48 protein-coding genes and 2 pseudogenes (1 of these 50 running past the window's edge) are annotated in these 57,671 nt (G+C 70.8%); 27 read left to right on the forward strand and 23 right to left on the reverse strand.

Annotated elements, in window-relative coordinates:
• Positions 1-632: 632 nt before the first annotated feature.
• A pseudogene (trpS, locus tag PV419_RS21575) lies at positions 633-1,654 on the forward strand (tryptophan--tRNA ligase).
• Positions 1,655-1,685: 31 nt separating this feature from the next.
• On the opposite strand, the gene proC reads toward trpS, so the two are convergent.
• Positions 1,686-2,531 (reverse strand): pyrroline-5-carboxylate reductase, encoded by an 846-nt coding sequence (gene proC / locus PV419_RS21580; protein ID WP_319691302.1) that lies wholly within the window; start codon positions 2,529-2,531, stop codon positions 1,686-1,688.
• Positions 2,532-2,910: 379 nt separating this feature from the next.
• On the opposite strand from proC, the gene PV419_RS21585 reads away from it, so the two are divergent.
• Together PV419_RS21585 and PV419_RS21590 are read left to right on the forward strand one after the other, a co-directional pair.
• Positions 2,911-3,300, forward strand: a complete 390-nt coding sequence (locus tag PV419_RS21585; RefSeq protein WP_319691304.1) for a hypothetical protein — start codon at positions 2,911-2,913, stop codon at positions 3,298-3,300.
• Positions 3,301-3,506: 206 nt separating this feature from the next.
• Positions 3,507-5,162: a SulP family inorganic anion transporter gene (locus tag PV419_RS21590; protein ID WP_319691305.1), complete on the forward strand. Its 1,656-nt coding sequence runs from the start codon at positions 3,507-3,509 to the stop codon at positions 5,160-5,162.
• 137 nt (positions 5,163-5,299) lie between these two features.
• Here the strand turns inward: PV419_RS21590 and PV419_RS21595 are convergent, their stop codons facing one another.
• A complete protein-coding gene (locus PV419_RS21595; protein WP_319691307.1) occupies positions 5,300-5,554 on the reverse strand; it encodes a hypothetical protein in 255 nt (84 codons plus the stop codon).
• A gap of 317 nt (positions 5,555-5,871) precedes the next feature.
• Here PV419_RS21595 and PV419_RS21600 point away from each other — a divergent pair, with 317 nt between their 5' ends.
• Entirely contained in the window at positions 5,872-8,295 is a 2,424-nt protein-coding gene (locus tag PV419_RS21600) for a serine/threonine-protein kinase (protein ID WP_319691308.1), read from the forward strand.
• 97 nt (positions 8,296-8,392) lie between these two features.
• Here the strand turns inward: PV419_RS21600 and PV419_RS21605 are convergent, their stop codons facing one another.
• On the reverse strand, positions 8,393-8,716 hold the full coding sequence (locus PV419_RS21605) for an SH3 domain-containing protein (RefSeq protein WP_415925359.1): 324 nt from the start codon (positions 8,714-8,716) through the stop codon (positions 8,393-8,395).
• A 154-nt stretch (positions 8,717-8,870) separates the two neighbouring features.
• Between PV419_RS21605 and PV419_RS21610 the strand changes: the two genes are divergently transcribed.
• On the forward strand, positions 8,871-11,315 hold the full coding sequence (locus PV419_RS21610; RefSeq protein WP_319691310.1) for a serine/threonine-protein kinase: 2,445 nt from the start codon (positions 8,871-8,873) through the stop codon (positions 11,313-11,315).
• 217 nt (positions 11,316-11,532) lie between these two features.
• On the opposite strand, the gene ilvD is transcribed toward PV419_RS21610, so the two are convergent.
• The 4 genes from ilvD to PV419_RS21630 form a co-directional block, all read right to left on the reverse strand.
• On the reverse strand, positions 11,533-13,383 hold the full coding sequence (gene ilvD / locus PV419_RS21615) for a dihydroxy-acid dehydratase (protein ID WP_319691312.1): 1,851 nt from the start codon (positions 13,381-13,383) through the stop codon (positions 11,533-11,535).
• Positions 13,384-13,572: 189 nt separating this feature from the next.
• Positions 13,573-14,208, reverse strand: a complete 636-nt coding sequence (locus PV419_RS21620; protein WP_319691314.1) for a TetR family transcriptional regulator — start codon at positions 14,206-14,208, stop codon at positions 13,573-13,575.
• A complete protein-coding gene (locus PV419_RS21625) occupies positions 14,205-15,110 on the reverse strand; it encodes a sugar phosphate isomerase/epimerase (RefSeq protein WP_319691724.1) in 906 nt (301 codons plus the stop codon). Before PV419_RS21625 ends, PV419_RS21620 begins: the two co-directional genes overlap by 4 nt.
• 195 nt (positions 15,111-15,305) lie before the next feature.
• Positions 15,306-16,235 (reverse strand): Ppx/GppA phosphatase family protein, encoded by a 930-nt coding sequence (locus tag PV419_RS21630; protein WP_319691316.1) that lies wholly within the window; start codon positions 16,233-16,235, stop codon positions 15,306-15,308.
• Positions 16,236-16,317: 82 nt separating this feature from the next.
• On the opposite strand from PV419_RS21630, the gene PV419_RS21635 reads away from it, so the two are divergent.
• Positions 16,318-17,319: a hypothetical protein gene (locus PV419_RS21635; protein ID WP_415925360.1), complete on the forward strand. Its 1,002-nt coding sequence runs from the start codon at positions 16,318-16,320 to the stop codon at positions 17,317-17,319.
• Between the two features lies 1 nt (position 17,320).
• On the opposite strand, the gene PV419_RS21640 is transcribed toward PV419_RS21635, so the two are convergent.
• Positions 17,321-19,381 (reverse strand): BACON domain-containing protein, encoded by a 2,061-nt coding sequence (locus tag PV419_RS21640; RefSeq protein WP_319691318.1) that lies wholly within the window; start codon positions 19,379-19,381, stop codon positions 17,321-17,323.
• A 216-nt stretch (positions 19,382-19,597) separates the two neighbouring features.
• On the opposite strand from PV419_RS21640, the gene radA reads away from it, so the two are divergent.
• Both radA and disA read left to right on the forward strand, forming a co-directional pair.
• Entirely contained in the window at positions 19,598-21,016 is a 1,419-nt protein-coding gene (gene radA, locus PV419_RS21645; protein WP_319691320.1) for a DNA repair protein RadA, read from the forward strand.
• Positions 21,017-21,252: 236 nt separating this feature from the next.
• Positions 21,253-22,311, forward strand: coding sequence for a DNA integrity scanning diadenylate cyclase DisA (disA, locus tag PV419_RS21650; protein WP_319691728.1), 1,059 nt, complete (start codon positions 21,253-21,255; stop codon positions 22,309-22,311).
• 484 nt (positions 22,312-22,795) lie between these two features.
• Here disA and PV419_RS21655 read toward each other — a convergent pair whose 3' ends face one another.
• A complete protein-coding gene (locus PV419_RS21655; RefSeq protein WP_319691322.1) occupies positions 22,796-23,677 on the reverse strand; it encodes a hypothetical protein in 882 nt (293 codons plus the stop codon).
• Between the two features lie 122 nt (positions 23,678-23,799).
• Complete coding sequence (locus tag PV419_RS21660) at positions 23,800-24,474, reverse strand: response regulator transcription factor (protein ID WP_319691324.1); 675 nt, start codon at positions 24,472-24,474, stop codon at positions 23,800-23,802.
• Between the two features lie 170 nt (positions 24,475-24,644).
• Between PV419_RS21660 and PV419_RS21665 the strand changes: the two genes are divergently transcribed.
• The 5 genes from PV419_RS21665 to cseC all read left to right on the forward strand — a co-directional run bounded on the left by PV419_RS21665 (position 24,645) and on the right by cseC (position 29,418).
• Positions 24,645-25,586 carry an A/G-specific adenine glycosylase gene (locus PV419_RS21665; RefSeq protein ID WP_319691325.1) on the forward strand — a complete coding sequence of 314 codons (942 nt, stop codon included), beginning with the start codon at positions 24,645-24,647 and terminating at the stop codon, positions 25,584-25,586.
• Positions 25,587-25,826: 240 nt separating this feature from the next.
• Entirely contained in the window at positions 25,827-26,585 is a 759-nt protein-coding gene (locus tag PV419_RS21670; protein WP_319691730.1) for a SigE family RNA polymerase sigma factor, read from the forward strand.
• Entirely contained in the window at positions 26,573-27,397 is an 825-nt protein-coding gene (locus PV419_RS21675) for a hypothetical protein (RefSeq protein ID WP_319691327.1), read from the forward strand. The genes PV419_RS21670 and PV419_RS21675 overlap by 13 nt, the downstream gene beginning before the upstream one ends.
• A 10-nt stretch (positions 27,398-27,407) precedes the next feature.
• Complete coding sequence (cseB, locus tag PV419_RS21680) at positions 27,408-28,112, forward strand: two-component system response regulator CseB (RefSeq protein ID WP_319691329.1); 705 nt, start codon at positions 27,408-27,410, stop codon at positions 28,110-28,112.
• A gap of 7 nt (positions 28,113-28,119) precedes the next feature.
• Positions 28,120-29,418: a two-component system sensor histidine kinase CseC gene (gene cseC, locus PV419_RS21685; protein ID WP_319691331.1), complete on the forward strand. Its 1,299-nt coding sequence runs from the start codon at positions 28,120-28,122 to the stop codon at positions 29,416-29,418.
• A 177-nt stretch (positions 29,419-29,595) separates the two neighbouring features.
• Here cseC and PV419_RS21690 read toward each other — a convergent pair whose 3' ends face one another.
• Positions 29,596-31,230, reverse strand: a complete 1,635-nt coding sequence (locus PV419_RS21690; protein WP_319691332.1) for an MDR family MFS transporter — start codon at positions 31,228-31,230, stop codon at positions 29,596-29,598.
• A 159-nt stretch (positions 31,231-31,389) separates the two neighbouring features.
• Between PV419_RS21690 and PV419_RS21695 the strand changes: the two genes are divergently transcribed.
• A complete protein-coding gene (locus tag PV419_RS21695) occupies positions 31,390-32,019 on the forward strand; it encodes a helix-turn-helix domain-containing protein (protein ID WP_319691334.1) in 630 nt (209 codons plus the stop codon).
• Between the two features lie 70 nt (positions 32,020-32,089).
• On the opposite strand, the gene PV419_RS21700 is transcribed toward PV419_RS21695, so the two are convergent.
• Positions 32,090-32,953, reverse strand: a complete 864-nt coding sequence (locus tag PV419_RS21700; protein WP_319691336.1) for a M23 family metallopeptidase — start codon at positions 32,951-32,953, stop codon at positions 32,090-32,092.
• Positions 32,954-33,417: 464 nt separating this feature from the next.
• On the opposite strand from PV419_RS21700, the gene PV419_RS21705 reads away from it, so the two are divergent.
• The 3 genes from PV419_RS21705 (at position 33,418) to PV419_RS21715 (ending at position 38,580) form a co-directional block, all read left to right on the forward strand.
• Entirely contained in the window at positions 33,418-36,573 is a 3,156-nt protein-coding gene (locus tag PV419_RS21705) for an NACHT domain-containing protein (protein WP_319691337.1), read from the forward strand.
• Positions 36,574-36,627: 54 nt separating this feature from the next.
• Entirely contained in the window at positions 36,628-37,518 is an 891-nt protein-coding gene (locus PV419_RS21710; protein ID WP_319691338.1) for a helix-turn-helix domain-containing GNAT family N-acetyltransferase, read from the forward strand.
• A 114-nt stretch (positions 37,519-37,632) separates the two neighbouring features.
• Positions 37,633-38,580 (forward strand): aldo/keto reductase, encoded by a 948-nt coding sequence (locus PV419_RS21715; RefSeq protein ID WP_319691340.1) that lies wholly within the window; start codon positions 37,633-37,635, stop codon positions 38,578-38,580.
• A 99-nt stretch (positions 38,581-38,679) separates the two neighbouring features.
• Here PV419_RS21715 and PV419_RS21720 read toward each other — a convergent pair whose 3' ends face one another.
• Positions 38,680-39,135 (reverse strand): hypothetical protein, encoded by a 456-nt coding sequence (locus tag PV419_RS21720; RefSeq protein ID WP_319691342.1) that lies wholly within the window; start codon positions 39,133-39,135, stop codon positions 38,680-38,682.
• 218 nt (positions 39,136-39,353) lie between these two features.
• Between PV419_RS21720 and PV419_RS21725 the strand changes: the two genes are divergently transcribed.
• The 7 genes from PV419_RS21725 (at position 39,354) to PV419_RS21755 (ending at position 42,647) form a co-directional block, all read left to right on the forward strand.
• Complete coding sequence (locus PV419_RS21725; protein WP_319691344.1) at positions 39,354-39,725, forward strand: hypothetical protein; 372 nt, start codon at positions 39,354-39,356, stop codon at positions 39,723-39,725.
• 62 nt (positions 39,726-39,787) lie between these two features.
• On the forward strand, positions 39,788-39,979 hold the full coding sequence (locus tag PV419_RS21730) for a hypothetical protein (protein WP_319691346.1): 192 nt from the start codon (positions 39,788-39,790) through the stop codon (positions 39,977-39,979).
• Between the two features lie 232 nt (positions 39,980-40,211).
• On the forward strand, positions 40,212-40,406 hold the full coding sequence (locus PV419_RS21735; RefSeq protein WP_319691348.1) for a hypothetical protein: 195 nt from the start codon (positions 40,212-40,214) through the stop codon (positions 40,404-40,406).
• A 74-nt stretch (positions 40,407-40,480) separates the two neighbouring features.
• On the forward strand, positions 40,481-40,636 hold the full coding sequence (locus PV419_RS21740; RefSeq protein ID WP_319691349.1) for a tetratricopeptide repeat protein: 156 nt from the start codon (positions 40,481-40,483) through the stop codon (positions 40,634-40,636).
• Positions 40,637-40,961: 325 nt separating this feature from the next.
• Positions 40,962-41,153 carry a DUF397 domain-containing protein gene (locus PV419_RS21745; RefSeq protein WP_319691351.1) on the forward strand — a complete coding sequence of 64 codons (192 nt, stop codon included), beginning with the start codon at positions 40,962-40,964 and terminating at the stop codon, positions 41,151-41,153.
• 54 nt (positions 41,154-41,207) lie between these two features.
• Complete coding sequence (locus PV419_RS21750; RefSeq protein ID WP_319691353.1) at positions 41,208-41,783, forward strand: hypothetical protein; 576 nt, start codon at positions 41,208-41,210, stop codon at positions 41,781-41,783.
• Between the two features lie 60 nt (positions 41,784-41,843).
• The gene (locus PV419_RS21755; RefSeq protein WP_319691355.1) at positions 41,844-42,647 is read left to right on the forward strand and encodes an MBL fold metallo-hydrolase; all 804 of its coding nucleotides are present in this window, start codon (positions 41,844-41,846) and stop codon (positions 42,645-42,647) included.
• A 226-nt stretch (positions 42,648-42,873) separates the two neighbouring features.
• Here PV419_RS21755 and PV419_RS21760 read toward each other — a convergent pair whose 3' ends face one another.
• The 3 genes and pseudogenes from PV419_RS21760 to PV419_RS21770 all read right to left on the reverse strand — a co-directional run bounded on the left by PV419_RS21760 (position 42,874) and on the right by PV419_RS21770 (position 45,383).
• Positions 42,874-43,254 (reverse strand): peptidase inhibitor family I36 protein, encoded by a 381-nt coding sequence (locus PV419_RS21760; protein ID WP_319691357.1) that lies wholly within the window; start codon positions 43,252-43,254, stop codon positions 42,874-42,876.
• 181 nt (positions 43,255-43,435) lie between these two features.
• Positions 43,436-44,190, reverse strand: a pseudogene (locus tag PV419_RS21765) (transcriptional regulator).
• The gene (locus tag PV419_RS21770; protein ID WP_319691359.1) at positions 44,187-45,383 is read right to left on the reverse strand and encodes an RNA-guided endonuclease TnpB family protein; all 1,197 of its coding nucleotides are present in this window, start codon (positions 45,381-45,383) and stop codon (positions 44,187-44,189) included. The pseudogene PV419_RS21765 and the gene PV419_RS21770 overlap by 4 nt, the downstream one beginning before the upstream one ends.
• A 206-nt stretch (positions 45,384-45,589) precedes the next feature.
• Between PV419_RS21770 and PV419_RS21775 the strand changes: the two genes are divergently transcribed.
• Both PV419_RS21775 and PV419_RS21780 read left to right on the forward strand, forming a co-directional pair.
• A complete protein-coding gene (locus tag PV419_RS21775) occupies positions 45,590-46,510 on the forward strand; it encodes a transglutaminase domain-containing protein (RefSeq protein WP_319691361.1) in 921 nt (306 codons plus the stop codon).
• 137 nt (positions 46,511-46,647) lie between these two features.
• The gene (locus PV419_RS21780; protein WP_319691363.1) at positions 46,648-49,254 is read left to right on the forward strand and encodes an NACHT domain-containing protein; all 2,607 of its coding nucleotides are present in this window, start codon (positions 46,648-46,650) and stop codon (positions 49,252-49,254) included.
• 183 nt (positions 49,255-49,437) lie between these two features.
• Here PV419_RS21780 and PV419_RS21785 read toward each other — a convergent pair whose 3' ends face one another.
• Positions 49,438-51,963, reverse strand: a complete 2,526-nt coding sequence (locus PV419_RS21785) for an ATP-dependent Clp protease ATP-binding subunit (RefSeq protein WP_319691365.1) — start codon at positions 51,961-51,963, stop codon at positions 49,438-49,440.
• A 503-nt stretch (positions 51,964-52,466) separates the two neighbouring features.
• Here PV419_RS21785 and PV419_RS21790 point away from each other — a divergent pair.
• Positions 52,467-53,168, forward strand: a complete 702-nt coding sequence (locus tag PV419_RS21790; RefSeq protein ID WP_319691367.1) for an SCO3374 family protein — start codon at positions 52,467-52,469, stop codon at positions 53,166-53,168.
• Here PV419_RS21790 and PV419_RS21795 read toward each other — a convergent pair.
• The 6 genes from PV419_RS21795 to PV419_RS21820 all read right to left on the reverse strand — a co-directional run.
• Positions 53,107-53,445: an Lsr2 family protein gene (locus tag PV419_RS21795; protein WP_319691369.1), complete on the reverse strand. Its 339-nt coding sequence runs from the start codon at positions 53,443-53,445 to the stop codon at positions 53,107-53,109. The two genes, PV419_RS21790 and PV419_RS21795, sit on opposite strands and share 62 nt — an antisense overlap.
• Positions 53,446-53,655: 210 nt before the next feature.
• Positions 53,656-54,177 (reverse strand): amino-acid N-acetyltransferase, encoded by a 522-nt coding sequence (locus tag PV419_RS21800; RefSeq protein WP_319691371.1) that lies wholly within the window; start codon positions 54,175-54,177, stop codon positions 53,656-53,658.
• 21 nt (positions 54,178-54,198) lie between these two features.
• Positions 54,199-54,657, reverse strand: coding sequence for a BlaI/MecI/CopY family transcriptional regulator (locus PV419_RS21805; protein WP_319691373.1), 459 nt, complete (start codon positions 54,655-54,657; stop codon positions 54,199-54,201).
• A gap of 50 nt (positions 54,658-54,707) precedes the next feature.
• Positions 54,708-54,884 carry a hypothetical protein gene (locus PV419_RS21810; protein ID WP_319691375.1) on the reverse strand — a complete coding sequence of 59 codons (177 nt, stop codon included), beginning with the start codon at positions 54,882-54,884 and terminating at the stop codon, positions 54,708-54,710.
• Between the two features lie 82 nt (positions 54,885-54,966).
• Positions 54,967-56,022 carry a hypothetical protein gene (locus PV419_RS53330; RefSeq protein ID WP_415925361.1) on the reverse strand — a complete coding sequence of 352 codons (1,056 nt, stop codon included), beginning with the start codon at positions 56,020-56,022 and terminating at the stop codon, positions 54,967-54,969.
• A gap of 520 nt (positions 56,023-56,542) precedes the next feature.
• A protein-coding gene (locus PV419_RS21820) for a hypothetical protein (protein ID WP_319691377.1) crosses the window boundary here: on the reverse strand, positions 56,543-57,671 show its 3' portion. It continues 533 nt past the right edge of the window; only the last 1,129 of its 1,662 coding nucleotides appear in the window; its start codon lies off the right edge, out of view; the stop codon is at positions 56,543-56,545.

The following is a 57,671-nucleotide window of genomic DNA, read 5'->3' on the forward strand; positions in this document are numbered from 1 at the left end:
TTCGCGACCGTACGGGGTATCAACATATCTGGCGTTGACTTTTAGCACGCTGTTGAGTTCTCAAGGAACGGACGCTTCCTTTGAAACCGTTTCACCGGTCTCTCCGGGCGCTTCCCTTCGGTGTTTCCAACCTTACCAGATCCGTTTTCCGGTCCGTTCCCGGTCCGAATTCCGTTTCCGGCCCCCTGTTGGAGCGGGGTTTTTCGCGCCTTCCGGCGTGGTCACTACGTTAGCGGATTTCCCCCGAGGCTCATAATCGAGCTTCCCGACCGAATTCCGGGCACGCCGAAATCCATCCCGATGAGGGGCCGTGCAGTAGTGGTTTGCCGCCGGTGCGGCGTAAGTGGCTGCCGAAGAACCGCTACGGCTCTGTGACAACCCGAAGAACTGTACACGACACTCCGAAGGCCATCAACTGCGTGGTCTTGCGCACCCGCAGGGCGTACGGTTCGGACCCATGACGAACCATGCGCTGCGCACTCACCAGTGGTGGCCCGCCTGACCGGCGGCCCACCTTCGCGCATCGCATCCACACGGCCGCCGCCCCGGCGGCCGTTCGTGCGTCTCCCTCCCGCACAAGCCGGTCCGGCCGGTCCGCGGTGGTCCCGACTACGGCGGGAGACGGCACAGACATGCCACAGCCACACGCACGAACGCGGATCTTCAGCGGGGTCAAGCCCACGGGCCATCTGACGCTCGGGAACTACCTCGGAGCCGTACGGCGATGGGTCCAGGAGGACCAGCACCGCGCCGACGCGCTCTTCTGCGTCGTCGATCTGCATGCCCTCACCGTGGAGCACGACCCGGCACGGGTGCGCAGACTCAGTCGGCAGGCGGCCACGCTGCTGCTGGCCTCCGGGCTCGACCCGGATCGCTGCACGGTGTTCGTGCAGAGCCATGTGGACGAGCACGCACGCCTGTCGTACCTGATGGAGTGCACGGCCGCGGACGGCGAGATGCGGCGGATGATCCAGTACAAGGAGAAGGTGGCGCGGGAGCAGGCGCGCGGGCGTAGCGTGCGGCTGTCGTTGCTCACCTATCCGGCGCTGATGGCCGCGGACATCCTCGCGTACGGCACGGACGAGGTGCCGGTCGGCGACGACCAGGCGCAGCATGTGGAGCTGGCCCGGACGCTGGCCCAGCGGTTCAACCAGCGGTACGGGCCGGTCTTCACGGTGCCCCGGATGACGCGTCCGGCGGTCGCCGCCCGCGTCATGGACCTGCAGGACCCGACCTCGAAGATGGGCAAGTCGCACGCCGAGGGGCGGGCATCGTCTATCTCCTCGACGAGGAGGACGCGGTCCGCAGGAAGGTGATGCGGGCGGTGACGGACAGCGGGAGCGAGGTCGCGTACGACCGGGAGGCGCAGCCCGGGGTGGCCAATCTGCTGGAGATGCTCGCTGCCTGCAGCACCGACGGCGGAACGCCGGAGGAACTGGCCGGTGAGTACTCCTCGTACGGGGCGCTGAAGAAGGACACGGCCGAGGCGGTGGTGGAGCTGTTGCGGCCGATCCGGGCCCGCCACGCGGAGCTGTGCGCCGACCCGTCGTATGTGGACGGGGTGCTGCGGGCGGGGGCCGAGCGGGCACGGGGGCTGGCGAGACCGTGGGTGGACGCCGCGTACGAGGCGGTGGGGCTGCTGCCGCCCAGCTGAGCACTGAGCCCGGCTCGCCGTCAGGCCCCCGTCAGCCGTTCCCGGAGGCGAGCTCGCGGCTGCGGTCGCGGGCCGCTTCCAGTGCGGCGATCAGCGCGGCGCGCACGCCGTGGCTCTCCAGCTCGCGGATGGCGCTGATGGTGGTGCCGGCCGGTGAGGTCACCGCCTCACGCAGCTTGACCGGGTGCTCTCCGCTGTCGCGGAGCATCACGGCCGCGCCGATCGCCGCCTGGACGATCAGGTCGTGGGCCTTGTCGCGGGGCAGGCCCAGCAGGATGCCCGCGTCGGTCATCGCCTCGACGAGGAAGTAGAAGTACGCGGGGCCGGAGCCGGAGAGTGCGGTCGCGGCGTCCTGCTGGGTCTCGGGGACGCGCAGGGTCTTGCCGACGCCGCCGAAGATCGTCTCCGCGTGTGCCAGGTGCTCTTCGGTGGCGTGGCTGCCGGCCGAGATGACCGACATGGCCTCGTCGACCAGGGCGGGGGTGTTGGTCATGACCCGGACGACCGGGGTGCCGGCGGCCAGGCGTGCCTCGAAGAAGGTGGTCGGGATGCCCGCCGCGCCGGAGATCACCAGCCGGTCGTCGGGGACGTGCGGGGCGAGCTCGTCGAGCAGGGCGCCCATGTCCTGGGGCTTGACGGTGAGGATGAGGGTGTCGGCGATCTTGGCGGCCTCGGCGTTGGAGACGGCCTCGACGCCGTAGCGGGTCCGGAGCTCTTCGGCGCGCTCCGGGCGGCGGGCCGTGACCAGCAGGTCGGACGGGGCCCAGCCACTGCGGATCATTCCGCTGAGAAGGGCTTCGCCGATCTTTCCCGTGCCGAGCACGGCGACCTTCTCCGTGGCCTTCTCCGGGACCTTCTCCGTGACCTTCTCCGTCATGGTGCGGCTCACCTCGCGAATTGCTGTGTTGCTGTGCTGCTGCGCAGGGCTCTGGGTTGCTGCTCTGGGTTGTGTGCTGTGTCGCTGTGCTGTGTCGCTGTGGAGAGCTGTGGTGCAGAGCCGTGGGAAGCGGTTGGACGTACGGAGCCATCCTCGCACCGGGGACGGGGTAGGTGTGTGAAGCGTCCAGGTGGCGGTACGGGGGGCCCGGCGCATCGAGGGGGCGCGTCCGCGCGGGCGTCCGCCGGGGCAATCGGAGCTGCTCGCTCCCGTTAGATGACTCCGCGTTCACAGTTCGGTTACATAGCGACTTGCAAATGGTCACGACCCTTTGGACATAATGGAGTTCGGTGTCCAAGTCGTGACCAGAGGGGGGGCGATGGTGAGGTCCATCGGGCATGCCAGCCGTGTGCTGTTCGCCGCAGTGTCCGTGCTGCTCGCCCTCTTCATCGCCGCCGACTGCGCGTCTGTGCAGGTCACCCACCCCCAGACGGTGGCCACCGCATCCGTGGCCGAGTCCCGCCCGGCCGTGAAGGTCACCGCGTCCTCGCATGACGACGCCGGGGCCGATGACTGCCAGGGGCTCCGCGGCGCACGGGCACCCCTCACCGCGCCCACCCCCACCGGCAAACCCGGATGTGTGTGCGGTTGCGACGCCGGGCGGCTGGAGCCGCGTACCACGGCCGTCGCGCCTCTCACGGGACGGCAGGCCGTCCCCGTGTCGAGATCCGGCGAGCTGCCGGTCTCCCTCCAGATCTTCCGCTGCTGAGAGGCATTCCGCCCAGCCATGGCGGTCAACGACCGCCGTGGCGGTCGACCACGCTCTCTCTCGGCTCATCAGCAGCGCGACAGCAGCTCATCAGCCAGCGAACTCATCAGCTAGTGACCGATTCCATCGATCCCGACTGACGCAGCGCTACGTCGCGCCCGCACCTGCCCTTGTGCCGGTGCCGGGGCGCACTGGAGGCAACCCTCATGCCATTTCACAAGACTCTCCTCAACCGATTCCGCGGGGCGGGCGGCACCGACGGCTCTTCCGCCGGTGCCGGCACCTTCCGCGCCGACTTCACCGCATCTCTCGTCGTTTTCCTCGTCGCCGTGCCCTTGTGCGTGGGCGTGGCGGTCGCCTCGGGGGTCCCGGCCGAGCTCGGCCTGATCACCGGCATCATCGGCGGCCTGGTCACCGGCTTTCTGCCGGGCAGCAGCCTGCAGGTCAGCGGGCCGGCGGCCGGTCTGACCGTGCTCGTGTACGAGGCGGTGGAGGAGTACGGCCTCGCGGCCCTCGGCGTCCTGGTCCTCATGTCCGGGCTGCTGCAGCTGACGATGGGCATGCTGCGCCTGGGGCGCTGGTTCCGCGCGATCTCCATCGCGGTCGTCCAGGGCATGCTCGCGGGCATCGGCCTCGTACTGATCGCCGGGCAGCTCTACGCGCTCGCCGACGCCAAGGCACCGAGCAGCGGCCTGGGCAAGCTGGGCGGGCTGCCCGGTCTGGTCGCCGATGTGGCCGGGTCGGACACCGCGCTGAAGGCGGTGGCCGTGGGCGTGGGAACGATCGCGGTGCTGGTGCTGTGGCCGCGCTGGAAGCGGGGGGCGCGGGTGCTGCCCGCTCCGCTGGCGGCGGTCGCCCTGGCCACGCTGGCCACGGTGGGAATGGACCTGCCCGTCGCCCGGGTCGAGGTGCAGGGCCTGTTGGATGCCGTGCAGCCGCCCGGCGGCAGTGAGTTCGCGCAGCTCGCGGAGATCGGCGTGCTCGGGACCGTGCTCGCCTTCACGCTGATCGCCTCGGCCGAGAGCCTGTTCTCCGCGGCGGCCGTGGACCGGCTGCACGACGGCCCGCGGACCAACTACGACAAGGAGCTCATCGCACAGGGCACGGGCAACGCGGTGTGCGGCGCGCTGGGCGCCCTGCCGATGACCGCGGTGATCGTACGGAGCGCCGCCAATGTGCAGGCGGGCGCCAAGACGAAGGTCTCGCGGGTCCTGCACGGCGTGTGGCTGCTGGTCTTCGCGGTGCTGTTCCCGTCGGCGCTGGGCGTCATCCCGGTGGCGGCGCTGGCCGGCGTGCTGGTGCACGCGGGCTGGAAGCTGATCCCGACCAAGGACCTGGTCCCGCTGTGGCGTGCGCACCGTGGCGAGGCGGTGGTGCTGGTGGTGACCGCGAGCGCGATCGTGGTCACCAACATGTTCGAGGGCGTGATCATCGGTCTGCTGATGGCGGTCGCCAAGTCGGCCTGGGAGACCTCGCATGTGCATGTCGAGGTGACCGGGTTGAAGGACGCGCCTGAGGACCGCCCCGTACGCGTACGAGTGCTGGGCAACGCCACCTTCCTGCGGCTGCCCAAGCTGCTCGACGAGCTGGAGGCGCTGCCCCGCGAGCGCGAGGTCCGGATGGATCTGAGCGGGCTGCGGCATGTGGACCACGCGTGCGAGATGGCGCTGGCCACGTGGGCCGAGCGGCACAACGCGGTGGTCAGCCGGGACACCGACGCGAACTCCCACAAGACCGACGCCTCGGGCACGGCAGACGCGGACGGCACGGACGGCACGAAGGGCGTGGGCGGCGCGAAGGGCGCGGACGGCACGGACGGCACGGACAGCGCCGACGCCGCCGACGAGCGGGCTCTGGCGTAGTCGCGCGTCACTGCGCGAACGGGGGTACCAACGGGGGCGGTACCGACCAGGTACCAACGAGCTAGCAACGCAGTGCGGGTCCCTGGCGCCATGAACGCCGGGGGCCCGCACCGCGTGGTCCTCATGCCCCGGTCAGGTCACTCGATCGCGTGCGTCCGCTTCTCCAGTGCCTCGATGGAGAGCCGAGCGTGGGTCAGTTCGTCGAGGCTGCGTCGGTGCAGCTCCAGGTTGTCCTCCATCAGCTGCGCGTACTTCATCGCCAACTGCTTGTACTGCTCCTCGCGCGCGCTCAGCATCCGGGCACGCCACGTCACGGCGATCTGCCAGACGACCACGATCAGGAGCAGGAAGGTTCCACCTGCCCCGACCACTCCTGCGGCTTCGCCGTTCATTCGGCTGTCTCCTTGAGAAGTTCCCCCACCAACGGTCCACGGCGGCCCGCGGATGTTGTCCATCACGCTGGCAGCCGCCGAAGCGGACGTCAAAGCAAACCGACGCATTTCCGGGGCGGTTGGGGGAGCGTCAGGGACATCTCAGGGTTCCCCCGATGCCCTTCCGATGCCCTTCCGATGCCCTGTCGAGCCGATGCCCTGTCGAGGCCGTTCGTTGCCCGGGATCGGTCTGCCGCCCGTGCGACCCGCCGTCTAGGCTGAGGCAGCTTCACATGTACGTACACGCATGTGCCGACGGGCACTCGGGAGGGGTTGGGGTGCCGCTGAGCGCCGGTGATCCGAAGACCATGGGCGACTACCGGCTGCTGGACCGGCTCGGATCCGGCGGCATGGGTGTCGTCTATCTGGCGCGCTCGGCCTCGGGCCGACAGGTCGCGGTCAAGGTGGTGCACGCGCAGTTCGCCGAGGACGAGGAGTTCCGGACCCGCTTTCGACAGGAGGTCGCGGCGGCCCGGCGGGTGAGCGGGGCGTTCACCGCGCCCGTCGTGGACGCGGACCCGGACGCCGAGCGCCCCTGGATGGCGACCCTGTACGTGCCGGGGCCGACGCTCTCCGAGCGGCTGACCCAGCGCGGCCCGCTGACCGCGGCCGAGCTGCGGCAGCTGGCCCTGGGCCTGGCCGAGGCGCTGCACGACATCCACCGGGTGGGTGTGGTCCACCGCGACCTCAAGCCCGCCAATGTGCTGATGGCGGACGACGGTCCGCGCGTCATCGACTTCGGGATCTCCCGGGCGGCGGACAACCAGGCGCTGACGGTGACCGGGCGGGTCATGGGGACACCCCCCTTCATGTCGCCCGAGCAACTGAGCAGGCCCCGTGAGGTGACCGGGGCCTCGGACGTCTTCTCGCTCGGCGCGCTGCTGGTGTACGCGGCGACCGGCAAGGGGCCCTTCGACGGCGAGAGCCCGTATCTGACCGCGTACCAGGTGGTGCACGAGCCGCCCGCGCTGAGCGAGGTCGCGCAGCCGCTGCGCGACGTCGTCGAACGCTGCCTGGCCAAGGCCGCTGACGACCGGCCCCGGATCGCCGAGCTGGTGCGGCTGCTGGACGAACTGCCGGCCAAGGGCGCGGTTCACACGGCAAGGGGCAAGTCGGACAAGGCGGGCACGTCGGGCAACGGTGGCTCGGGCGACCGCGGGCCGGATGGCGGCCCGGGCGGTGGCTCGGGCGGTGGCTCGGCCAACGGCTCGGGCGGCGCCTCGGACAAGGGTAAGGGTAAAGGGAAGGGACGAGGCCGGGGCGGGGCCGGGAAGGCGGGGGCGGATCAGGGCACCTGGCCGACGTGGGGCGGGGTCCGGCGACGCCGCCCCGTCTTCGCCGCCATGGTCGCCGTCGCGGCGCTGGCCCTGGGCGGCGGAGCCTTCGCGCTGTACTCGCCCGGCGACGACGGGGGCGGCGGGGTCCGTACGAGCGGCCCGTCGACCGACACGCCCCGGGCGATCCCGCTCCCCCAGGGCTGGCGGCCGTGGCAGCTGTCGCTCACCCAGACCGCCGGGACCGCGGGCTCGGAGGACGAGTTGGTGGACTTCGGCGGCGAGGTCACCCCGCGCTGTGTACGGCAGGACGCGAAGCTCTACTGCGGCGGCACAGGTTTCCCCACGGTCCGTGTGGACGCGCTGACGGGGCGCGTCGACTGGAGTACCAAGGCGCTGGCCAAGAGCAGCACCTCGGGGACCGGTTCGGAACCGGTCGGGGCGCACGGCGGGTTGGTCCTCGTCCACGACGCCCCGTCGGACACGACCGTCCGGCTGCTCGCCCTGGACGCGGAGTCCGGCGACAGCAGGTGGGCACGGGAGATCAGTTCGAGCCTCGACACGGCGTTCTTCGACGACATGGTCATCGCCAGCGCCCCCGACGACCGGTCCCTCGTCGCCCGGAACACGGCGACCGGCGAGATCCGGTGGGCGTACCAGGTACCCAGGGGACAGCAGTGCTCGCCCATCGCGTACGGGAAGGTGCCGTACGGCCTGTGCTGGGACAGCGACGAGGAAGAAGTCCTGTGGTCCACCATCGTGCGGCTCGACAAGCGCGATGGCTCCGCCACCACGTTGGCCCGGCTGAAGGACACCGAGGACGGTCTGGGGCTCGACGGCGACGACCTGCTGATCCTCCCGATGGTGACCAACACCGACAGCGGTCCGTACCCCTACATCCTCCGGTTGAACACCCGCACCGGTGAGCAGCGGCGGGTTCCGCTCCCGAAGAACGCGCAGGGCATGGGGGCGTTGGTCGACGGCCGGCTCTTCTTCGTCCAGGAGAGCGGTCGGGTCACCGCGGTGAACGCGGACAGCGGCAAGCAGCTGTGGAGCCGACAGACGACGGTGGAGCGGCTGGGCATGCCGATCGTCTCGGCCGCCGAGGACACGGTGTACCTGTGCAGCGGCAGCGGGCGGCTGCTGGCGCTGAACCTGCGGACGGGCGAGGAGCTGTGGCAGTCCGCGCCACACAGCGATGTCAGCGGCTCGGGCGGCGCTCCGGCATCGTCGCAGGTGCTTCGGGTGGGCGGCTCGATCGTGGCCTGGGCGAGCGATGGGACGCTCTTCTCCGTCGACCCGCGCCACCCGGACGCCAAGCCCGCGAAGGCCAAGCCCGTGGACTCCGGCACGTCGACGAAGCCCGCGGACTCCAGCACGTCGACAAAGTCCGCGCAGCCCTCGGCATCCGCAACCGCGAAGCCCTGACGGCCCGGGGCCGACCGGTCCGGCTGGTGAGGCCAGTTCGACCGGTGGAGCCGGTCCGGCCAGTTCAGCCGGGTCCGGCCAGTTCAGCCGGGTCCGGTCAGCCGCCGCAGACGACAGTGACGAACCCGTCGCTGCCGGTCTTCACATACGCGTCGGAGACGTACTGCCCCGGCGCGATGCTGTCCCAGATGTCCGTCGTGCCGTACGGGCCCGAGACCTTCTGCCCTCGGCGCTGGCAGCGGATCGGGACGCGGGTGTTGTACGGCAACACCTTGACCAGCTTGTTGGTCGTGCTGGGACCGCTGCGGACGTTCACCTGGTAGCCGGGTGCGATCGGATAGGTGACCGTCGCCGCCTCAACCGCCCCCGCCTCAACAGCCGCCTCAGCGTCGGTCGTCTCCACGGTTTCTTCCATGGCCATCGGCCCTCCCCCATCGAGCTTCATTCCGATGTTGTGCACATCTTGTGCACATGTCGCGTTACGTGACACGACCAGCGGAGGCTAACAGGGCTCGCACGTGTCATCGACTAGGCTCGCCGAGTCGCGACTGCGGCCGAATTCACGGGGGTGGGGAATGCCGCCGGTGCGCAGAGCCGGGACAGGCCCGGAAGCGGAGGACCCGGAGTACGCCGGTCAGTACCGGCTCGAGGCGCACCTCGGCTCCGGCGGCATGGGCGTGGTGCACCTGGCTCGCTCGGCCTCGGGCCGACGCCTCGCGGTGAAGGTCGTCCACGCGGAGTACGCCGAAGACCCCGAGTTCCGGGCGCGGTTCCGGCAGGAGGTGGCGGCCGCCCGGCGGGTCAGCGGGGCGTTCACCGCGCCCGTCGTGGACGCCGACCCGGACGGCGAGCGGCCCTGGATGGCCACCCTCTACATCCCCGGCCCCACCCTCGCCGAACATGTCAAGCGGAACGGCCCGCTGCCGACCGGGGACATGGTGCGGCTGGCCGCAGGACTCGCCGAGGCGCTGCGCGACATCCACCGCGCGGGGGTGGTGCACCGCGATCTGAAGCCGAGCAATGTGCTGCTCGCCGCGGACGGGCCGAAGGTTATCGACTTCGGCATCTCGCGGCCGTCCGACAGCGAACTGCGCACCGAGACGGGGAAGCTGATCGGCACACCGCCCTTCATGGCGCCCGAGCAGTTCCAGCGGCCGCGCCATGTGGGGCCCGCGGCCGATGTGTTCGCGCTGGGGTCGGTGCTGGTGCACGCGGCGACCGGGCGCGGGCCCTTCGAGTCCGAGAGCCCGTACATCGTGGCGTACCAGGTCGTGCACGACGAGGCGGATCTGGCGGGCGTGCCGCGCGAGCTGCTGCCGCTCGTGCAGCGCTGCCTGGCCAAGGACCCCGCCGAACGCCCCACACCAGACGCGCTGATGACGGTCCTGCGCGCCATCAGCGGCCCCCATCCGCCCGCCCTGCGCGGCCCGCTCCCGCGCGTCCCCGCCCAGCGCGGGCGCGGCACGGGCCCGCTGTGGGGCGATGACGATGACGACGACGGCAGCGTGACGGACAGCAGCGTCTCGGAGGACGGGCGGGACGCCGCCATCGATGCCGGTACGGAGGCTGCCACCCGGGCCGGTGCGGAGGTCGCCACTGGTGGCGGCTCCCCGGACGCCAGTGACGCCGTGAACGGTGACGCCGCGGTCAATACGCACCCCGCTGCCGACCCGGTCGGCACCGGCAGCCCGGCCGCCGAAGGCCACACCGACGACCCCCCGTACGGCGGGCGTGACGCGGACACACAGGTCAGGGCGGGCTCATTGCCCGCGGTCACGGCGGGGCGGCGGCACCGGACGGCTCGGCGCTGGGTCACGGTCGGGGTGCTGGCCGTCGTCATGCTCGGCGCGGGTACGGTCTGGGCGCTGCAGCGGGACCACGACGGGCGGCGCTCGGCGCACCGTCAGCCGACCGGCGCCACGAAGGCGGCGGCCTGGCGACCGTGGAAGGGCACGCTGCCCACCGACGGGTCCGGCGCGGAAGGCGAGGGCATCCGGGCGGCGTTCTGCTCGTACGGAGGCGGCGCGCTGTACTGCGCCGGGCGCGGCGTCGCGGCCGCCCGCATCGACCCGGCCGACGGCAAGGTGCTGTGGTGGCGCCCGGCCGCGGCGGGCCGCCCGGACGACGGCACGCCGACCGCCCCCGCACTCTCCGGCGGCCTGGTCCAGGTGGTGTCGCCGGACGGGGCGCGGCTGCGGGCGCTCGACCCGAAGACGGGGCGCCCCCGTTGGAGCCGTGACGTGGCCTCGTACGAGGGCCGGGTCTACCCCGCGGGTGACACCGTGCTGCTGGTCGCGGCGGACGGCGTGGTCACGGCGGTCGACGGGGCCACGAACAAGCGGCGCTGGAGCCATGCCGTCCCCGGCCACGCCCGCCCGGCGTTCGTCTCGTACGGCGACGGCCGCACCGCCTACGCGCTCACCACGTCGGCCGACGGGGCCCACACACTGGTCACGGCGGTCGACCCGGCCCGCGGCACGACCCGCTGGCAGCGGTCGTTCCGCGGCAATCTCACCCCGGCCGGCGCCGACTCCGAGGGGGTCCTGTACCTCACCGGCACCGACGCCCAGACCCGTACCGCCACCGTCGTCCGGTACGACCCGGCGCACCGCGCCGAACACCGCGTCGCGCTGGCCACGCCGGTGTCCGCGACCAGCGTGGCGGTGCGCGGCGGCATGGTCTACCTGCTGTGCTCGGACGGCGGTCTGGTGGCGGTCGACCCGCGCCGTACGGATCCGGCCGCGGCGCAGCGCTGGCGGCTGGAGACCTCGGTGGGCAACGCGTCGCCGCTGGTGGCCTCGGGCGACCGGCTGTACTTCTCGGCGGCGGACGGGCGGCTGCTCGCCGTGGACGCGGTGGGGGGCGAGTTGCTGGGGCAGACCCCACCGCGTACGGGCAAGGCCCAGAAGAGCTATCTGGAGCTGGTGCCCGCGCCGGTGGCGGCGGACGGCAAGGTGTACGGGTCGACGCCGGACGGCACGGTCTTCGGGATGTCGGGACGGGACCCGGCCCGCTGGTGAACGCCGGCCCATAGGCGCAGGTGGAGTGGCTGAGCGGCCCCGCCGTCTCGTCCCGGCGCGACGCCGTGTACCTCAGTGATGCCGATCGGCGACGCGCTGTACGGGGTGTATGGGTGTACGGGGTGTATGGGTACGACAACGTCGCGGTCTTCGGCCAGGACACCACCCGCCCGCTCCGATCGCAGGGGCCGGGACGGGCGGGGGCCGGGGCGGCAGGCTAGCCGAGCTTGCTGACGTCCCGCACCGCGCCCTTGTCGGCGCTGGTCGCCATCGCCGCGTACGCCCGCAGCGCGGCGGACACCTTGCGGTCGCGGTTCTTCGGCGCGTACACGCCGCCGAGGGCCTCGCGCCGGGCGGCCAGCTCGTCCTCGCTCACCAGCAGCTCGATCGTGCGGGCGGGGATGTCGATGCGGATCCGGTCGCCGTCCTCGACCAGGGCGATGGCGCCGCCGGAGGCCGCCTCGGGCGAGGCGTGGCCGATGGACAGGCCCGAGGTGCCGCCGGAGAAGCGGCCGTCGGTGACCAGGGCGCAGGCCTTGCCCAGGCCCCGGCCCTTGAGGAAGGAGGTGGGGTAGAGCATCTCCTGCATGCCGGGGCCGCCCTTGGGGCCCTCGTAGCGGATGACGACGACGTCGCCCTCCTTGATCTGCTTGCCGAGGATCTTCTCGACGGCCTCTTCCTGGGACTCGCAGACCACGGCCGGGCCCTCGAAGGTCCAGATGGACTCGTCGACGCCCGCGGTCTTCACCACGCAGCCGTCCTCGGCGAGGTTGCCGTACAGGACGGACAGGCCGCCTTCCTTGGAGTAGGCGTGCTCGATGTCGCGGATGCAGCCGTTCTCGGCGTCGGTGTCGAGGGTCTCCCAGCGCTCGGACTGCGAGAAGGCGGTCGCGGAGCGCACACAGCCGGGGGCGGCGTGGAAAAGCTCCACGGCCTCGGCGGAGGGCGATCCGCCGCGGATGTCCCACTGCTTGAGCCAGTCGGCGAGCGAGGACGAGTGCACCGTGTGCACGTCCTCGTTGAGCAGCCCGGCCCGGTCCAGCTCGCCCAGGATCGCGGGGATGCCGCCGGCCCGGTGGACGTCCTCCATGTAGTAGACCCCGCCGGGGGCGACGTTCGGGGCGACCTTCGCCAGGCAGGGCAGGCGGCGGGAGAGCCCGTCGATGTCCTTCATGTCGAAGTCGAGCCCGGCCTCCTGGGCGGCGGCCAGCAGGTGCAGGATCGTGTTGGTCGAGCCGCCCATGGCGATGTCGAGGGCCACGGCGTTCTCGAAGGCGGCGCGGGAGCCGACGGAGCGCGGCAGGACGGTCTCGTCGTCCTGCTCGTAGTAGCGCTTGGTGATCTCCACGACGGTGCGGCCGGCGGTCTCGTACAGCGCCTTGCGGGCGGTGTGAGTGGCCAGCACCGAGCCGTTGCCGGGGAGGGACAGGCCGATCGCCTCGGTGAGGCAGTTCATCGAGTTCGCGGTGAACATGCCGGAACAGGAGCCGCAGGTCGGACAGGCGTTGTCCTCGATCCGGGCGATGTCCTCGTCGGAGACGTTGTCGTTGACGGCCTCGGAGATCGCGGTGATCAGGTCGAGCTTGCGGACCGTGCCGTCGACCAGGGTCGCCCGGCCCGACTCCATCGGGCCGCCGGAGACGAAGACGGTGGGGATGTTCAGCCGCATCGCGGCCATCAGCATGCCGGGCGTGATCTTGTCGCAGTTGGAGATGCAGATCAGCGCGTCCGCGCAGTGTGCCTCGACCATGTACTCGACCGAGTCGGCGATCAGGTCGCGGGAGGGCAGGGAGTAGAGCATTCCGCCGTGGCCCATGGCGATGCCGTCGTCCACGGCGATCGTGTTGAACTCGCGCGGGATGGCCCCCGCGGCGTGGATCGCCTCGCTGACGATCCGGCCGACCGGCTGGAGGTGGGTGTGGCCCGGCACGAACTCCGTGAAGCTGTTCGCCACCGCGATGATCGGCTTGCCGAAGTCCTCGCGCGCTACGCCCGAGGCCTGCATAAGGGCTCGGGCGCCCGCCATGTTGCGGCCATGGGTGACGGTGCGGGACCTCAGCTCGGGCACGGTGCTCCACTCCCTCGTTTCCGGGTCGTCCGGTTGTCCGGGTTCTTGAGTCTTCTGAGCCTACGCCTCCCATCCGGGATACGGACGGTGCGTCCGGATCCCAAGACGTGCGGCTCAGTCCTCGGGCAGCCCCAGCCGCGAACGGCCGGCTCAGCCCGGGCAGACCAGGCCAGACCAGGTCTGGCCCGCTCAGTCGTCGGCCAGATAGCGCTGGAGCGTCGGCCCCACCATGGCGATGATGTCCTCCACCGGCGCCGAGGCCATCGGCTCCATCTGGATCACATACCGCAGCATCGCGATCCCGATCATGTGCCCGGCCGCCAGCTGCGCCCGGAACTCCGGGTTGGGTACATCCAGCTCGTCCGCCATCCGCAGCAGCAGCCGACGCTGGATCATGCCCCGCAGGACCGCGGCCGCCGCCTCGTTGGTCAGCGCGGAGCGCATCACGGCCAGCAGCGGCAGGCGGGTGACGGGGTTCTCCCAGATGCCGAGTATGAAGCGGGCCATCCGCTCGCCCGCCCCCTCCCGGCTGCCGCTGTGCACCGCGTCCGGGGCGCCCATGGCGGGCGCGAAGATCAGCTCGACGGCCGCCCCGAACACCTGGTCCTTGGTGCCGAAGTAGTGGTGGACCAGGGCCGGGTCCACCCCCGCCGCCTTCGCGATGCCGCGGATCGAGGTCTTGTCGTAGCCCCGCTCGGCGAACTCGTTGCGCGCCGCGGTCAGGATCCGGTCGCGCGCCGCGGGGGCGTCGGCGGCACCCTCGGTACGGGGCGGACGGCCGCGGCGGCGCGGGGCGGGGGACTGCGAGGGCAGGGCCGGGGTCACGAGCCTGGCACCGCCCTGGTCGGCGAGGCGCCCGAGTCCGATCCGGCGCCTGAACCCGACGAAGCGGCCGCATTGGGCGGGACAGCCGCATTGGGCGAGTCGGCCGAGTTCGGCGAGGCGAGGTGGAGCCGGGTGAAGGCCAGCGCCTCCGCCAGGTCCGCCTCCCGCTCGGCCGTGGACATCGCCCGCCGGGTGTTGACCTCGACGACCACATGGCCGTCGAAGCCCGTCGCGGCCAGCCGCTCCAGCAGCTCGGCGCACGGCTGGGTGCCGCGCCCCGGCACCAGATGCTCATCCTTGTTGGAGCCCATGCCATCGGCAAGGTGGAGATGGGCCAGCCGGTCGCCCATCCGGTCCACCATGCCGAGCGCGTCCGTACGGGCGGTCGCCGTGTGCGAGAGGTCGATCGTGAAGTGGCGGTAGTCGTCGTGGGTGACGTCCCAGTCGGGCGCGTACGCGAGCATCTCCCGGTCGCGGTAGCGCCACGGGTACATGTTCTCGACGGCGAACCGCACGTCCGTCTCACCCGCCATCCGCCAGATTCCGCGTACGAACTCCCGGGCGTACGCGCGCTGCCATCTGAAGGGCGGGTGGACCACGACGGTGGAGGCGCCGAGCCTCTCGGCCGCCGCCTTCGCGCGCTGCAGCTTCACCCATGGGTCGGTCGACCACACCCGCTGAGTGATCAGCAGGCATGGCGCATGCACGGCGAGAATCGGCACCCCGTGGTAGTCCGAAAGCCGACGCAGCGACTCGATGTCCTGGCTGACCGGATCGGTCCACACCATGATCTCGACACCGTCGTAGCCCAGGCGTGCGGCGATCTCGAAGGCCGTCGCCGTCGACTCCGGATAGACCGAGGCCGTGGACAGCGCGACCTTCGCATCCGGGATGCGCACCACTGGCTGTGTCACGAGGGACAGGGTACGGCGCTCCCCCGGACGGCTAAACCGCCACCGCCCACCGCACCCCCCTGACGCCGCGAGCGGCGCAGGTCACAGCACAGGTCACACTGCAGGTCACGGCGCAGGTCGGGCGCAGGTCACAGCGCGCGTCACAGCACAGGCCGGGCGCACGTCACAGCGCACGTCACAGCGTCATCCCGGCAGGTGGTCCAGACGGCGCAGGATGACGCCCTCGCGCAGCGCCCACGGGCAGATCTCCAGCTCATCCACCCCGAACAGATCCATCGCGGCCTCAGCGACCAGCGCCCCCGCCAGCAGCTGCGGCGCCCGCCCCTCGGAGACGCCCGGCAGCTGCTCGCGCTTGTCGACGGGCATGGCGGCCAGCTTCGGCACCCACTGCTCCAGCGCCTGGCGGGTCAGCCGACGCTGTACGTACAGGCCCTCGGCGGAACGCGCCGCGCCCGCGATCCTGGCCAGCTGCTTGAAGGTCTTGGAGGTGGCCACGACGTGGTCGGGCGCGCCATGGCGGCTGAAGTCGCCGACGATCCGCGCGATCTCCGCCCGTACGTGCCGCCGCAGGGCCCGTACATCGTCCGGCGTGGGCGGGTCGTCGGGCAGCCAGCCGGCCGTCAGCCTGCCCGCGCCCAGCGGCAGCGAGACGGCCGCGTCCGGCTCCTCGTCGAGCCCGTACGCGATCTCGAGCGAGCCGCCGCCGATGTCCAGGACCAGCAGCTTTCCGGCCGACCAGCCGAACCAGCGGCGGGCCGCCAGGAAGGTGAGCCGCGCCTCCTCCTCGCCGGTCAGGACGCCCAGCCGCACCCCGGTCTCCTCGGCGACGCGGGCCAGCACGTCCTCGGCGTTGGCCGCCTCCCGGACGGCGGAGGTGGCGAAGGGCAGCACATCCACGACGCCCTTGTCCTCGGCGGCCTGCAGCGCCTCCTTGACCACCGCGATCAGGCGCTCGACGCCGTCGGCCCCTATGGCCCCGCCGTCGTCGAGCAACTCCGCCAGCCGTAGCTCAGCCTTGTGCGAGTGGGCGGGCAGCGGGCGTGCTCCCGGGTGCGCGTCCACCACCAGCAGATGGACCGTGTTCGAACCCACGTCCAGGACACCGAGTCTCATGGCCAGAACGCTACTGCCCCTATCGCCTGGTCAGGTACGGGCCTGAGGCTATACGCGCTGCGCATGGGCATACGCTTGGCCCGTGGCAAAGACGAAAAAGGCGAAGCAGGACAAAGTCCGGAAGCGGCGTCCCGAGGCCGCCGGGCAGCCCGGCGAGGCCGAGGCGGCCTCGAACGACCTGAACAACCTGGATGACCTGGACGGCCTGGTCATCGCGTTCGCCCCGGACATCCGGGATGGAGCAGACGGCACGGCCGGAGCAGACGCATCAGCAGAGGGCACGGCCGGTGCGGACGAGGCGGCCGGTGCGGACATGGCGATCGACCCGGCCGGTGACGAGGTCGACCTGGACTTCGCCCGCGCCTGGATCGAATTCCCCGATCCCGCCGACGACGAGCAGGTCTTCCGCTGCGATCTGACCTGGCTGACCTCGCGCTGGACCTGCATTTTCGGCCAGGGCTGCCAGGGCATCCAGGCAGGGCGCGCGAGCGACGGCTGCTGCACGCTGGGCGCGCACTTCTCGGACGAGGAGGACGAGGAGCGCGTCGGGCGCCACGTGGCCCGGCTCACCCCGGACATCTGGCAGTTCCACGACGTGGGGCACAAGACCGGCTGGACCCAGTCCGGCGATGAGGACGACGAGCGCCAGACCCGCCGCTACGAGGGCTCGTGCATCTTCCAGAACCGGCCGGGCTTCAAGGGCGGCGCGGGCTGCGCGCTGCACATCCTGGCGCTCAAGGAAGGCCGCGAGCCGCTGGAGACCAAGCCGGACGTCTGTTGGCAGCTGCCGATCCGCAGGTCGTACACCTGGATCGACCGGCCCGACGAGACGCGTGTACTGCAGATCACCATCGCCGAGTACGACCGGCGCGGGTGGGGCCCGGGCGGCCATGACCTGCACTGGTGGTGCACCTCGGCGACCTCCGCGCACGGCGGCGGGGAGCCGGTGTATGTGTCCTACCGGGCGGAGCTGACGGAGCTCATGGGCAAGGAGGGCTACGACCGGCTGGCCGAGCTCTGCGAGCAGCGGCTGGCGTCCTCCCTGCCGCTCGTGGCCCCGCACCCAGCAGACCCGATGAGCTGACCTAAGGCGTCTCGCCCGAGGTCGGCGTGGACTCGCCCGGCGGGTCCGAGGGCCCGGGGGTGGGCTCGGGCTCCGCGCCACGGCCTTCGATCACCACCACCGCCCCCGCCGGATCCACCCTGACCCGTGCGCTCCAGCGTCCGGGCGGCTCGCGGTCCCGGTCCACGGACACGGTGATCGTCGTCGTCTCTCCGGGCCGCAGCACCCCGGCCGTATGGCTCAGCTGGAGCCAGGGCGCGCCGGCGGACGCCGACCAGTGCACCGGGCCGCCCCCCGAGGCCCTGAGTGTGATGACCGTGACCTCGCCGCTGGGCTGCGCCTCGACCGTCAGCCGCCCGGGGCCGGGCTCGGTCCGCCCGGGACCGGATCCGGTCCCCGGACGGCCCCCGGCGCCGGGGGTGCCGTGGGTGCCGTGGGTGCCGGACGTGGCGTGCGGGCCCGGCCGCCCGCCGGTCGCGGTGCCGGACCGTTCCGCCTCGCCGTCTCCGCCCCGGTCGCCCCTCGCGGCGCCGGTCTCGTCTCCGCCGACGACCTCCACGGACACGTCCGGCGACTGTTTACCCGCGGTGCCACCACGACCGGATTTCAGCCGCGCGCCGGAACGGTTCTGTGCGCTGCCCGCCTCGTCGTACGAGCGCCGCGGCGACTCGTCGCGGACGCCGCCGCCCGACCGGTCGGGGGTGCGCTCCGCCGCCCCGTCCGCGTTGGCGGCGGCCACGGAGTCCGTGTCGTGGTCGTCGCCCGCCGTCGGGGTGCCCCGGTAGGCGGCCCACAGCGCGAGCAGCGGGGCCGCCACGACGGAAGCGACCACCGTCGTGGTCAGCGCGCGGCTGCGCATCCGGCCGCGGCGCGCGGCCTGGTCCTTGGGGTCCAGGGGGAAGCCCCGCCGGTCGAAGCGCGGCCGGGAGGCGGCGCGCGCCGGGCGCGCGCCTTGGGCGCCCACCATCGCGGCGTACACGGCGGCGCGCGGCGCCTCCAGCACCGGCAGGGCCGCGGGGGCGGCCGCCGTGCCGGGCCAGGGGCCGCCCGCTGTGGCCCGCTCGGCCATCCCGCGGCACTCACGGCAGTCGTCCACATGCCGTACGAGTTCGCGGCGCAGCGCGGCGGAGAGCAGCACCTGGGTGTCGCCCGCGAGCCGGGCGACGACGGGGCAGTGGCCGAGCTCGACGACGGCGAGCGCGGCACGCGTGCGCTCCACCTCGCAGGCCGCGCTGGCGAGCAGGGCGCGGGTCTCGTCGCGCTCCTTGCCGAGCGCCGCGGCGACCTCGCTCGGGCTCAGCCGGTGGCGCACGGCCAGCTCCAGCGCCTCGCGCTGCTCGGGGGTGGTCCCGGCGGCCTCGGGCCATGCGAGCGCGGCCAGCTCACGGCGGCGCTGCGCGGCGGTGGGTGAAACGGGGGGCGGGGGCGGCGAGGCGGCTGCGGCCGGAGCGCGCCGGTCGCGGTGACGCCGCTGGGCCGGCACCTCCGGCGGCCGGGGCCGTCCCACACGCTTCTCGATCCCGCCACGCCCGGTGGCGGCCCTGCGCTCCCTCCGGCCCTCAGGGGCACCCCGGTCTCCAGAGGCGCCCCGGTCCCCAGGGACCCTCCAGTCCTCGAGACCCCGCCGGTCCCCAGGGATTCCCCGGTCTCCGGGGGCCCTCCGCTCCCCAGGGGCCCCCTGGCCTCCGGAGTCCTCCTCGCCCCCCAGCCCCTCCCGCTCCTCCAGCCCCTTCCGCTCGGCGAGCTTGCGCAGACAGGCCCAGCGCGCGAGGGCGTAGAGCCAGGGACGGCGCAGATCGCCCTCGGCGGCCACGCGCCCTCGTCCCCGCCCGTGCTGTCGCTCGGCGACGGCGAGCGCCTCGCCGAGCGCGGCGGTCGCGGCGTCGTGCTCGCACAGGACCGACAGGCAGTAGGTGAACAGGCCGTCCAGATACGGTTCGTAGCGCGCGGGGGGACGCTGGAGGTGCGCGGCGGAAGCGCGCGGCGCGCGACGCGGTGCACCGGGGGCGCCGGATGCGCTGGACGCACCAGATGCGCCGGGCGCACCGGGCGAGTGTGTCGAGTGCTCGGACCTGCTGCTCATCACCCGGCGACGGTAGGCGGATGATGCAGGCTCCATCGCGCTACTTGCGCAGTTTTAACCCTTACGGGTGACCATCTCCCTCATAAGGGGACAGGTGTCCTCCCCTCGCGTCCGGGATCTGCTACGCGCGAAGCGCCAGGGCCGCACCGTCCGCCCGACTGTCGGTGGCCGGCGCCCGCCCGCCCTGCTGTCGGTGCCCGGCGCTAGCGTTACGGCATGGCTGCCCGTAGCTCGTCCCGATCGTCCGCCAAGGACCGGCCCTCCTACCGCTGTACGGAGTGCGGCTGGACCACCGCCAAGTGGCTCGGCCGCTGCCCGGAGTGCCACGCGTGGGGCACGGTCGAGGAGTTCGGCACGCCCGCGGTGCGGACGACCGCGCCCGGCCGGGTCACCTCGGCGGCTCTGCCCATCGGGCAGGTGGACGGCCGTCAGGCCACCGCCCGCTCCACGGGCGTGGATGAGCTCGACCGCGTCCTCGGCGGTGGCCTGGTCCCCGGCGCCGTGGTGCTGCTGGCCGGGGAGCCGGGGGTCGGCAAGTCGACGCTGCTGCTCGACGTCGCCGCCAAGGCCGCCACCGACGACCACCGGACCCTCTACATCACGGGCGAGGAGTCGGCGAGCCAGGTGCGGTTGCGCGCGGACCGCATCGGCGCGCTGAGCGAGTATCTCTATCTCGCCGCCGAAACCGATCTGTCGGCCGTCCTCGGCCATCTCGACTCCGTCAAGCCGTCCCTGCTGATCCTGGATTCCGTCCAGACCGTCGCCTCCCCCGAGATCGACGGAGCGCCCGGCGGCATGGCCCAGGTGCGGGAGGTGGCCGGGGCCCTCATTCGCGCCTCCAAGGAGCGCGGCATGTCCACGCTCCTGGTCGGCCATGTGACGAAGGACGGCGCCATCGCCGGCCCCCGCCTCCTGGAGCATCTGGTGGACGTGGTGCTGCACTTCGAGGGCGACCGCCATGCCCGGCTGCGCCTGGTGCGCGGCGTGAAGAACCGCTACGGGGCGACGGACGAGGTCGGCTGCTTCGAGTTGCACGACGAGGGCATCATCGGCCTCGCCGACCCGTCCGGGCTGTTCCTCACCCGCCGCGACGAGCCGGTGCCCGGCACCTGCCTGACCGTCACCCTCGAAGGCCGCCGGCCGCTGGTGGCCGAGGTGCAGGCGCTGACCGTGGACTCCCAGATCCCGTCCCCCCGCCGCACCACCTCCGGCCTGGAGACCTCGCGTGTGTCGATGATGCTCGCCGTCCTGGAGCAGCGCGGCCGCATCAGCGCCCTCAGCAAGCGGGACATCTACAGCGCCACGGTCGGCGGCGTAAAGCTCTCCGAGCCCGCGGCGGACCTGGCCGTGGCGCTCGCGCTGGCCAGCGCGGCGAGCGACACCCCGCTGCCTAAGAACCTGGTGGCGATCGGCGAGGTGGGCCTGGCGGGAGAGGTCCGGCGGGTCACGGGCGTACAGCGGCGGCTGACCGAGGCGGCCCGGCTCGGCTTCACCCACGCCCTGGTGCCCGGCGACCCGGGGAAGATCCCGGCCGGCATGCGAGTGCTGGAGGTAGCGAACATAGGGGACGCACTACGCGTATTGCCCCGGCGCAAGCGGGCCGAGCAAGCGCCACAGGACGCGCCGAGCGACTGAGACCCGACCTGGTGAGCGCGGGCGCGGATGGCGCGCTCCCGCTCCTGCCCACAGGCGTACGCCGGGAGGCCCGGCGGGAGGGCAGTGACCGCCGGTAGACTTTGCCCTGGTCTCGCCCGTACGTAGCCCGCGCACCGGCACAGCAGGGCGGCCCGCGGCAGCGAATGACCTTGCGACGGAGGAGTGCAGTGGCAGCAGGCGACCGGGCAGCGGCTCCCGGCAAAGCCGACGGTCTGATGCGCGCCTCCCTGAGCGCCGTCGCCCCTGGCACGGCGCTGCGCGACGGCCTCGAGCGCGTCCTGCGGGGCAACACCGGCGGGCTGATCGTGCTCGGCACGGACAAGACCGTCGAGTCGCTGTGCACCGGCGGCTTCGTCCTGGACGTCGAGTTCACCGCGACCCGGCTGCGCGAGCTGTGCAAGCTGGACGGCGCGCTGATCCTCGACAAGGACATCGCCAAGATCGTGCGGGCGGGCGTACAGCTCGTCCCGGACGCCGCGATCCCCACCGAGGAGACCGGCACCCGCCACCGCACCGCGCAGCGCGTCTCCATCCAGACCGGCTTCCCGGTCGTGTCCGTCAGCCAGTCGATGCGGCTGATCGCCCTGTACGTGGACGGGCAGCGCCGCGTGCTGGAGGACTCGGCCGCGATCCTCTCCCGCGCCAACCAGGCCCTGGCCACGCTCGAGCGCTACAAGCTCCGCCTCGACGAGGTCGCGGGCACGCTCTCCGCCCTGGAGATCGAGGACCTGGTCACGGTCCGGGATGTGACGGCGGTCTCGCAGCGGCTGGAGATGGTCCGCCGCATCGCCACCGAGATCGCCGAGTATGTGGTGGAGCTGGGCACCGACGGCCGTCTGCTGTCGCTCCAGCTCGACGAGTTGATCGCGGGCGTGGAGCCGGAGCGTGAGCTGGTGGTGCGCGACTACGTCCCCGAGCCCACCGCCAAGCGCACCCGTACGGTCCCCGAAGCGCTGGCAGAACTGGACCGGCTGACCCACGCAGAGCTGCTCGAACTGGCCAATGTGGCCCGCGCCCTGGGCTACAGCGGCTCGCCCGAGACCCTCGACTCCGCGGTCTCGCCGCGCGGCTTCCGCCTGCTGGCGAAGGTGCCGCGGCTCCCGGGCGCCATCATCGAGCGGCTGGTCGAGCACTTCGGCGGGCTGCAGAAGCTGCTCGCGGCGAGCGTGGACGACCTGCAGATGGTGGACGGCGTGGGCGAGGCGCGGGCCCGGTCGGTGCGCGAGGGGCTGTCGCGGCTGGCGGAGTCCTCGATCCTGGAGCGGTACGTCTAAGACTTGTTCCGCGATTCACCAGAGGGTGAGTTGCGGGTCGCAGCCGGGGCGGTGTCCGGGCTTTCCGGCGTGGTCACGCACGGGGCGTGTCTCATCCGGGGTCGCTCGGGGCCGCCTTGCGGCGGTTCGGTGAGCAGAGGTCTCCCGCTGGTGGGGGACTGCCACGCGTCCCGACCGGCGAACCGGTCTCGGGCTCGGTGTGGTTGACTCACGCAGGGCCTCTTTAAACCCCTGTCCATACGTGATCTGTGCGTGCCGGGATATCGCGGTGTCCAGGTACGCGCTTGTTGTAAGCGGACGGTTGGGGCAGGTAGCGGAGGGAGGTCGCCCGATCCGGCGACAAGGCGCCACATGGTCGTCGATGAACACGTACAGTGCCGCCAGAAGGGCGTCCAGGTTTGTCGTCACACACGAGCCAACGGGCGCCCTTCGCCATGGTCGCGGCCGGCACATACATCGGACTCATTCATCTAGCCCTCAGTCCTCAGTCCTCGTCCAGTACGAACGACACCCGCGCGGTGCCCAACCCGTCCACCTTCGCCTCGACCAGGTACGTACCGGCCTTGGCCGAAGCGCTGCCGGCCGGCGTCGCGCAGTTCTCGACGCTGCGCTTGCGGTCCCAGTGCACCGTGCGCTTGGTCTGGCCGTTGCCCGCCACCTCGACCAGCACGGACTTGCCGCCCTCCGGGCAGTCGTCGGACGCCCACACATGGTCGTTCTCGGCGTCCGTGATGGTCAGCGTCGCCGACGCCCGGCCGAAGTCGACCTTGCAGGCGGTGTCCGAGGAGTTCTTCACGATGATCTCGAACGTCGGTTCCTCGCCCGGCTCGTAAGTGTTCTTCACCTTCGAGTCCTTGACGCTGCGCACCGTCAGCTCGACCGCGCTCCGGGTACAGGCAGGCAGGCTGGACCCGGCCGGGACGCTTCGCCCGTCCCCGGTGCCGAGGCCGCCGCCGGCCCCGCCGCCGTTGCCGCCCCCGCCGCCCGCACCGCCGTCGCCCCCGGCGCCGCCCGTGTCGCTGCCGCCGTCGGTGGCGCCGTTGCCGCCGCCTCCAGTGTCGCCGCCGTCGGCGCCGTCGGCGCCGTCGCTGTCGCCGGTGCCGCCGTTGTCGGACTCGTCGCGCCCGCCCGGCCGTTGGCTGTTGACGGGCGTGGAGGAGGTGGGTCCCGGGGTGATGGTGCTCGCGGCGCCACTGCCGCCCGACCCCTTGCCCTCGTCTCTTCCGCCGTCGCCGCCGGAGCCGCCCCAGCCGAAGGCCCAGATGACGAGCAGGACGACGAGAACGAGAAGGGCCAGCGCAACAGCCCTCCGCCGCCAGTAGATGGAGGAGGGAAGCGGCCCGATCGGATTGCGCAGAGATCCCACGCGGAAACTCTACGAGAGATCCGAAGCAGTGCCCGCCAATAACCGCCGGTCTCCACCCTAGTTTTCTCATTATCCGACCAGATCCTGGCCGGACCCCGGCCGGACCCCGACCCGCCCCCGCCCTATCCGGCGTCAGCGACCAGCCCCGCCTCGTACGCCACGATGGCCGCCTGGACGCGATTGCCAACCTCCAACCGGTCCAGGACCGCGCTGACGTACCCCTTCACCGTGCCCTCGACCAGGTGCAGCCGCCGGGCGATCTCCGCGTTCGACAAGCCGGCGCCGACCAGCGCCAGCACCTCGCGCTCCCGGGCGGTCAGGACGTCCGTACGGGCGCGGGCCTCGGCGCCTCGGGTCAGGCGCTCGCCGCCAAGTTCGGTGATCACGTGGCGGGCCACCTTGGGCGACAGGAACGCCGCGCCGCCCGCCACCGCCCGTACCCCCGCGATGAGTTCGTGCGGGTCTCCGGACTTCAGCAGGAAGCCGGTCGCGCCCCCGCCCAGTGCACGGGCGATGTACGCGTCCTCGGAGAAGGTGGTGAGCATGGCGACCGCGGTGTCCGGCAGGGTGCGGCGGATCTCCTCACACGCGGACAGCCCGTCCAGCCGGGGCATCCTGATGTCCAGCAGCGCGACGTCGGGCCGGTGGGCGCGCGCCGCCTCCACCGCCTCCCGGCCGTCGGCCGCCTCGGCGACGATCTCGATGCCGGGGCCGGCGGCCAGGACGGCCCGTACCCCGGCGCGGATCATCGCCTCGTCGTCCGCGAGCAGCACCCTGATCGTCGACTCGTTCCCCATCCGTCCCTGCCCTTCCTTTCCTCGCTGCCGTTTGACGCTACAAGCGGGAGTACGCCGCCGCCCCTGACGAAAGTCAGGCCCGCCCGGCGGGCGCCACCCCGCCGTACCGCTGACACGCCCCGAGCGGGGTTTCCGGGGGCGGCGGGCGACGTGCCAGGATCGTCGGTGACATGACTGCCATCCCCGCCGACTCCGCGCCCTCAGCCCACCGCCCCGACAAAGCCGCCGACCGCCCCGACGGGACCGCCCTCCACAGCCCCGTCATCGACTGGTTCGACACCCACGCCCGCGACCTGCCCTGGCGCCGCCCCGAAGCCGGCCCTTGGGGCGTGATGGTCAGCGAGTTCATGCTCCAGCAGACCCCGGTGAACCGGGTGCTGCCGGTGTACGAGCAGTGGCTCGCCCGCTGGCCGAGCCCCGCGGACCTGGCCGCCGAACCGCCCGGCGAGGCAGTCCGCGCCTGGGGGCGGCTCGGCTATCCGCGGCGCGCACTGCGCCTGCACGGCGCGGCGGTCGCCATACGGGAGCGGCACGGCGGTCACGTACCGAGCGAACACGCGGAGTTGCTGGCGCTGCCGGGCGTGGGCGAGTACACGGCGGCGGCCGTGGCCTCGTTCGCGTACGGGCAGCGGCACGCGGTCATGGACACCAACGTCCGCCGTGTCTTCGCACGCGCGGTCAGCGGCCGGGAGTTCCCGCCGGACGCCACGACCGCCGCCGAGCGCAAGCTGGCCCGCGCGCTGCTCCCCGACGACGAGCCGACCGCCGCCCGCTGGGCCGCGGCGACGATGGAGCTGGGCGCATTGGTGTGCACGGCGCGCACGCCCGACTGCGTGCGCTGCCCCATCACCCCGCACTGCGCCTGGCGGGCGGCCGGTTCCCCGGCCCACGACGGGCCGCCGCGCCGCGGGCAGACCTACGCCGGTACAGACCGTCAGGTGCGCGGCAAGCTGCTCGCGGTGTTGCGGGAGGCGGTCGCGCCGGTGCCCCAGGCAGCGCTCGACAAGGTCTGGGACGAGCCGGTGCAGCGGGCCCGGGCGCTGGACGGGCTGGTCGCCGACGGCCTCGTGGAGCCGCTCGACGGTGGGCTCTACCGGCTGCCGCTGACCTGACCCGCCCCCGGTTCCCCTCCCCCGCCGAAACCGTTTCTGTGACAAGGCTGTGACACGGCCAGGACCCGACTCCGACACTCCGTCCGACCGGGCCCGGCTGTTACACAACCTATGGGTAGTTGTGCATTCGCCGCAGCTCAGATGCACATGGCCCCGCAACAGCCGCTCCGTAGCGTCCTCTTCGTGCTCGGCGACCGCCGGGCAACACAGGTGGGGAAAACGGCGGGATGGGGGCTGGCGATGTCCGGCAGCGGCAAGGTTATGGATTTTGAAGAGTACGTTCGCAGCCGGCAGGACGCGCTGCTCCGCAGCGCCCGCCGCCTCGTGCCCGACCCGATCGAGGCGCAGGACCTCCTCCAGACCGCGCTGGTGCGCACGTACGGCCGCTGGGACGGGATAGCCGACAAGTCGCTGGCCGACGCGTACCTCCGCCGCGTCATGATCAACACCCGCACCGAGTGGTGGCGGGCCCGCAAGCTGGACGAGGTGCCGACGGAGCAGCTGCCGGACGCGCGCGTCGAGGACAGCACCGAGCAGCACGCCGACCGCGCGCTGCTGATGGACATCCTTGGAGTCCTGGCTCCCAAGCAGCGCAGCGTCGTCGTGCTGCGACACTGGGAGCAGATGACCACGGAGGAGACCGCGGAGGCGCTCGGGATGTCGACCGGCACGGTCAAGAGCACGCTGCACAGGGCGCTGGCCAGGCTGCGGCAGGAGTTGGAGAGCCGCGAGCTGGACGCCCGTGCGCTCGGCCGCGGGGACGGCCAGCAGGGCCGGCAGAGCCAGGACGGTGGCCGGAAGGGCCGGCAGAGCAAGGACGGTGCCCAGGAGTCCCGGCAGGGCCAGGAGCCGCACGGCCGTCAGGGCCGGCCGGAGCTCCGCGACGGTGGCCAGGGCGGCCGTGCGCGCCGCCAGCTCCCCCGGACCCGCCAGATCCGCCAGACCTCGCAGGACCTGCGCCGAGGCCACGAGCGGGGGCAGGACCGGTGCGCGGCCTGACCAGGGCCTCTCCACACAAGGACGCTCCACACAAGGACGCCCCGCACCGAGCTGTTCTTCACCGGGCTGCTCTTCACCGGGCCGTTCCTCACCGGGCCGCCCTGATCACGGGTGGCGCGGTCGTCGGCTTCGCGGCCGTCGGCGGGCTGGTGCTGGCCGGATGCGGCACCGGAGGCCAGGGCCTGCGCAAGGAAGGCCCGGCGCGTACCTCGTGGGCCCCGGAGCAGGCCGACTCCCCGGGGGCGTATGTGCAGGGCACCTCCCCCACGTCGACGTCGGCCAAGCAGAAGCTCGACGCCGTCGCGCTGGTCAAGAAGGACCCGAAGGTCAGCGAGCACCTGAAGGCGAACCTCAAGCCCTGTACGAAGAGCACCACAAACGCCGCCACGAAGGACGCGAAGAAGGACGCCCCCCAGGACGCGAAGAAGGGCACCGCCAAGTCACAGGGCTACCCGATCGACGTGGCCTACGGCCACCTGACCGGCTCCGCCGCGTCCGATCTGGTGATCAATGTGATGACCTGCACCGAGGGTTTCGGCCTCGGCTCGTATGTGTACCGCAAGGTGGGCGGGAAATATGAGAACGTTTTTACGGACGAGCGCCCGCCCGTCTACGCCGACACCACCAAGGGCGACCTCCGCGTCACTCGGTTGATCTACGCCTCCAACGACTCGGTCTGCTGCCCCTCGAGCGAGGACGTGACAACGTACCGGTGGGCCGAGACGCGCCGGCAGTTCCTCGTGACCGACCACAAGATCAGGAACGTGAGCGACGACGAGACGCCCGCGCCCGACGACGGAACGGAAGGCTGAAGATAAGGCCGTGGCCGAAACCCATGTGCTCTTCGTCGAGGACGACGACGTCATCCGCGAGGCCACCCAGCTCGCCCTGGAGCGCGACGGCTTCGTCGTCACCGCCGCGCCGGACGGGCTGACCGGGCTGGAGCGGTTCCGGGCCGACCGGCCCGATATCGCGCTGCTCGATGTGATGGTCCCGGGGCTGGACGGGGTGAGCCTGTGCCGCCGGATCCGCGATGAGTCCACCGTGCCCGTGATCATGCTGTCGGCGCGCGCCGACTCGATCGACGTGGTGCTCGGCCTGGAGGCCGGGGCGGACGACTACGTGACCAAGCCCTTCGACGGCGCGGTCCTGGTCGCCCGGATCCGCGCCGTGCTGCGCCGCTTCGGGCATGCGAGCGGACCGGGCCGGGGCGCGGAAGTGGAGCCCGACGGGCCCGAGGGCGGAGTGTTGCGCTTCGGCGACCTGGAGGTGGACCCGGAGGGGATGGAGGTCCGCCGGGCCGGTGAGCAGGTGGCGCTGACGCCGACGGAGATGCGGCTGCTGCTGGAGTTCTCTGCCGTTCCGGGCACCGTGCTCTCCCGCGACCGGCTGCTGGAGCGAGTGTGGGACTACGGCTGGGGCGGTGACACCCGGGTCGTGGACGTCCATGTGCAGCGGCTGCGCGGGAAGATAGGCCAGGACCGGATCGAGACGGTCCGCGGTTTCGGCTACAAGCTCAGGGGCTGAGCCGGGGATGGTGAGGCTCGCCCTGCGCTCGGGGCTGCGCTGGAAGGTCAGTCTGGCGATCGCGGCCGTCAGCGCGCTGGTCGCCATCGCGCTGAGCCTGGTCGTACACAACGCGGCCCGCGTCTCGATGCTCGACAACAGCCGCGCGGCCATGAACGACCGGGTGCAGTCCGCGCAGAAGATGTACGAGAAGTACGGGACCATCGGGTTCGGCGCGAAGCTCGACGACAAACGGCTTCCCGAGCAGTTGAAGAAGGAGGCAGCGCGCGGGCTGCGCGCCACCTACCTGGGGGACACGGGTACCGGCACCCCCGAGGTGTGGGCGTCGGTACCACTGCGGGACGGCCGGGTGCTGTCCGTACACACCCAGTTCAAGGACCGCGCCCGGGTGCTGGAGGACCTGGACCGCGTCCTGGTTCTCGGCTCGGTGTCGGTGGTGATGGGCGGTATCGCGCTGGGTGTGCTCATCGGCGACCAGCTCTCCCGGCGGCTGCGCAAGGCCGCCACCGCGGCCCGCAAGCTCGCCGAGGGCGACTCCGAGGTCCGGGTGCGGGACGCGATCGGCGGCCGGGTGCGGGACGAGACCGACGACCTGGCGCGCGCGGTCGACGGCATGGCCGAGGCGCTGCAGCAGCGGCTGGAGGCCGAGCGGCGCGTGACGGCCGACATCGCGCACGAGCTGCGCACCCCCGTCACCGGCCTGCTCACCGCCGCCGAGCTGCTGCCGCCGGGGCGCCCGACCGAGCTCGTACGGGACCGGGCGCAGGCGATGCGCCAGCTCGTCGAGGACGTCCTGGAGGTCGCCCGGCTGGACGGCTTCGCGGAGCGCGCCGAGCTGCAGGAGATCGACCTCGCCGAGTTCGTCACCCGCCGCGTCCGGGTCGCGGCCCCCGACGCCCAGGTCACCGTATTGCGCGACGCCCATGTCTCCACCGACCCCCGCCGCTTGGAGCGAATACTCGGCAATCTCCTGGCCAACGCCGCCCGGCACGGCAAGCCGCCGTTCGAGGTCACGGTGGAGGGGCGGGTGCTGCGCGTCCGCGACCACGGGCCCGGCTTCCCCGAGGCGCTGCTGAAGGACGGACCGAGCCGCTTCCGCACCGGCAGCAAGGACCGGGCCGGCACCGGGCACGGCCTGGGCCTGACCATCGCGGCGGGCCAGGCACGCGTCCTGGGCGCCCGGCTGACGTTCCGCAACGCCGAACCGACGGCGGAGGGGCGGGAGGGCGCGGTCGCGGTGCTATGGCTGCCGGAGTCCGCACCCACCAATACGGGCAGCTTCCCGGTCATCGAGGTGCTGGACTGATCTGGGTACACGTGCTGCGCTGACCCGACTTGGGGGTTGACCAAGGTGCTGCACTGGCCAAGGTTCTGGACTGTCCAAGGTGCTGCACACCAAGGTGCTGCACTGACCTGACGCACGAGGCGCGGCCGGTGCACCCGCACCGACCGCGCCTCACGTTTTCCGTCCCGGGCCGCCGGGTCAGACCGCCTCGGCCATCGGCGTCTGGTCGGCCGGAGCCTGGTCCTCGGACTTGGCCTGGGGCCCGGCCCCGCGCAGCGGGACCTCCTTGATGAACCAGGCCGCGAGGAAACCGGCGACGGCGATCACCGCGCCCCACAGGAAGACCTGGTGCGCTCCGTTCGCGACGGCGTGCGTGTACGCGTCCCGGATCTCCGGGCGCAGCTGCTTGAGCTTCGCCGGGTCCAGGTTGGCGCCGCCGGAGGTGACCGCAGCGCCCTTCTCACCGACCCGCGCGATCATCGTGTCCCGCACCTGGTTGGTGAAGAGCGCGCCCAGGATGGCGACGCCGAAGGAGCCGCCGAGGGTGCGGAAGAGGGTGGCGGAGGAGGAGCCGACGCCCATGTCCTTCATCTCGACGCTGTTCTGCGCGATGAGCATGGAGGTCTGCATCAGGAAGCCCATGCCGGCGCCGAGCACCGCCATGTAGATGCCCGAGGTCAGGCGGGTGGTTTCGGTGTCCATCAGGGCCAGCAGGAACATGCCCGCCACCATCAGGCCGCCGCCGAGGATCGGGAAGATGCGGTACTTGCCGGTCTGGGTGGTGACCCGGCCCGCGATCAGCGAGACGAACAGCATGCCCAGCAGCATCGGGAGCAGCAGCAGCCCGGAGTTGGTGGCCGTGGCGCCCTGGACGGTCTGCTGGTAGAGCGGCAGGAAGGTCATGGACCCGAACATCACGAAGCCGGTGAGGAAGCCGATCACCGTGATGAGCGAGAAGTTGCCGTTACGGAATATGTGCAGCGGCAGCACGGGCTCGGCGACCCGCCGCTCGACACCCACGAACGCGATGAGCGAGGCCACCCCCAGCAGGCCAAGCCCGATGATCTGGACCGAGCCCCACGCGTACTCGTTCCCGCCCCAGGTCGTGATCAGCACCAGAGCGGTGATGCCTATGGTGAGCAGCGCCGCGCCGACGTAGTCGATCCGTGCCTGCGCGCGCTTCTTCGGCAGATGCAGCACCACGGTGATCGCGGCCAGCGCGATCACGCCGAGCGGGACGTTGATGTAGAAGATCCAGCGCCAGCCGAGGTGGTCGGTGAGGGTGCCGCCGACCAGTGGTCCGCCGATCATGGCCACGGCCATCACACCGGCCATCATGCCCTGGTAGCGGCCGCGCTCGCGGGGCGGAACCAGGTCGCCGATGATCGCCATCACGCCGACCATCAGACCGCCCGCGCCCAGGCCCTGAAGGGCCCGGAAGCCGATGAGCTGTCCCATGTCCTGGGCCGCCCCGGACAGGGCCGAGCCGACCAGGAAGACGACGATGGACGTGAGGAACATGCCCTTACGCCCGTACATGTCGCCGAGCTTTCCCCAGATGGGGGTGGAGGCAGCGGTCGCCAGGGTGTACGCGGTGACCACCCAGGAGAGGTGTTCGAGCCCGCCGAGGTCGCCGACGATGGTCGGCATCGCGGTGCCGACGATCATGTTGTCCAGCATTGCGAGCAGCATGGCGATCATCAGTGCGAAGATCACAACACCCGTGGAGCGCTGCTTGCGGCCGGACGCGACCTCCTCGCCGGGCTGCGGGGCCTCCGTACTGGCCTGCGACGACGCGGACGGCGCTCCGCCTCCGGACTGTTTCTGGGACATTCTCTCCACTTCCCCCTGGGGTGCGGCCAATTGCTGCGACCGGCTACTTACTTGCCGCCCGGCTAGTTGAGTACAGTGGAGAAGGTACGACGTCTACTAGCCGGGCGTCAAGTAAGTTCTGTTCGGCCGAGCGAGGCCCCACGACCACAGGAGAGCACCATGGGCAGCACACCGCAGGCGCGCCGGGGCGACACCCGGCAGCGCATCCAGGACGTGGCCTTGGAGCTCTTCGCCGAGCAGGGCTACGAGAAGACCTCACTCCGCGAGATCGCCGAGCGCCTCGAGGTCACCAAGGCCGCGCTGTACTACCACTTCAAGACCAAGGAAGACATCCTCATCAGCCTGTTCCAGGACCTGGCCCGGCCGCTGGACGAGCTCCTCGCCTGGGGCCAGCAGCAGCCGCGGACCCTGGAGACGAAGCAGCAGCTGATGCGCCGCTACAGCGTGGCTCTCGAAAGCGCCCTCCCGCTGTTCCGGTTCATGCAGCAGAACCAGGCCGCGATGAGCCATCTGCGCCCCGGCGAGACCCTCAAGGACCGGATGATCGCCGTGGGCGACCTGCTGAGGGATCCCGACGCCCCGCTGACCGACCAGGTCCGCAGCCTCAGCGCACTCTTCGTCATGCATACGTCCCTGTTCGCCATGCAGCACCTCGACGCCGACCCCGAGGACAAGCGGAAGGCCGTCCTCGAGGTCGCCCTCGATATGCTGGCGCAGGCGCACCCGCAGGAGAGGCCCGACACCCAGAGGCCGAGCACCCAGAGGCCCGACACCCCGGACGCCGCCTGACCGACACCCCGGACGCGGCCTGACAGGCCCGCGCGGCCGACGGGGCCCCGCGCGACATCCGGTCGAGGCGTCAGACCTTGACGCCGTGCGAGCGCAGGAAGGCCAGCGGCTCGACGGCCGAGCCGTAGTTCGGCGTCGTACGGATCTCGAAGTGCAGGTGCGGGCCGGTCGTGTTGCCGGTGTTCCCGGAGAGGCCTATCTCCTGACCGGTCGTCACGGTCTGGCCCACCGACACCTTCACCAGCGACAGGTGCGCGTACTGCGAGTACGTGTTGTCGTCGTGCTTGATGACGATGGCGTTGCCGTACGCCGGGCCGTCACCGGCACCGTTGCCGCCGGCCTTGACCACCACACCCCCGTGGACGGCGCGCACCTGGGTGCCGGACGGCACGACGAAGTCCTGCCCGCTGTGGTTGTGCGCCCACAGGTTGCCCGCGAGGCCGAAGGCGGCGCCGATCTGGTACGAGGCGACCGGCGTCTCCCAGGAGTTGGCCTTGGCCTCGGCGGCCTTCTTGGCGGCCTCGGCAGCCTTCTGGCGCGCCAGGGCGGCCTGCCGCGCCTTCGCCGCGGCCTCCTGCGCCGCCTTCTTCTTCGCGGCGGCCAGCTCAGCGGCCTTCTTCTTCTTCGCGGCGGCCAGCTCAGCGGCCTTCTTCTTCGCCGCTGCCTCCTTGGCGGCCTTCTCGGCCGCCGCCTTCTTCGCGGCCGCCTTCTCGGCGTCGATCGCCTTCTGCAGGGCGTCCGCCTGCGCCTGCACCGCCTTGCTGACGTCACTGGCCGGAGCCACCGACAGCACGCCGCCGCCCTGCGCCGCGTCCGCGGCGAACGCGCCGCCCGCCCCCAGCGCCAGCGAGGCCCCCATACCCGCGGCCAGCACGGCGGCGCGGGTACGCAGAACGGACTTGCTCGAATTACGGGATTTCGCGCGCGAGGACATAGGGGGACTACCTCCGGAAACATGAGTGAGTCCCGGCCGGGGACCGGAACGGACGCTCTTTCGTAACCCGCCCCGGCCCTGAGGCCAAGCCGCGTCACTACTAATCCGCTCCGTACGAAAAGCGGCCGCACCCGCAATTCATCCATGGCTCCAGCCTCGACCCGATATTCGTGATCACGCACCCAGGAATCCGGATCAACGACCTCGCATCACCGGCCTGACCTGCCCAGATGAGCGATTCAACAGTCGTGCGCCGAAACTCGACCCGCACATCCGGCCGCCCGCGCGCCCCATAGTCGAAGGCATTCACTATTTTCCGTAGTAGGGCCTCGTCGGCCTGTGTGCGATATCACCGCGCCATAAGATCACCGATCACCGAACCCGGGCATTCGATGTCCGTTTCGGGACCAAAGACCATACGGTCCTGTACGCTGTCGGCACCAAACCATCGGGGGGATGGGAACGTGGATCCCGCAACCATCGGCGCTCGCCTCACCTCGGCCGCCGTCACGCCGCTGATCAAGAAGCTCTTCGTGCAGGAGGGGCCGGGCGCCGGTCTGGTCGACAAGCCGGTCCGTGTCTCGGGACTCGTCTCGTTCAAGGGCGAGAAGCGCACGCTGACGGAGAAGAATCTCCACAAGATCGCCGCCCAGCTGGTTGAGCGCGCGGTGCGGTCCACAGGGCAGGACGAGCGGCCGATCCCCGCGGACGAGGACGAGGTGCTGGCCGACGCCCTGGCCCGCACACTCCGCGCGCTGGGCGATCTGGCCATGGACGACGTTCAAGCCGTCCGCTTCGGCCCGACGCTGCTCGCCAAGGACCTCCGGCAGGTCGCCGGCCGCCCCGACGAACAGCTCTCCCTGGCCGCTTCCCGCCTCTACACCCTCCTCCTGCACACCGCCTGCCTGCACATCCTGCACTTCTTCACCCAGCGCTCGACCTTCGTCGCCCGCACCCTCGTCGAGCAGAGCGGCCAGCTGACCGACCTCATCACCAAGATCGACATCCTGATCGAGCGGATCCCCTCCCAGTCGGCCGAGGACGCGGGCTTCGAGAAGGACTACGCCGACTTCGTACAGAAGAAGTACGGGACGCTGACCATCGTCGGCATCGACCTCAGCCAGGCGGAGGCCAGCTGGCCCCTGGACGCGGCGTATCTGAGCCTGGAGGCGATCGCCCCGCGCGACCGTGCCCCGGCCGCCCTCGACGGGCAGATCCCCGCCCTCGACAGGGAGGTCGCCATCCTCGACGGGCAGATCGCCACGCTCGACGGGGAGGTCACCGCCGCCCCCGAGGCCCCCGTCCCCGCCGACCAGGCCCTGTCCGGCCACAGCCGGGTCCTGCTGCGCGGTGTCGCGGGCTCCGGCAAGACCACCCTCGTCCAGTGGCTCGCCGTCTGCGCCGCCCGGCAGCAGCCGCCACGCGGCATGGAACAGCTGATCGGCCGCGTCCCCTTCGTACTGCCCCTGCGCACCATCGCCCGCCAGGACGCCCTCCCCACCCCCGACCGTTTCCTCGCCGCCGTCCGCAACCCCCGGCACGGCGCCCAGCCCGCCGGCTGGGCCGACCGCGTCCTGAGCGCCGGGCGGGGGCTGCTGCTCATCGACGGCATCGACGAGATCCCCGAGCGCGACCGCGAACGCACCCGCGCCTGGCTGAGCGATCTGCTCCTCGCCTACCCCGACAACCTCTGGCTGGTCACCTCCCGCCCCTCCGCCGTGGCCGACGACTGGCTGGAGACCGAGGGCTTCGCCGAGTTCGCTCTGGCCCCCATGAGCCACGACAACCTCGGGGCCTTCATCGACCGCTGGCACGACGCCGCCCGCGCGACCTGCCGTACGGACGAGGACCGCACCGTTCTCGACGGCTACCAGTCGGCCCTCCACACCGCCGTACGCACCAAGCAGGACCTCGGCCGCCTCGTCACCAACCCCCTCATGTGCGGCCTGATCTGCGCCCTGCACCGGGCGCGCCGCGGCTATCTGCCGCCCGGCCGCAAGGCGCTGTACGACGCGGCGCTGTCCATGCTGCTCACCCGGCGCGACACCGAACGCCACATCTACGCCCCCGGCGACGTCCAGCTCGACGAGGAGCCGCAGGTCCAGCTCCTCCAGCGGCTCGCGTACTACCTCATCCGCAACGGCGAGGCAGAGCTCGACCGCGCCCAGGCGGAGCGCATCATCGCCGACGCGCTCCCCTCCGTCCCCGCGGCCGCCGCGCTCGGCGACGCCCCACGCATCCTGAACCACCTGCTGCTGCGCAGCGGTCTGCTCCGCGAACCGTCCGTCGGCACGATCGACTTCGTTCACCGGACGTTCCAGGACTTCCTCGGCGCGAAGGCGGTCGTGGAGGCATGGGACCTCGGGCTGCTCATCAGCCGTGCCGACGACACCCAGTGGGAGGACGTCTTCCGCATGGCGGTGGCCCACGCCCGTCCCCGCGAGCGCGGTGCGCTGCTGACCAAGCTGCTGGAGCGCGGCAGTAACCACCGCGCCGTACGGACCCGCGTCCACCTCCTGGCCATGGCCTGCCTCGAGCACGCCGCCGACCTGGATCCGGGCGTGCGCGACCTGGTGAAAGAGCACGCTGACGAGCTGATCCCGCCCATGGACGCGAGCGCGGCCCGCGCCCTGGCCGACGCCGGTCACCTGGTCCTTCAGCTGCTCCCGCCACCGGCCGAGCTCACCGACGAACAGGCGTACCACTGCGTCGTCACCGCGTCCCGCTTCGGCACCGACGCCGCCATCCCCTATCTGTCCCGGTTCACCGACCACCCCGCGCTGCTCGTCCGCTCCCAACTCGCCACCAGTTGGGGGCGGTTCGACACCGAGCGCTACTTCACCGAGGTCATCGCCCGCCTCGCCCCGGACAGCCTGTACTTCGTCGCCGAGACGCAGGAACACCTGCGTCTGCTCGACAGCATGGGCGGCGTGTCCAAGCTCCTGCTGCGCGGAGACTTCAGCGAGGACGAGCTGCGCACCTGCCACTCCCTGGCCCAGGTCACCCATCTACGGCTGGACCTGAACAGCGTCCTCACCGACCTGAGCGCCCTGAGCCATCTGCCGGGCCTGCGCACCCTCGTCCTGACCAGGTGTCCCAGGGCCCGAGACCTCACCCCGCTGTCCGCGCTGTCTCTCCAGAGCCTCGACTTCGCCCCGTCGCGCAGCGTGTCCGGAGGGCCGCTCCCCAGCGGTCTGGGCATGCTGACGACACTGCGGCAGCTGAAAATCGACATCGCCGGCGACAGCCCTCTGCCGAGCCTCTTCCCCCACCAGATCACTTGGCTCGACCTGCACGTCTACGGACCGGACCTGGACGCCACCTGGATCCCCGAGGCATTCCCCGAGCTCCGCCAGTTGGGCATCACCTTCCGAAGCGGCGGCTCGAAGACGGCCCGACTCGACCTGGCCCCCCTGGTCCCCCTTCCCGCCCTCGAGGCCGTCACCGTCGCCCGCGCGGAGCTCACCGGAGCCGAATCGCTCACCGATGTCACGGTCACGGCGCTCGACACCATGCCGAGGAGCACCGGCCTCCCGGCCGACCCCAGTGGTCCGGGTGGTCCGGGTGGTCCCGCTGGCTCCAGCGCTCCGAGCAGCACCCACAGCCCCAGCAATCCGTAGCCGACGTCACGTGACGTCTGGCGGCCACATGCATTCTCTGACTAAAGTCAGAGAATGCATGTGGCACAGATCGACCAGGTGCGGCGGTTCAACCGCACCGTCACCGAACGCGTGGGCGCGCTCCACGACCACTACCTGGGCCGCGACCGGCCCATCGGCGAGGCCCGGCTGCTCTGGGAGATCGGCGACCAGGGCCAGGACGTACGGCGGCTGCGCGAGCGCCTCGGGCTCGACTCCGGGTACGTCAGCCGGCTGCTGCGCTCCCTGGAGGGCGACGGCCTGGTGACGCTGGAGCCGCACCCAGAGGACAGAAGGGTGCGCACCGTCCGGCTCACCGACGCGGGCCGCGCGGAACACGCCACACTCGACCGCCGCAGCGACGAGCTGGCCGGCTCCCTGCTGGAGCCGCTCAACGCCGCCCAGCGCACCCGGCTGGTGGCGGCCATGGCCGAGGTCGACCGGCTGCTGACCGCCGCGACGGTCACGCTGGACGCGGTCGACCCGGACCACCCCGACGCCCAGCACTGCCTGCGGTCCTACTTCACCGAGCTGCAGGAGCGCTTCGAGACCGGCTTCGACCCCGCACGCAGCCTGCTGCCCGACGCGGGCGAACTCCGACCCCCGAACGGCCTGTTCCTGGTCGCCCGGCTGCACGGTGAACCGGTCGGCTGTGCCGGCCTGAAGCTACCGCCCACCGCCCCGGCCGAAATCAAACGCATGTGGGTCGCGCCCCACACCCGCGGCCTCGGCGTGGCCCGCCGATTCCTCACCGAACTGGAGGTACGCGCCGCCCAGAACGGACGCGACGTACTGCGCCTCGACACCAACAAGGCGCTCGACGCCGCGATCGGCCTGTACCACTCCTGCGGCTTCGAGGAGGTACCGGCCTTCAACGACGAGCCGTACGCGCACCACTGGTTCGAAAAGCGAATCACCAAGGGCTGACCACCAAAGGCTGAGAACGCACCATCAACCGGCTTGCCTTCGAGTGCACTTCAATTGACACGCTGACCGGCACGCAATGCCTGTCTCTGCCACTCGTTGGGGAAGGACCGAGCTGTGCCCGAGGTGAATTTCGCGCTGGGAACCATGGGATTCGGCACCAAGGTCGACGCCGCCACGTCATCAGCCCTGCTCGACCGGTTCGCGGACGCCGGTGGGACGCTCGTCGACACGGCCAACTGCTATGCCTTCTGGACCGACCCGAGCGGCCGCGGCGGGCAGAGCGAGGAAGTCATCGGGCAGTGGCTGGCCCGCCGCCCCTCCCTGCGTGACCAGATCTGCCTCAGCACCAAGGCGGGCGCCCAACCCGCCGGCCCCGGCGACTGGCCGGCCAACCGCGAGGGCCTGTCGGCGTCAGCGATCAAGACCGCTGTCGAGGGCAGCCTGCGCCGGCTGGGCACCGACCGGATCGACCTGTACTGGGCCCACATGGAGGACCGTACGGCCCCTCTGGCGGAGTCCGCTGAGGCCTTCGGCGCGCTGGTGGCCGAGGGCCTCGTGGGGCGGCTCGGCTGCTCCAACCACCCGGTGTGGCGGGTGGAGCGGGCCCGGCAGATCGCCACGGCCAACGGCTGGACCGGGTACACCGCTCTCCAGCTGCGCCACTCCTACCTCCAGCCTCGCCCCGGCGCACCGGTGCCCGACCAGTCCCACCGGTTCGGCTGGGTCACCGACGAGGTCATCGACTACGTCGACAGCGAACCGGACCTCTCCCTGTGGGCGTACACCGCCCTGCTGAACGGCTCCTACAGCCGCCCCGACCGCCCCCTCCCCGACGCCTACGACCACCCCGGCACCACCCGGCGGCTGGCGGCCCTCGACAAGGTGGCCGGGGAACTCGGCGTCAGCCACAACCAGGTCGTCCTGGCCTGGCTGATCGGCAGCGAACCGGCCATCACCCCGATCGTCGGCGTCAGTGACCCGGAGCAGCTCGACGAGGCCCTCGCCGCATCCCGCCTACGACTGCCCGCCGAACTCCGCCGCCTCCTCGACGAGACCGCCTGACGGCGCCAGCGCGTGGGGCGCTCGCTGTGCCGTCGGCGCCGTTACCCTCACGGCTCCGGCCAAGGAAGTCGCACAGCGCTACATGTCCGTTCGCCGTGGCTAACCGTCGAACCAGACCACGAGTCGCACGTGCTCTGGGCCGTGCAGCTCGGCAAGCGTCTTCATCACGTCCCATACCGGCGCCCAATGGGTCCCCGCCCCGGCAACGGCGTGTCGGCTGAGCGTGCCGGATCGATCGGTTTCGTCCCAGTTGGCAGCCCGCAACTCGGCCCAGTTGATCCACGTCGTTCCGCGCGTGTCCTGTGGTCCGCCCCACGCGCTGAACGCGTTCCGCAGTCCGTCCGAGGCGTCCGCCGGCAGACCGCGCCCCTCGGCCAGCGGCCGGAACCCGAACGAGTTGCGGACGCCGAACAGGCAGGCGAGGGCGTCATAGGCATTGCCCGTGTTGAGGAGGAAGAGGTCAATGGCGGCGTGCCATTGCGCGTCCTCGTCGTCCTCTCCCCAGATCCGGGCCAGGGGTCTGCACTCGATCATTCCGCTCACGTCGGTGGACATGTCCACAGTCTGCCGAAAGGACGTTGACTGGCCAGCAGGACGAGCGGTCCGGCACCGGTCAGGACGAGCGCGCACTCCAGTCGCCGGGGCCCGCCCACGACGGCCCGCCGAACTCCGCCGCCTCCTCGACGAGACCGCCTGACGGCCGGGCCGGCCGACGTACGGTGAAAAGCCGACGTCGGCACGGATGAGCCGGATGACGGGGACAAGGGGGCGGAATGGAGCCGCAGATCGCAGACCTCGCGCGGACGGCCGGGTCCACCGTGGTGGCTCTGATGGCCACCGACGCGTGGCAGCGCGCGCGGGAGCGGATCGTCGCGTTATGGCGCCAGGCCCAGCCGGACCGCGCCGACGGCATCGACGGCGAGCTCGAGACCACGCACGACGACCTTCTGGCCGCGCGTGACGCGGAGGACGGCTCGGAGGGCGAGCAGACCCAGCGCGAGCTGAGCGAGGAGTGGGCCGGCCGCATGCGGCGGTTCCTCGCCGCGCATCCGGAGGTCGTCGAGGAGCTGCGCCGGATCCTGGACGAGTTGAGCCCGGCCCTGCCGGGCAACGATCAGGCGATGAACACCACCATTCACATGTGAGCCGAGGCCTCCGGCAGCGGCCGGGTCTACCAGGCGGGCCGCGACCAGCACATCACCGAGCGGTGAGCGGCCCGCCTCCCCGGTACGCGGAAGGCCGGGCCTCCGAGCACGGACGGGTCTTCCAGTCGGCCGGCGACCAGCACGTCACCGAGCACCATCACCACTACGCGCCCGGAGCCTCCCTGTTCGCCGGGACGACCGCCCCGGAGCTCGGTGGCCCGAGCAGCGTGCTGCCCTCACCGAGGCGGCGGTAGGCCTGCTGGAAGCCGCGCTTCCGGCGGAGGGCGGAGTCGGGGCCGAGTTCGTTGCATTGCTCGTGCCGCATACAGTGCGGTTGCTGCGCGAGGCGGGCGTTAGGACGGCGGAACGGGTGGTGGACTTGGCCGTACGCCTCACTGAAAGCAGCCGCTCTTCAGGTTGGGGCGGCGGGCCGAGGCGCTGTCTTTGCTGCGTCGCGCGGCGGATGGGCTGCGGAGTGCTTGGGGGGTGGAACATCCCAGGGCGCGGCGCAGCCGGGCGATGCTGATCGAAGGTCTCGCCGTGTGTAAAGAGGAGGCACAATTCGACCGGACGTCTCCGCAAACCGTCGAAGACTGTGCGCAGTACCTGGGTTGCGACCACCCCAAAACGCTCGCCGTTACGGCCCTGCTCGGCTACGTCATGGCGTCGCTCGGCCGTTGAGACGAGGCCGTCCCGCTGACTCGACGCTGTATCGAAGCACGAGAGCGAGCACTCGGCCTGAGCACCCCTTCCTCGTGGAGAACTACGCGGGACTGGCCGACTACCTCACTCGTACGGGGCAAAGGGACGAGGCCGAAAGACTGGCGCGTGAAGCCTTTCCACTGTGCGAGCGGATTCTCGGCCCCGATCACCCTGCAACCCTTCGCGCCTGCCGGGTTCTGGAAGCGTGAGCGCGCTCTGGCCAGCCCCGATGCCAGTGACTTTGCGGTGAGTATGGGACAGCGACACGCCGTGGTGTCGGCGTGTCGCTGTCCCATACTCACCGCAAACTCAGGCTTCGGTTGGCTAGCCCCTCCACCCTGACCGGGCCCGCTCAGCCTTCAGCAGCCGGTTGTAGTCCAATTCAATCGCCCAGTACCAGAAACAGTTCGACCAGCTACGCGCGATCGCACTTCTTCCAGTGGACGCCAAGGTCACGTCCCTCAATCACGAGGGGCGGGATTCACTGGGGTTGATCCAACACGTCCTCTACAGTCACTACCAGGAATCGCGATCATGCCCATACTCAACTGGCGTAAGTCTTCCTTCAGCACCTCCGGGGCCAACTGCGTGGAGCTCGCCACCACCCACAGCGCCATACACATGCGGGAGAGCGACGACCCCGGCACAGTGATCCACACCACCCCCACCGCCCTCCGGTCCTTCATACGGGCCGTGAAGACCGGCCGACTCGACCACACCATCTGACCCAACCGGGCCGCAGCACGCCCTCCAGGGCGCAACCGGGGAGAGTAGTGCGATATGGATGAATTTCTGGTCGAGTTCTGTCGAAGCGGAACATTCGGCCCTCTGGCCTTGGGCATATCCCCACCGGACGTGGTGCAACGAATCGGGGAGCCCAGAAGAATCAAGAACGGGCAAGGCGATGATTGTTTCCAGTGGTACCGCTACTGTCCGGTTGAACTCAGCAAGGCCCGCTACTCTCCGCTTGAACTCAGTATGAGGTGTTTCAGCAGGGAATCCAGGACCCGGCGTGGCGCTGGACTGGACCTCGTACTCGCGCGCATCAGCCTCACGTTCAACGGCGACGAACCGCTGATCCTGCCTGAGGCGATCACCCCGAGATCCATCGCGTCCGCCGCATCGCTTCAGCTGGCGGAAGCACACCGTCTCCTCACAGAGCACGGCGTCGAAATGACCCGCGACCACGAACAAGTGCTGAGGCGAACCCTCAACGAAGCAGTCGTCATGGTGATCAGCGATAGCGACGGGTTCGTGTCGCAGATGGAACTCGGCTGGTGGCCCAGGCCCGGCGGCTGGTTCTACTCCGAAGAGAACGAGTCGGGAGTCTGGGTAACTGGTCCCCCCGGGCCGTAGCGCCAGCGCGGGGGGGGGCTCGCCTCGATGGACCCCAGCCTCGCGTCTTAAGCTCCCAAGATGGCTGACGAACGTCTTCGTCTCACGGTCCTGGGGTGTGCGACGCCATACCCCAGCGTGGACAACCCGTGCTCCGGCTACCTCGTGTCCAGCGGAAACACACGCGTATGGGTGGACGCGGGCACCGGAACCCTGGGCCCGCTACAGCGTCACACCCGGCTGGACGAGCTGGACGCGATCTGGATCTCGCATCTGCACGCCGATCACAGCGCCGATCTGCTCACCGCTTACTACGGGCTTCTGTTCGCGGATATCCGCCTCACCGCGCCGATCCCGCTCTACGGCCCGCCCGGAATCGCCGACCGGCTGGCGGGCTTCCTCACGAACAGCCCGAACCGCAGCCCGGTCGAATCCGCCTTCGCGGTCACCGAGCTGCACGACGGGCACGAGGTGACCGTCGGTCCGATGAAGCTCACCAGCCGGGCAGTGGCGCACGGAATCCCGGCCTTCGCGCTGCGCGTGGAGGCGGGGGGCCGGGCGTTGGTCTACTCCGGGGACACGGCACCGTGCGCCGCGTTGACGGACCTGGCCGAGGGATGCGACACGTTGCTGTGTGAGGCCGAGAGCGCGTACGCACCCGCAGAGGGCGAGCAGGTTCATCACACGCCCGAGGAGACCGGCGACACCGCCGACGCGGCGCGGGCCGGCCGGTTGATCGTCACACACGTCGGCCGGTTCCTCACGCCGCAGGAGGCCGTGGCACGTGCCGCGGCGCGCTTCGACGGGCCCGTCGAGTACGCCGCACCGGGTGCGACCTTTGAGATCGGTCAGGCCACCAGCGTCCCGGAGCGTTCAACGAGTTGACCGGGGCGCGAGGCGGAGCAGCGCACCCGCTTACCCTGCCGGGCCCACCCCGCCTCGCGCGACTCACCTGGCGCGGAGCGACGCGTGCCCGGCGCGGGCCTGGGGCGTCCAGTTGCACGCCGTGCGTCGGCCGGCGGCCAACTTCGCTGCCGCCGCCCGGCCCCGTCCAGCCCCCACCCTTCCTGAAAGTCGCCCAGCACCGGCAGCAGCTCCGGCCGACCGGCCGCTATTGCGGCTTGAAGGAGCGGATCTGGTAGCTGCCCTGGAGGTTGCCGCCCGCGCCGGCGGGCGTGGACCCCACGCGGGAGTGGTAGTTGGTCTGGGTGTAGTACTGCTTCCGCTGCCCCGTTCCGTTCCACACGGAGCGGACGTTCTGGCCGTTCCGGATGAAGGAGCAGTCGTCGGCGGTGTTCGCCTTGCTGGGCTGCGACCACTGACATCGGGTGCCGCCGCCGTCCCAGTCGCTGTAAATGCAGAAGTACCCCGGGGAGCAACTGAAGGCCGCCGGGCGGGCCGGTGCCGTGGGGGCTGCGGCCGCGGTGGAGGCGGTGCCGAGGGCCGCGACGAGGGCGGCCGAGGCGAGGGCGAACGAGCGGACACTGAGCATGAAATGGGCTCCTTCCTTGCACGGGTGCCCGACCGGGCACACCCAGCACCCGGCGCGGAGCACATGACACTCACCGCAGTGTGCTCGCGTGGCCCAGGTGCTTTGCCGGAGTCCTGGTGGAGTCCTGGTGGAATACCTCGTGGAGTACTACGGGGGCAGAGCCCGGCGCGTGGCCCAGCGGTCAGCGGGCCACGTCCATGCGCTGGGTGCCGATGACCGACAGCAGCCGCAGCGCCTCCTCGGAGGGCGATCCGGGGTCGGCAGTGTAGATGACGACTTGCTGGTCCCGGTCCGTGATGTCGAGGACGTCGCAATTGACGCTGACCGGGCCGACCAGCGGATGTTGGAAGGTCTTGCACAGCGTGGGCTCGGCGCATACGTCACGGGAGGCCCATAGCAGGGCGAACTCCTCACTTCCGGCGAGGAGTTCCTCCACCAGCTCGCTCACCTCGGGGTCGTCCGGGTAGCGGGCGGCGGTGGCGCGCAGCCGCTGGGCCGAGCTGCGGGCGAACGCGTCCGCGTCGGACACCCCGTACAGCCGCCGCCCCTCCCGGTGCGGCCCGAGGAAGACCCGGCGCACGAGATTGCGATCGCGCCGCGGCAGGGCGGAGAAGTCCTCCATGAGGGCAGCGGCCAGCGCGTTCCATGCGATGACCTCGTACGTCGCGGACATCACGATCGCAGCGGCCTGCGGCAGCCGGTCCAGCAGGTCGACGATGGACTGCCGCACCTGGCGCGAGGGTCCGGGCGGCGGGCCCGGGGGCGCGCCGGCCAGGTGGTGGAGGTGGTCGCGCTCGGCGTCGGCGAGGCGCAGGGCGCGGGCGAGTCGGCCAGCACTTCGCGGGACGGACGCGGGGCGCGGGCCTGCTCCAGCCGCGCGCGTGTAGTACTCGGTCGAGTTGACTTCTCCCCCTCCTGAAGGAGGGGGATTCTCACGGCTCGGGCCGTGAGGGTTTCTGCTTCGTCGCCGACTGCCCGCCCGGAGTTCTCCGTTGAGGTCTTACACCGGCTCCACAGACAGACACGGCCAGCCCGGCCGCCAGAAGGTTCTTCGCCGCGTTCACGTCCCGATCATGGGTCGCCCCGCAGCCCTCGCACGTCCAGGTGCGGACGTGAAGCGGCATCTTCTCCCGCAAGGTGCCGCAGGTGGAGCACAGCTTGGAGGAGGGGAACCAGCGGTCGACCGCGATCACTTCGCGGCCGTACCACTGGGCCTTGTACTCCAGCATCGTGCGGAACTCGCGCCATGCCGCGTCGCTGATCGCGCGGGCGAGCGTGCCGTTCTTCACCATGTTCCGAACGGTCAGGTCCTCGATCACGACCACTTGGTTTTCGTGGACGAGTCGAGTGGTGAGCTTGTGCAGAAGGTCACGCCTGCGGTCGCTGATACGGGCGTGGATGCGGGCGACCTTCCGCCGGGCCTTGGCCCGGTTGGCCCCATCCCCCTTGGCCTTGCGAGACAGCTCCCGCTGGGCGCGGGCGAGCCGGGCGCGGTCGCGACGCTCATGCCTCGGGTTGGCGATCTTCTCCCCGGTGGAGAGAGTCAGCAGGTGGTCCAGACCGACATCCACCCCGACCGCCTGACCAGTGACCGGGAGGGGCTTGACGGCGGGGTCCTCACACAGCAGGGAGACAAACCAGCGTCCCGCACTGTCCTGGGACACGGTCACTGTCGAAGGGCTCACACCCTCGGGAAGCGGACGAGACCACACGATATCCAGCGGTTCCGCCATCTTGGCGAGGGTAAGCCCGTCGTTGCGGAAGCGGAATGCGCTGGTGGTGTACTCGGCGGACTTCCGCGACTTCTTCTTCGACTTGAAACGCGGGTACTTGGCCCGCTTGCCGAAGAAGCTGGCGAACGCCGTCTGCAAGTGCCGAAGCGCCTGCTGGAGCGGAACCGAGGAGACCTCGTTCAGGTAGGCCAGTTCCTCGGTCTTCTTCCACGCCGTCAGCATCGCGGATGTGGCGTTGTAGTTGACCCGCTCCTGTCTGGCCCACGCCTCCGTGCGGGCGGCCAGGGCCATGTTGTAGACCTTGCGCACGCACCCGAACGTGCGCGAAAGCTCCGCCGCCTGCGCATCCGTCGGATAGAAGCGGTACTTGAACGCCCGCTTCACGTGAGTGGCCATACCTCACACACTATCGCATCACCTTGTGACACTCTGCGAGCAGTTGGCGGTGGACAACGAATCGCCCTGGCGGCGATTCATCTCTCCCATACTCACCGCAACTCAGGCTTTCCAGGCTGCTGGACATTTTCGGGCAGATTTTGACACGGTGAAGGGCACCGGCCCATTAATCGAACATGTGGCCGATGCTTCATGGGGGTCCAGCCTTGTCATCCGCCCGCCTCGACCAGGACGCCGCAGCCTTCTACGCCGGACAGAGTGCTTTCTCCGATCCCGGCGCCCACGCCCCGCTCTACGCCGACCTGCCAGACGATCCGGCCGAACTCGCCCGTGTGGCACGCGACCTGGTGATCCACCGTTGGGAAGGCGAGCTGTTCCGCTGGGCCATTCCGGAGGATCGCCTGCACAACGACGCCGAGACGCGCTATGTCGACGAAATCTGCCGCATCGTCATCGAGCGGAACGACGCCCCGCTGACGCGGCGACGCGAGGCCGGCGACCGCTTCGTCGGCATCTGCCGCGACTTCGCGCTGCTGTACTGCTCGTTCCTGCGCCACGCGGGCATCCCCGCCCGGCAGCGGTGCGGCTTCGCCGGCTATGTCGGCGCGGACGGCTTCCACGGCGACCACGTGGTGACCGAGTACTGGGACGACGAGCGGGGCTGGCTGCTCGCCGATCCTCAGTTGGCCGACCCGATGGTCGTCGACGCATGGAAGGTGGACTTCGACCCGATGGACGTGCCGCGCGACCGCTTTCTGGTCGCGGGCAAGGCGTGGCGGGCCATCCGGGCGGGCGAGGCGGACCCGAAGACCTTCGGGCTCCACCCGCCGGAGGAGGGGCCGCTTTTCGGGGAATGGTTCGTCGCGCACTCCCTCCGGCTCGACCTCGCCGCGCTGAACAAGGTGGAGACGCTCCAGTGGGACATCTGGGGAACGGGAACGGGCGACTATATGGAGGTGACGGACGCCCTCCGTGCACTGCACGACCGGGCCGCGCTGGTGGCGGGCGACGACGTGCCCTTCAGCGCCGCACGGAAGCTGTTCGAGGGGGAAGCGGGGCTGCGGACGCCCAAGACAGTACTGTCGTTGGCGCCGTTCAACGGTCCGAGGGAGGTCACACTCCGCTGAAGCGCTCCTTCGCCTCACCCTGACCGGGCGCGCCCCCGGATCGGCCGCCTCCCGAGGTTCGGCGTGCGGTGGTGGGGTACGTACCGGGATCTACGACGTGCCAACGGAGCCGCTGGAACCAGCGGTCGGGGGAAGACATGGATCCCGCTGCCATAGCCGCCCGCCTCGCCTTAGCCGCCGACTCGGGCGCCGCCGCTTCGACCGCCGTGGCCCCGATCGTGGAGGAGCTGTTCGTACGGGAGGGGCCGGGGGCGGGGCCGGTGGACCGGCCGGTGAGAATCAGTGGGCTGGTGTCGTTCCAGGGGGACGCGCGGACGCTGACCGAGCGGGATCTGACCGGGCTGGCGGCCCGGCTGGTGCGCGAGGTGCTGGGGGCGGTGGCGCCCGGTGAGGCGAAGCCGGCCGGCGACGAGGGGCGGGCCGTGGTCGACGCGCTCGCGCGCACGCTGCACGCCCTGGGGACAGTGGACCTGAACGACGTCCAGGCGGTCCGGCTGGGGCCCGAGCGGTTCGCCCGGCATCTGGCGGTGGCCGCGCCGGACGCCGGACGTGATCTGTCCGCGGGCGCCGCCCGGCTGCACGGCGCGCTGCTGGAGCTGGCCTGCCTGCACATGCTGCGGTTCTTCACCCGGCGGTCCGCGTTCGTCGCCCGGGCGCTGGCCGACTCCGGCGGTCGGCAGAGCGAGTCGGCCGCAGACACCACATCCACCACCACGTCCACCACATCCGCCACGTCCGCCGACGACGCCGCCTTCGAGGAGCGGTACGCGCACGACATCGTCACCGGCCACGACCACCTCACCATCTACGGCATCGACCTGGCGCACTCCCCCGACAGCTGGCCGCTGGACAGCGCGTATCTGAGCCTGGAGGCCGAGACCGACGCGGGCCCCTCCGCCCCCGCCGATCAGGCGCTGTCGGGGCGGGAACGGGTGCTGCTGCGCGGCGTGGCGGGCTCCGGCAAGACGACACTGGTGCAGTGGCTCGCGGTGTCCGTGGCGCGCGGGGAGCTGCCTCAGGAGCTGGAGGGGCTGCGCGGCCGGGTGCCGTTCGTTCTGCAGGTGCGCCGCTTCGGCCGGGACGGCTTTCCCGGGCCGGCGGACTTCCTGGCCTCCGTACGCCATCCCCGGGCGGGCGGGCAGCCGGCCGGGTGGGCCGAGCGGGTGCTGTCGGCCGGGCGCGGGCTGCTGCTCGTCGACGGGGTCGACGAGGTGCCCGAGGAGGACCGGGAGCGGCTGCGGCACGCGCTGCGCCGGTCGCTCGCCCGCTATCCGGGAAATGTCTGGCTGGTCACCTCGCGCCCGTCCGCCGTACGGGAGAACTGGCTGGCTTCGGAGGGATTCACCGAGCTGAGACTCGCGCCGCTCAGCCGTGAGGGCGTGGCCGCATTCATCCAACGCTGGCATGCCGCGGCGCGGGAGGACGCGGCGGCGGACCTGGATCGGCTGGACGCGTACGAGCAAACGCTGCTGGACGCGGTCCGGATTAACCGGGAGCTGGGGCGGCTGGCCACGAATCCGCTGATGTGCGGGTTGATCTGCGCACTGCACCGGGACCGGCGCGGCTATCTTCCGCGCGGCCGCAAAGCGCTCTACGACGCGGCTCTTTCCATGCTCCTGGAACGCCGTGATCGCGAGCGCTCCATGCCGCCGCCGGACGGAATCGATCTCACTCAGGAACCGAAGATCCAGCTGCTGCAGAAGCTCGCGCGCTGGATGCTCGTCAACGGCAGGGCGGAAATGGACCGGCCGACCGCCGTCTCCACCCTCGCCCAGCACCTTCCGGCGATTCCGCATGCGGCACAGCAGGGCGGCCCGGAGGAGATCTACCGTCATCTGCTCAACCGCACCGGACTATTGCGCGAGCCCGCGCCGGGCGCGGTCGATTTCGTGCACCGGACCTTCCAGGACTATCTGAGCGCGAGAGCGGTCGTTGAACGGCATGATTTCGACTTCCTGATCGAACACGCCCACCAGGACGACTGGGAAGAGGTGATCAGAATGTCGGTGGCGCTGGCCCGGCCCGATGAATGCGCGTACATCCTGGACGGCCTGATCGCCGCCCGGAAAGGATCGCGCCCGGTACAGGCGCGCCATCGGAAACTGCTTGCGGCGGCCTGCCTGGAACACGCGACCGAGCTGGACCCGGAGGTACGCGCCCGGGTGCACCGCTATACCCGGGATCTGGTCCGCCCGACCACCTTGGAAGGGGCCCGGGCGCTCGGCTGGATCGGCCCCATCGTGCTGGAAATGCTGCCCGATCCGACAGTTGCCTCGGACGAGGAAGCGCACCGGCTGGCCGTCACCGCGACCTCGATAGCCGACGACCGGGCCATCGACTATCTCGTCCGGCTGCGGGACCGCACTTCCTGGGCCGTACGCTCCGAGCTTGCCAGCGCCTGGCGGCGTTATGACACCGACCGCTACGCCGATGAAATCATCGCCCATCTCGATGAGCGGGAACTCGACTTTCCGGTGTCGAATCTGGAGGAGCTGCACGCCCTGCGGCGCCTCGGCGGGCGCCCCTGCGTACAGATAGCCGGGGCCTTCACCCCGCGCCGGCTGGTCGAGGGCCTGGTCGCCGACCGGCTGACCGAGCTGTGGCTCGCCTATGACCTGGGGACGCATCTGGACCTGCAGTGGCTGGCCGCCTTCCCCCGGCTGCACACGCTGCGGTTGAGCTCCCGCAACGCCGGGGTGACCGGGGTCCCCGAGGGCGTACAGGTCATCGTGACGGGGCCCTGAGGGGTTGCCGGCCCGAGGGCCGCGCCGAAGGGGGCCGCCGCAGCCCCGCCAGGGCCCCAGGAGGGCTTTCAGGAGCCTTCCTGGGGGTTTATGAAACGAGGCTGCCCCGGGAGGCCGTGTGAACGGTCCGGGGCAGCCTCTGGACGCTCCGCGTGACTCCTGGGTGGGAGGTCGGGCGGGAGGTCACGCCTCCTTGCTGAGGTTCGGGCCCGCGCCGCCTGCCGCGGACTCGATCGGCGGGGTGTCCGGCAGGGCCGACTTCTCCTCGCCGCGGAAGGTGAACTTCTTCTCCTCACCCTCACCCTCGGTGTCCACGACCACGATGTGACCGGGGCGCAGCTCGCCGAAGAGGATCTTCTCCGACAGCACGTCCTCGATCTCGCGCTGGATGGTCCGGCGCAGCGGCCGGGCGCCCAGCACGGGGTCGTAGCCCCTCTTGGCGAGCAGCTTCTTGGAGTCACCGCTGAGCTCGATGCCCATGTCGCGGTCCTTGAGCCGCTCGTCCACCTTGGCGATCATGAGGTCGACGATCTGGATGATGTCTTCCTCGCTGAGCTGGTGGAAGACGACCGTGTCGTCGACACGGTTGAGGAACTCGGGCCGGAAGTGCTGCTTGAGCTCCTCGTTGACCTTCGCCTTCATCCGCTCGTAGCCGGTCTTCACATCGCCCTGGGCGGCGAAGCCCAGGTTGAAGCCCTTGGAGATGTCCCGGGTGCCGAGGTTGGTGGTCATGATGATGACCGTGTTCTTGAAGTCCACGACCCGGCCCTGGGAGTCGGTCAGGCGACCGTCCTCCAGGATCTGCAGCAGCGAGTTGAAGATGTCCGGGTGGGCCTTCTCGACCTCGTCGAAGAGGACCACGGAGAACGGCTTGCGGCGCACCTTCTCGGTGAGCTGGCCGCCCTCCTCGTAGCCCACGTATCCGGGCGGGGAGCCGAAGAGCCGCGAGACGGTGTGCTTCTCGCTGAACTCCGACATGTCGAGCGAGATCATCGCGTCCTCGTCGCCGAACAGGAATTCGGCGAGGGTCTTGCTGAGCTCGGTCTTACCGACACCGGACGGGCCCGCGAAGATGAACGATCCGCCGGGGCGCTTGGGGTCCTTCAGACCCGCACGCGTACGCCGGATGGCCTGGGAGAGCGCCTTGATGGCGTCCTTCTGGCCGATGACGCGCTTGTGCAGCTCGTCCTCCATGCGCAGCAGACGGGAGGACTCCTCCTCGGTGAGCTTGAAGACCGGGATGCCCGTGGCCGTGGCCAGGACCTCGGCGATCAGCTCCTCGTCCACCTCGGCGACGACGTCCATGTCGCCGGCCTTCCACTCCTTCTCGCGCTTCGCCTTGGCGGCCAGGAGCTGCTTCTCCTTGTCGCGCAGGCCCGCGGCCATCTCGAAGTCCTGCGAGTCGATCGCGGACTCCTTCTCCCGGCGCACATCGGCGATCTTCTCGTCGAATTCGCGCAGGTCCGGCGGTGCGGTCATACGGCGGATACGCATCCGGGAGCCGGCCTCGTCGATCAGGTCGATCGCCTTGTCCGGCAGGAAGCGGTCCGAGATGTAGCGGTCGGCCAGGGTGGCGGCCGCGACCAGGGCGGAGTCCGTGATGGAGACGCGGTGGTGCGCCTCGTAGCGGTCCCGCAGGCCCTTGAGGATCTCGATGGTGTGCGGCAGCGACGGCTCGGCGACCTGGATGGGCTGGAAGCGGCGCTCCAGGGCCGCGTCCTTCTCCAGGTACTTGCGGTACTCGTCGAGCGTGGTCGCGCCGATGGTCTGCAGCTCGCCGCGGGCCAGCATGGGCTTGAGGATGCTCGCGGCGTCGATCGCGCCCTCGGCGGCGCCCGCACCCACCAGGGTGTGGAGCTCGTCGATGAACAGGATGATGTCGCCGCGCGTGCGGATCTCCTTGAGCACCTTCTTCAGGCGCTCCTCGAAGTCACCGCGGTAGCGGGAGCCCGCGACCAGGGCGCCCAGGTCGAGGGTGTAGAGGTGCTTGTCCTTGAGGGTCTCGGGCACCTCGCCCTTGACGATGGCCTGGGCCAGGCCCTCGACGACCGCCGTCTTGCCGACGCCGGGCTCGCCGATGAGGACCGGGTTGTTCTTGGTGCGGCGCGAGAGCACCTGCATGACCCGCTCGATCTCCTTCTCGCGCCCGATGACCGGGTCGAGCTTGGATTCGCGGGCGGCCTGGGTGAGGTTGCGGCCGAACTGGTCCAGGACGAGCGAGGTGGAGGGGGTGCCCTCCGCCGGGCCGCCGGCCGTGGCGGCTTCCTTGCCCTGGTAGCCGGAGAGCAGCTGGATGACCTGCTGCCGGACCCGGTTCAGATCGGCGCCCAGCTTCACCAGGACCTGGGCTGCGACGCCCTCGCCCTCGCGGATCAGGCCGAGCAGGATGTGCTCCGTGCCGATGTAGTTGTGGCCGAGCTGAAGGGCCTCGCGGAGCGAAAGCTCCAGGACCTTCTTGGCACGGGGGGTGAAGGGGATGTGCCCGGACGGGGCCTGCTGGCCCTGGCCGATGATCTCCTCCACCTGCTGGCGGACCGCCTCGAGCGAAATCCCGAGGCTCTCCAGGGCCTTAGCGGCGACACCCTCACCCTCGTGGATCAGGCCCAGGAGGATGTGCTCGGTGCCGATGTAGTTGTGGTTGAGCATCCGGGCTTCTTCCTGAGCCAGGACGACAACCCGCCGCGCGCGGTCGGTGAACCTCTCGAACATCGTTAATCGCTCCTCAGAGCGGTCAGGCAGTAAGGGGGCGCTCCCCTCTCTGTCCTTCCGCAGCTTAGTCCCGCAAGCGGGGACCGCTCATTCCAACTGCCGACACCCGTCCGGATCACCCCCCCGCTCTCGCGAGGAAGGCAGCCCGATGGCTCCGTTTCCCCGAACAGCCGACAACAGCTCCAACCCGATGGTGCGAGACGATGTTCCCGCAGGCCAGGCATCTACGCCCGCCGCCACTACGCCCGTGGCGAACGCGACCGCCTCCCGGCCCGTGGACCGCCCCTCCCACTAGGCATCTCTTACCCGCATGGGCTGACACTCCATGCGGCGCGAGCCAGTTCCCTCCGCTACGGGCGAACAACCTTGCGCCCGTTCACCACTCCCGTCAGCCCCCTGGTGGGCACGCCGTGTGCACATGTCGCGACACTGAGCAAACCTGGAAGCGCGTGACTTCTCGTGACGTCACGTAACTTTCGAAGAGGGACGCAGTTGCTCCGGGCATGGCCCTTACGACCCCGGACTCCCCGGCCTCGGGCGCCCCGGCTGCGGGCAGCCTCGCCGCCCCCGCCGCGCTGGGCGCGTGGGCTCAGTGGTACGAGAACGAGCTGGAATGGCCGACGACCGGCAGCGATCCCGTCGAACTGCTCACGGGGGTGCGCTTCGACGTACTGGAGCTGCCGGCCGACGCCGGTTTCGCCTTGCTGCGGCGCGTACCGCGGACCGGTCCGGTCGCGGTGGAGGGCCCCAGAATGCGGCTATTGGTGGCCGCGAGCAGCGCCGACGAGCTGCCGGGGCTGCTCGACTGGCTGGAATGGGGCGGTATCCCCCTCGATCTGACCGCGATCGGTGCGGGCGGCCGGATCACTGCACCGTGCCCCTCCTCCCGGCCGTCTCGGACGGCGCTCGGAGAACCAAATCCGCAGGAGGCCGCCGTATGGCTGCGACCTCCCGAGCCGGGGGGCGGGGTGGAGCCGACGCTGCCGGTGGCAGGGTTCGGGGGCGATGGGGACGCCCCCGATCTCGTACGGCTCGTGGGCGCGGCGGCCACGGAGTGCCACCGTGCCCGGTTGTTGCGCGGTCGACTGCTGCCGGGACAGCGGGGAGCCCGGCGAGCCGGAGAAGCAGAAGAAGGTGACGCGCTCAGGCGTTGGCCTTCTCGTATGCCTCACGCACAGTCGCCGGAACACGCCCGCGGTCGTTGACCTCGTAGCCGTTCTCCTTGGCCCAGGCGCGGATCTTCGCGGTGTCCTGACTGCCGCCGGTCGTCACGCGCGCCGCCTTGCCGCGGGTGGCGGCCGCGCGGCCACCGGTGCGACGGCCGCCCTTGGTGTAGGGCTCCAGGGCCTCACGGAGCTTGTCCGCGTTGTCCGTGGTGAGGTCGATCTCGTAGCTCTTGCCGTCCAGCGCGAACGTCACAGTCTCGTCCGCCTCGCCGCCGTTGAGGTCGTCGACAAGAAGGACCTGAACCTTCTGTGCCATGGGGTTCCTTTCCGAGAAACCGGGGAGCTCGGGCCGCAGCGTTAGGCGCTGATGTCCCCACCCCCCAGGTAATTACACTACGGGAGAATAGGAAACCGCTTTTCCCGGAAAAACACAAACCCCCCGGGAAGGTTCGGTCGATGGACCACAGGGGAACCCTCTGTTCCGGAGCTATGTGATAGGGGAGCGATTCGGACATAGGGACCGCGATCACAGTTGCAGGAGCATCCGGCTGTTGCCAAGGGTGTTCGGCTTCACCCGTTCGAGACCCAGGAACTCAGCGACGCCCTCGTCATAGGAACGCAGCAGCTCGCTGTAGACATCACCATCGACCGGCGTCTCGCCGATCTCCACGAAGCCGTGCTTGATGAAGAAGTCGACTTCGAAGGTGAGGCAAAAAATGCGCCGTACGCCGAGCCAGCGCGCCGTTTGCAACAGCTTGTCGAGCACCAGGTGGCCTACACCACTGCCCTTCACGGCGGGATCCACCGCGAGAGTGCGAACCTCCGCGAGGTCTTCCCACATGACATGCAGTGCCCCGCAGCCAATGACCTCCGCGTCGCCGTCCCGCTCCGCCACCCAGAACTCCTGGATGTCCTCGTAAAGCGTCACCGTCGCTTTGTCGAGGAGGATGCGATCAGCCACGTAGAGGTCGATGAGGCGGCGCACGGCCCTCACATCTGAGGTCCGGGCGCGGCGGACGGTGACTGCTTTAGATTGAGCCAAGGACATGCTTGGACGCTATCGCCGCTGTCATCGCCTCGACTCACCGGGGCTCTCACCGGGCTCTTCGAGTTGGACGACGCGCATCGCATCTCGCAGCGCATCTCGCTGCTCTTCAGACATCATCCCGAAGAACGCGACGAGCGCGGCGGCCGGGTTGTCACTCGCGGACCATGCCTCGTTCATCAGTGCGGCCGAGTAGGCGGCGCGGGTGGAGACCGCGGCATATCGATAGGCGCGCCCTTCCACCTCACGGCGCAGCCAGCCCTTCTGATGGAGGTTGTCCATTACGGTCATGACCGTCGTGTAGGCGATCGAGCGTTCCTGCTGAAGGTCTTCCAGGACTTCCCGGACTGTGACCGGGCGGTTCCACTTCCACACCCGCGTCATGACCGCGTCTTCGAGATCTCCCAATGGCCGAGGCACACGTGAATAATAGTGGGAGATGTCTCGAATGTCGGGTTCATGCGCGCGAAAAAGGGCGTACATCCCGAGATGTTGTCATCCCGGGACGTACGGCCCCATAGGCTCCGGGCGGATCAGGAAGTGCTGGACCGCGCCTGCTGCTCGGCTTCTGCGCGGGCGAGCGCCGCGTCCACCGCGGCGTCCTCTTTGGCCTTGTTGGCACCGCCCTGGCTCTTCACGATCGTCACAATCAGCGCGGTGAAGGCCACGGCCATCACCACGGGCGGGACCAGCGCGGAGATGTAATCCATGGCTGTCGCTCCTTCTGGCTCGAGCTGACTCGAGGCCTCCAGATCTCGAGGCCTCCAGATTACGGGGTGCGCCGGCCCCGGCTCAGGCCGGGACCCGCCCGAGCCGGGAGTCGCTTTCCGGCGGCTGGGCCGGGCGGCGGCGCTTGGGCGGGAAGACCTCCGCGGGAGTGGGCACCGGACGACCCGGGCGCGGCGCCCTGCGGCCCGGTTCGCCACGGCCGGGTTCGCCACGGCCCGGTTCGCGGCGCCCCGGCTCGGCACGCGTCGGCTCGGCACGCTTGGGTTCGCCGCGCTTGGGCTCGCCTTTCTTGGGCTCGTCTCTTTCGGGCTCGCCTCTTTCGGGCTCACCTCTTTCGGGTTCGCCTCTTTCGGGTTCGCCTCTATTGGGCTCGTTCTGCTTGGGCTCACCCTTCTTGGGTTCGCTCTGCTTCGGCTGCTCGCGCTTGGGGTCGGCTTGCTTGGGGTGATCGGCTTGCTTGGGCTCACCCTGTGCCGGCTCGCCCTTCTTGGACTCACCCTTCTTGGCCTCACTCTGCTTGGGCTCACCCTGTGCCGACTCGTCACGCTTGGGCTCCTCGCGGCTGCCGCCGTGGCTGGGGGCGGACGGCTTCCTGCGCGGTTCCCGGCCGGGTTCGCCGCTCTCCTGCACCGCCCCGGCGCCACCCGCGGGGGCTCCACCGGGCAGCACCCTCAACCGAACCGCCGAGGATCGGCCGTCGCGGGCCCGCAGGGCCCCCGCCGCGCGCTCCGCGAGCCGAGCCCGTACACCCCGCTCGGCGAGCCGCTCACAGTGGCGCAGCAGGGTGCGGCGGCGCTCGGCCTCGCCGGTCCCGGCGGCGGACCGGCACAGCTGGCGCAGCGCGGCCAGGTCCTCCGGAAGCGGCTCGTAGCCGGCCGCCAGGACGCCTTCGAGCTGGTCGAGGTAGCCGACGGCGGCACCGGGGAGGGCGGCGCGGTAGCGGGCGAGCTCGTCGAGCAGGAAGGCTCGCAGCCGCCCGCCCTCGCGGACCGCTTCGTCCACGGCCTCGGCGAGGCGGAGGCAGTCCCGGACCTCCTCCGTCCGGTCCGGGCCCCCGTGGCCGGGGGAGAGTGTGACGGGATGGGGCTGGAGGGCGATGGCGAGGGCGCGTCGGAGCACACGCAGCTCATCCGCACTGAACGCCATTCCTCCGCGGGATCCATATGGCGTGGGCATGGGCCGACTTTAAGTGCTAAGCGGACAAAATTCGTTGAGCGCGGGCCAGTGCGGCGCGTTGCGGAAAGGTGCGGTGCGTTACGGAAAGGCAGGGAACGCGCGGAAGGCGCGGGACGGCGCGGCGGGCCCGGAGGGTATGACCGGCACGGGGAGGGAAGAGAGACGGGCGCGGGGGTAGCGCGGGCGGGCGCGGGACAGTGCCGCGGGGCACCGGAAGGCACCGCCGGCGCGGCCGGCCCGGCTGACACGGCCGGACGGCCGGCACGACAGGCACGGCCCAGACTGCAGGCACACCCCAGACGGCAGCCGCAGACCGTACGGCCAGCACAGCAGGGGTGACAGGCGCAGCAGGCCCCCGTCGCGCCGACGCCCCCGGCCGTGGCTGCTCTCTGTGCGAGCAGGCCGGCGGCCGGGGGCGTCGGGGGTGCCGGAGTGCCGGAGTGCCGGGGGCACCGGGGGTGTGTCAGCCGCGGGTCGCTCGGCGGCGGCGGGTGACGACGACCGCGGCGCTGCCCAGTGCGAGCGCCGCCGCGGCGCCGCCCGCCATCAGGCTGATGCCGCCCGCGCCGGTCAGGGCCATCGTGCCGCCGGTGGAGCCGCCGTCGGAGGAGCCGCCGCTCGTGGCGCCGTCACCGGAGCCGCCGGAGCCGGACGTGCCGCCGTCCTGTGAGCCGGAAGTCGAGCCGGACCCGGAGCCGCTGGTCGAGTCATCCGTGTCGTCGCCGCCGGTGGAGGACCCGCCGGAACCGCCGGACGCGCCCTTGAAGGTAATCTTCGCGGTGTCGTTGGCGGAGTTCGGGTCATTGGTGCTGAAGCCCGCCGGACCGTGGACCAGCTTGACGGTGCCGGTGGCGTTCCTGTCGGCGTCCTTGGCGATCTTCACGCCGAGGCCGTACAGCTGGCCCTCGCCGGGCAGCTCGGTCGATGCCTCGGGGCACAGATAGCGGCGGTGGCCCGGCTCGAACTTCTTGGTCTCGGTCTCGCTCACATACGTCAGGCACTCGCCGGTGGTGTCCTGGTCCGGCTCTTCGTCGATTCGGTTGGTGAGCCCGGTGACGCCTTCGGGCAGCGTGATGTCGGCGTACAGGAGCGGCTTGCGGTCCTTGCGGTACGCGGCAGCCGGGCCGTCGTTGGTCAGCCCGAACTTCAGCCCGCCCGTGGTGCCGTTGTCGGCCTCCGGGTCGATGGCGCCGCCCACGGCGCGGAAGTCGGCGTGGTTGTCGGTGCGGAGGGAGACGCTGCTCTTGCCGTCGGCCTCGAAGTCACCGCCGGAGGTGGTGGTGAAGCCGACCGGGGACCCGGTGCCGGGGGTGCCGTTCGGGTTCTCTTCGCTGCCCGCCGGGACGGCCTCGACCTCGTAGTCGATCCACGGGGCCAGGGCGGCCTTGGTGACCTTGACGGTCAGCGGGGTGCTGAGCTTCGCGGACTGGCCCGGTTCGATGGCCGTGTCGATGGAGCAGTAGACGCGCGCGGAGTCGTCCCACTCGGAGTCGAAGCGGCAGTTCTTCGGCTTCGAGGTGAATACGACGCCGGGCACGCTGGTCAGCTGGATGTCGACGCGCTCGGCCGGCAGATTCCCGGTGTTCCGCACC

The sequence above is a fragment of the Streptomyces sp. ME19-01-6 genome (assembly GCF_033793745.1).
Classification (GTDB): Bacteria; Actinomycetota; Actinomycetes; order Streptomycetales; family Streptomycetaceae; genus Streptomyces.

Excerpts from the sequence above, each read along its gene's own strand:
- proC (WP_319691302.1), bottom strand. The coding sequence starts at position 2,531 with ATGACGGAGAAGGTCACGGAGAAGGTCCCGGAGAAGGCCACGGAGAAG.
- PV419_RS21585 (WP_319691304.1), top strand. The coding sequence starts at position 2,911 with ATGGTGAGGTCCATCGGGCATGCCAGCCGTGTGCTGTTCGCCGCAGTG.
- PV419_RS21590 (WP_319691305.1), top strand. The coding sequence starts at position 3,507 with ATGCCATTTCACAAGACTCTCCTCAACCGATTCCGCGGGGCGGGCGGC.
- PV419_RS21595 (WP_319691307.1), bottom strand. The coding sequence starts at position 5,554 with ATGAACGGCGAAGCCGCAGGAGTGGTCGGGGCAGGTGGAACCTTCCTG.
- PV419_RS21605 (WP_415925359.1), bottom strand. The coding sequence starts at position 8,716 with ATGGCCATGGAAGAAACCGTGGAGACGACCGACGCTGAGGCGGCTGTT.
- PV419_RS21610 (WP_319691310.1), top strand. The coding sequence starts at position 8,871 with ATGCCGCCGGTGCGCAGAGCCGGGACAGGCCCGGAAGCGGAGGACCCG.
- PV419_RS21630 (WP_319691316.1), bottom strand. The coding sequence starts at position 16,235 with ATGAGACTCGGTGTCCTGGACGTGGGTTCGAACACGGTCCATCTGCTG.
- PV419_RS21640 (WP_319691318.1), bottom strand. The coding sequence starts at position 19,381 with ATGAGCAGCAGGTCCGAGCACTCGACACACTCGCCCGGTGCGCCCGGC.
- radA (WP_319691320.1), top strand. The coding sequence starts at position 19,598 with ATGGCTGCCCGTAGCTCGTCCCGATCGTCCGCCAAGGACCGGCCCTCC.
- disA (WP_319691728.1), top strand. The coding sequence starts at position 21,253 with ATGCGCGCCTCCCTGAGCGCCGTCGCCCCTGGCACGGCGCTGCGCGAC.
- PV419_RS21660 (WP_319691324.1), bottom strand. The coding sequence starts at position 24,474 with ATGGGGAACGAGTCGACGATCAGGGTGCTGCTCGCGGACGACGAGGCG.
- PV419_RS21665 (WP_319691325.1), top strand. The coding sequence starts at position 24,645 with ATGACTGCCATCCCCGCCGACTCCGCGCCCTCAGCCCACCGCCCCGAC.
- PV419_RS21670 (WP_319691730.1), top strand. The coding sequence starts at position 25,827 with ATGTCCGGCAGCGGCAAGGTTATGGATTTTGAAGAGTACGTTCGCAGC.
- cseC (WP_319691331.1), top strand. The coding sequence starts at position 28,120 with ATGGTGAGGCTCGCCCTGCGCTCGGGGCTGCGCTGGAAGGTCAGTCTG.
- PV419_RS21690 (WP_319691332.1), bottom strand. The coding sequence starts at position 31,230 with ATGTCCCAGAAACAGTCCGGAGGCGGAGCGCCGTCCGCGTCGTCGCAG.
- PV419_RS21695 (WP_319691334.1), top strand. The coding sequence starts at position 31,390 with ATGGGCAGCACACCGCAGGCGCGCCGGGGCGACACCCGGCAGCGCATC.
- PV419_RS21700 (WP_319691336.1), bottom strand. The coding sequence starts at position 32,953 with ATGTCCTCGCGCGCGAAATCCCGTAATTCGAGCAAGTCCGTTCTGCGT.
- PV419_RS21710 (WP_319691338.1), top strand. The coding sequence starts at position 36,628 with ATGCATGTGGCACAGATCGACCAGGTGCGGCGGTTCAACCGCACCGTC.
- PV419_RS21720 (WP_319691342.1), bottom strand. The coding sequence starts at position 39,135 with ATGTCCACCGACGTGAGCGGAATGATCGAGTGCAGACCCCTGGCCCGG.
- PV419_RS21725 (WP_319691344.1), top strand. The coding sequence starts at position 39,354 with ATGGAGCCGCAGATCGCAGACCTCGCGCGGACGGCCGGGTCCACCGTG.
- PV419_RS21745 (WP_319691351.1), top strand. The coding sequence starts at position 40,962 with ATGCCCATACTCAACTGGCGTAAGTCTTCCTTCAGCACCTCCGGGGCC.
- PV419_RS21750 (WP_319691353.1), top strand. The coding sequence starts at position 41,208 with ATGGATGAATTTCTGGTCGAGTTCTGTCGAAGCGGAACATTCGGCCCT.
- PV419_RS21755 (WP_319691355.1), top strand. The coding sequence starts at position 41,844 with ATGGCTGACGAACGTCTTCGTCTCACGGTCCTGGGGTGTGCGACGCCA.
- PV419_RS21760 (WP_319691357.1), bottom strand. The coding sequence starts at position 43,254 with ATGCTCAGTGTCCGCTCGTTCGCCCTCGCCTCGGCCGCCCTCGTCGCG.
- PV419_RS21770 (WP_319691359.1), bottom strand. The coding sequence starts at position 45,383 with ATGGCCACTCACGTGAAGCGGGCGTTCAAGTACCGCTTCTATCCGACG.
- PV419_RS21780 (WP_319691363.1), top strand. The coding sequence starts at position 46,648 with ATGGATCCCGCTGCCATAGCCGCCCGCCTCGCCTTAGCCGCCGACTCG.
- PV419_RS21785 (WP_319691365.1), bottom strand. The coding sequence starts at position 51,963 with ATGTTCGAGAGGTTCACCGACCGCGCGCGGCGGGTTGTCGTCCTGGCT.
- PV419_RS21790 (WP_319691367.1), top strand. The coding sequence starts at position 52,467 with ATGGCCCTTACGACCCCGGACTCCCCGGCCTCGGGCGCCCCGGCTGCG.
- PV419_RS21795 (WP_319691369.1), bottom strand. The coding sequence starts at position 53,445 with ATGGCACAGAAGGTTCAGGTCCTTCTTGTCGACGACCTCAACGGCGGC.
- PV419_RS21800 (WP_319691371.1), bottom strand. The coding sequence starts at position 54,177 with ATGTCCTTGGCTCAATCTAAAGCAGTCACCGTCCGCCGCGCCCGGACC.
- PV419_RS21805 (WP_319691373.1), bottom strand. The coding sequence starts at position 54,657 with ATGTACGCCCTTTTTCGCGCGCATGAACCCGACATTCGAGACATCTCC.
- PV419_RS21810 (WP_319691375.1), bottom strand. The coding sequence starts at position 54,884 with ATGGATTACATCTCCGCGCTGGTCCCGCCCGTGGTGATGGCCGTGGCC.